This window comes from Kitasatospora sp. NPDC002965 (assembly GCF_040611255.1).
GTDB lineage: Bacteria > Actinomycetota > Actinomycetes > Streptomycetales > Streptomycetaceae > Kitasatospora.
In genome coordinates, this window is sequence record NZ_JBEXNT010000080.1 from 1 (window position 1) to 43,881 (window position 43,881).

Consider the following 43,881-nt stretch of genomic DNA (forward strand, 5'->3'; position numbering starts at 1 on the left):
GCGGATCGTCTTCATCCGGACCCTGGTCACCGGGAAGCAGGGTGCCGAGTCCGGCCGCTCGATCGACACTGTCGCCAACACCGGGCAGTACCTGTGAGCCGGGCGATCCGCCCCCTGGAGAACGGCGGATTTCACTCCCCCCACCCACCACTCCGTATTCGCCGGCGGACCACTACTCCCCATTTCCCCACCGAAGAACCGAATACTCAATGGCCACCACGGAAGTCCGCTTTCTCTTGAATGTCCGACTCTGCCGGGTATTCTTCACAACAAGGCCGATGACAGCGGAACGCCGGGGCGTGAAGGGCCCGCCGAGACCGCAATCAGCCATCCGCCCGCACGGCCGGGCCCTCTCCGGGCCGGGCGCCTCCTCGAATCCCGCGGAGACAGTACATGCGCGTATCCGACACCTCCCCCACCCTGCGGCCGGCCGCCTACCTGTGCAGCCCCCCACAGCATCCGAGGACGGCGACCGGTGACCGTGAAGCGCTGAAGCACTTCGCCGCCCGGCTCGGCCTGCCCGCTCCGGTGTTCTACCTCGACGACGTCCACCCGTCCTCCTGGGGCCACCGGTCCCGGCCCCAGTTCGAGACGCTCGTGCGCGCGGTGATCGACGGCTCGCACCGGCTCCTGCTGATACCGGGCCCCTGGGTCTTCTCCGGCGACGAGGGTCGTATCCGCCTGTCGCTCCGTGTCCTCACCGCGGCCGGCTGCACCCGGGTCCTGGCACTCCCGAAGCAGCCCGCCCCCGCCCCGCGGGAGCACCCGGCGGCGGCCGGCGCGCGTCCCGGACAGGTGCCGGGCCAGCGAAGGCCTCCCGCCTGACCGGGCCCGACGAGTCCCGGACCGCACCGGGCGCCCGGTGGTCGTCAGGACCACCGGGCGCCCGGCCGGACGTCCGGCGCCGTCCGCCGCGCGCCGGGTGTCAGGGGTGCGGGGCCTGGTCGTGGACCCAGGCGGCCACCTGGGCACGGCGGGTGAGGCCCAGTTTGAGCAGAATCCGCTGCACGTGACCCTGCGCGGTCCGCGGCGAGATCACGAGCCGAGCGGCGATCTGCTTGTCCGACAGCCCCTCCCGGAGCAGATCCGCGACCTGCTGCTCCCGGGCGGTGAGGAGCGGGCGGACGGCCTTCTGCACGGGCTCGGCGAGGACACGGTCGTCCAACAGGGCCAGGGCGAGGGACTGCTGGACGGTCGAGGACTCGCCCCTTCGGACGTGCGCCTCGAACGCGGCATCACCCAGCGCCGTCCGCAGCTCGCGCTCGCACGCCAGGTGGTGGACGGCCAGCTGCCCCACGCCGGAGATGACGGTACCGGTCCACCGCCACAGGCTGCCGGCCGCGCCCAGGTGTTCGGCCGCCTCCTGGCTGTGACCCTGCCGTGCCCTCGCCCAGGCCATCGTCTCCAGGCACCGGGCCACCAGCAGCCGGTCGTGCCCGGGCAGGGCCGCGCGGAGGCTCTCGCGCAGCACGGCGACGGCCTGCTCGGCGTCCCGGGCCAACCAGTGCCGCAGGGCCAGGGCCCACAGGGCGTGGGGACGGGCCCACCGGAGGTCGTGGGTGTCGCACCGGTCCAGGCACTCCTGGGCAAGAGCGCCCGCGCGCCGGTCGCCGGCGAGGCAGGAGGCGATGGCGAGGAGATGGAGGGCGGTCCAGTACTCCCCGGGATCACCGAGGGCCTCGGAGCGGACGAGCGCGTCCTCCAGGAGTTCGACGGCCCGCACCGGGTCGCCCCGGAACAGCGCACCGAGCCCGGCCAGCCGGCCCGCCGCGGCGATGGTGCCGGGATCGTCCATGGCCCGGGCCAGCTCGCCGCACTCGTCGGCCCGGACCTCGCCGCCGGCCGCGTCACCGGTGAAGAGCGCCAGCCAGCCGTCCGTCCAGAGGGCCTTCGCCCTGACCGGGCTCGGCTCGGTGTCCAGTGCGAGCAGCTGCGCGAGCCAGCCGCGGTCCTCCTCCAGGTCGCCGATGCCCACCCCGTGACTGCGGACCGAGGTGATGATCTCCATTCCCCTGCGGGCCTCCCCCGGCTCGTCCAGGCAGGACCGCAGCGCGTCGCGGATGTTGGGCTGCTCACGTCGCAGCCGGGCCAGCCACGCGGGCTGCTTCGCGGTGAACCGTTCGGCCTCCGCACGCCGGACGAGGGCGTGGTAGTGGTCCCGGTGCCGCCGCACCACGTCCCGTTGTCCTCCGTGCTCGGGCAGCCGGAGCCGTCCGTACTGCCGCACGATGCCCGGCATCCGGTAGAAGACCTGGTGCTCCTGTTCCTCGCGGACGAGCACGGACTTGTCGACCAGACCCGCCACCACGTCGAGCACGGCCGAGCGCGGCAGCGACTCGTCCGTGCAGACCGCCTCGACCGCGGCAAGGTCGAAGCCGGCGGCGAAGACCGACGCCCGTGCCCAGAGCCGCCGTTCCTGCTCGCCGCAGAGGTCGTAGCTCCGGTCGACGGCCGCCCGCAGGGTCCGCAGGCGCGGCGGCGCGGACCGGCTCCCGCCCGTGAGCAGGCCGAAGCTGTCGTCGAGGCGGTCGAGGATCTGGTCGCAGGCGAGGACCCGCAGACGGGCGGCGGCGAGTTCGATCGCCAGGGGAACGCCTTCCAGGCGGTGGCAGATCTCGGCAGCGGCCCGGGCTTCGGCGGGCGACGGGTCGAAGGCGCCGAGGAGGGAGACGGCCCGGTCGGTGAACAACCGCAGCGCGTCGTTACGCGTCACCGGCGCCGTCGACCCGTGGGGAGGGAGGCCCGGTCCGGGTGCGGGGAGCGGCGGGACCACGAGCAGTTGCTCGCCGTCCACACCGAGCGCCTGCCGACTGGTGACGATCACCCTCAGGTGGGGGGCGGCCTCCAGGAGGGCACCGGCGAGGACCGCCGCGGCGTGCAGGAGGTGCTCGCAGTTGTCGAGCACGACCAGCGTCCGGCGTTCCCGAAGGTGTGCCGTCAACGCCGCGATCGGCCGTTGGCCGGGGGCGGGGCACAGCCCGAACACGGCCAGGGCGGCGGTGACGGCGCCGTCCCCCGTCTCGAAGGCCGCCAGGTCGATCAGCCAGGTGCCGGCCGAGAACGAGCGCCGGAGCGTGTGGGCGAGGTGCACGGCGAGGCGGGACTTGCCGATACCGGCGGGGCCGGTCATGGTCAGCAGTCTGCTCCTGCCGACCAGGTGTCGTGCGAGTGCGAGCTCCTGCCGCCGTCCGATGAAGCTGGTCGTATCCGCGGGGAGGTTCCCGTGTCCCGTACGCACTGCCGTCCTGCCTCTGTTCTCTGGTTCGGGGTGCTGCGTCCGACCCGTTCCGCCTGCGTCCACCGGCACGTTCCGGACCGGTGGACCGGCGCTCCCGGGAGGAGCGGGGACCGACCGCGGATCGCGCGGTTCGGCCTCCGAGGGCGAGCCGGAGAAGGCCCGGTCCGGCTCCGCCGGAACGCCTGAGCCGGTATGCGAATCTCGATGTTGCGCCCGGTCGAAATGCGCGCGGATTTCTCCCGGGGAATCCCCCGACCGCCGACGAGTTCCCGCCCGGACCGTGTGCCATATGAGATCTCCACGGCGACACGATCGTCAAGTCGGACCCGCGACCGCCGATCGAGCATGACGGATCGTCACCATGCGTGCCCGGAATGCCGCTTCAAGGGTAAATCGATCCGGCGGGAGGCAACGGACGCAGGTAATGAGACAGGTAAACGTACGTGTGCGGGCCCGTCGTCCACCGGGCCAGAATGAGCCCCGGATCGGCCGGCGAACCCGCCGGTCGGACGCGCGAGAATTTCGACACGCCCCCTTAACACCGCGCTTGTGGCGTCACATTGACGATTCACCGGGCGCGCCGGGGCGATCGCCTTTCGCGGACGACCGACACCGGGTCATGCCGATCACCACCCGGCCGAGGCGCACCCTGCGCCGGCCCGAATTCCTGGAGACGTCCGCGTGACACGCAGAACCGCCCGCACAGTCGTCAAGATCGCAACCGTCCTGTCCCTGACGCTCGGCGCCGGGCTCGCCGCCGGCCAGCCGGCCTTCGCGTACTGCCCGGAGTGCTCGCACCCGGGCCAGTTCCACGACGTTCCCGAGGAGCAGAAGCCTCGCACGACCGGCGAGAAGGTCCGCGAGGGCGTCGGGATCGCCCTCGGGGTGCTCGGCGGCCTCACGATCACTCCTGAGTTCGGCGGCGTCGAGGGCGTCGGGGTCGGTGAGGCCGGCGCCCGGGGCGGCGACGGGACCGGGGGTGAGCGCGGCGGCCCGTCACGGTCCGGCGGCACCCGCGACGAGAGCCCCCAACGCCCGGCGGAGCCGGACAGGGCGCAGAAGCCGGCCTCCGGCACCGGAGCGGGCAAGCCGGAAGCCGGCCGGCCGGACCAGAAGTTCGTGGAGACCGACCGCGGCCCGGGCTACAAGATCGTCACGGAGGGCGACAGCGCGTCCGGCGGGGCCGAGAAGGTGCCGGAGTCCGGGTTCGAGCTCGACTTCCAGACCCTCGACCTGAACTCCCAGAAGGCCGCCGACGACGTGACCCGGATCAGGACCGGCCGGACGAAGCTGGCCGAGGGCGACCCGAACTACGACTCGGACAGTGACGACTTCGACGAGGCCTACCGCAGCAGGATCCCCAAGCCCACCTCGCAGTCCGAGGTGGCGAAGGCCGTGGCCTCGGGGGCGGACCGGACCGTGGTCCTGTGGCGGGGCACCGGGTTGAAGACAGCCGAGAGCATGGCCAAGCAGGGATCCGTGTCCGGGGACCCGGCCTCGGCCGCCACGGCCAGGCCGTCCGCCGCGACCGCCGCCCAGCAGGTCGGGAAGGGCGGGGTGCTCCCCGAGTTCACCACGGACCCCGGTGTCGCCGAAGGCTTCAGCCACAAGAACGCCCTGGTGGTGGTCGAGATATCGGCCAAGTACCTCGCCAAGGGGAGCAGTTCGGAGTCCGGCTGGGTGGCCGGCCGGACCGCCCCGGCGAAGGTCCGGGTGATCGTGGACCGTACGGGCGGCTCCGGTGGCACCGGCGGCCCCAACGCCTCCTGATCCCGCTCCGCCCCGCGGTGCCCGGGCACCGCGGGGCGCCACTCGGGGCGTCACTCGGGGCGTGACTCGGCGGGGACGGTGCCGGGCCGGTCCACCACCTCCTCGACCACGGTCGGATTCCATGACGCAACCTCAGCAACTGTGCACTCGAACACTTCCCGCACCCCGCTTCCCTGAACAAGAGTGCGGAGCGACCGCCGAAGCCCGGCGCGTTACCGAGCCGTGATCCGGGCCCACGGTCCGGCGGACCGACAGCCCGGCCCCACCGATCGCCAGTCGCCACACGCTGCGCGGGATCCGGGGCGCAGACGGGCGAGGAACCGGGACCGGCGGAAGCTACGGCCGGGTAGGACTTGACGCCCCACCCCGCCAACTGAAAGCTTCATGGTCGAAAGTGCTTGAAATATCGTTAGTTGCAGCAACTCCAAGCACATTTACTGCTCTTAAGCGGCGCGAGCAACCTGCAGCGCGGCAGGTTCTCGGCGGGGAGCGGGGCGAGGTCGTCGGCCGGAACGCACCCCCAGCGGTCCGGTGCCCGACGCGCGAGCCCCGCACATTCCCTCGCCGCCGGCGCGATTCGCGCCTCCCGGTCGCCCGTTCGTCGGGCGGCTTCGTGACCTTCCCCCCACAGAAGGAGTCAGCCATGCGCTGGTCCTGCCGGCGAGGCCGAGGCCTCGTCGTACTCGCCACAGCCGCCGTTGCCCTCCCGCTCACGGCGACGCTCTCCCCCGCCGCCGCCGACACGCCCGCACCGGCCCCTGTGGCGACCCCCGCCCCCGTCGCGGCCGTGGTGCCGCAGCCGGTCTCACAACAGGCACTGCCCGGGGGCGAGTTCACCCTCACCGCCAAGACCCGGATCGCCGTCCTCTCCAGGGACTCGGCGGCAGTGGGCGTCGGCACCTACCTGTCGAAGCTCCTCGCTCCCGCTACGGGCTTCGACCTCCAGGTGGTGCGGACGACCAAGGCGCCCGACAAGGCTGTCGTCCTGGACCCCAACGGCCCGAAGGAGTTGGGCGCCGAGGGGTACACCGTCTCGGCCAGGGCGAACGGCATCGTCGTCACGGCATACGGTGCGCAGGGCCTGTTCCGGGGCGTGCAGACCCTGCGCCAGCTGCTCCCCGCCGCGGTCGAGTCCCGCACCAAGCAGTCCCGGGCGTGGACCGTCGCGTCCACCGAGATCTCCGACTCGCCCCGTTACGAGTACCGCGGCGTGATGCTGGACGTCGCCCGCCGCTTCTTCCCCGTCGAGCAGGTCAAGCGCTACATCGACGAGGCCGCGGCATACAAGATCAACAAGCTGCAACTGCACCTCACCGACGACCAGGGCTGGCGCATCGCCATCGACGCCCTCCCGAACCTCACCAAGGTCGGGGCGAGCACGCAGAGCGGCTTCACCGGCGGCACCGGCTGGTACTACACGGCGGCGGACTACAAGGAGATCGTCTCCTACGCAGCCTCCCGCTTCATGACCGTGGTGCCCGAGATCGACGGCCCCGGCCACACCTGGGCCGCCCAGACCTCGGTGCCCGAACTCCGCTGCGACGACAAGTACGCGCGGCCCTACTCCGGCTTCGACGTCAAGGTCAGCCTCTTCTGCCTGGGCGAGCAGAAGCAGATGGACGCGACGAAGAACTTCCTGCAGACCGTCATCAAGGCCGTGGCCGAGCTGACTCCCGGCCCCTACATCCACCTCGGTGGTGACGAGGTCCCCGACGCCACCACCTCGGAGCAGTACGACTCCTACGTCAAGACGGTCTCCGACGCGACCACCGCGGAGAAGAAGACCGTGATGGGCTGGCACCAGCTCGGCCAGTCCCCCCTCCCCGCCGGCAGCCTCCTGCAGTACTGGGGCGAGGACGACGACCGGAAGACCATCGGCACGGCGAAGGAGGCGTTGGGCATCCGCCACCTCCGTGCCGGAGCCGCCCAGGACGCCAGGTTCATCATGTCGCCGTCCGACCACGCCTACCTGGACATGCAGTACGACGCCTCGACTCCCTACGGCCTGAAGTGGTCCGGATTCGTGCCGGTGCAGCGGTCCTACGAGTGGGACCCGGCGACCGTCACGGGCAAGCTGGACGGCACCGGCGTCATCGTCCCGGCGCAGAAGGTCGCCGGCGTCGCGGCCGCCCTCTGGGCCGACCGCGCCTACGAGGGCAGCAACGAGCTGCCCAACGCCGGCACCCGCTGGCCCGCACCTCAGGAGTACGCCGACTTCATGAGCTTCCCCCGGCTGCCCGCCATCGCCGAGGTCGGCTGGAGCCCCCAGTCCGCCCGGGACTGGAACGGCTTCCGCCAGCGCCTGGGCCTGCACGGCCCGCGCTGGACCGCCGCCGGCATCGGGTTCTACCCGGCCCCCGACGTCGCCTGGGCCGGCACGGCCGGCATCGGCCTGGAGGGTGTCCACACCCTCACCACCGGCGGCAAGGCCCTGAACGTCCCGGGTTCCTCCACGGCCTCCGGTACCCAGCTCACCACCGCGACCGCGGACGGCGGTTCCGGCCAGAAGTGGTCGTTCACCCGCTACAGCGACGGGACCTACGCGCTCGTCAACCAGGCCTCCGGGCTCTGCGCCGACGTGAACCGCGGATTCACCAGCGCCGGCGCGAAGATCATCCAGTGGACCTGCACCGGCACCCCCAACCAGCGCTGGATCGTCACCCCGGTGAACGGCGGCCACACCATCACCTCGGCCAAGACCAAGCTCCTGCTCACCGCCGCCTCGACCGCCGACGGCGCCCTGATCACCCAGCGGGCCGCCAAGGGCACCGCCCTCCAGAAGTGGACCGTCGAGTGACCCGGTAGCGGCGAGCGTCCGTACCACCTGCCGAGGTACGGGCCGGCCCGCACCTCGGAAACCTGCCGGTAACGGTCCGGCAACAGAGCGGGACGGAGAGCCCCACCCGTGACTCCTCCTCAGGAAGGCCAAGGACGGTCTTCCTGAGGAGGCCTTTTGCGTTCGAGGGACATCCCATGGCCCCGGACAGGACACGGGGCTCTCACCCGACATCGATCGAACCGGGCGATGCCCCTCCGCGATACGAGGTACCCCGCAGAGCGCGACCCGACCGGCACCCTGTAGGACTCTCGGTAAGGAGTATTCATCCATGTTAGGAAGAATCGCCGCCCCGGCACCGGCCGAGGGCCGCGGCCCTCGGCACGGGGCACCCACCGGACGCACCACCCCCGGCCGCGCGTTCACCTCGCTCGTGGCCGCGCTCGCCCTCCTGGCGGGTTCCGCCGCCCTGTTCCCCGCGCTGTCGGCGGCGGCGCCCGCGCCGGATCCCGCCCAGGCCCCGTACGACCTCGCCAGTGACGCACCGGTGCTGATCGTGCTCGGCCAGAGCAACGCGGGCGGGTGGGCGGCACCGATCACGGACGCCGCCGACGTGACGCAGTGCCAGTCCCTGCGCCACGTCCGGGGACTGAACCGGACGAACAACCAGCAGGCCGGGATGACACAGGCCACCTGGTCGCCGTACACCTGCTCCGGCAGCAACCTCGGCGAGGAGCACAACAACGGCCTCAACTACAGCGTCGCGTCGGCGACCGCGCTGCGCTGGGAGCGGGCCGTCAAGGCGGGAGCGGCCCTGCCAGACCTCCACGTGATCCACCTGGCCTGGGGCAGCCAGGGCGTCCAGGGCAACGAGCCGACGAGGAACAAGTGGTGGCCGGACCGCAACCCGGCCGACGCCGAGAGCCTGTTCCCGCGGGCGGTGAACACGATCGCCAACGGCCTGCGGGCCCTGCGGGAGGCGGGCAGGCAGCCGCGCGTCGTCGGCATCCACTGGAACCAGTGGGAGGCCGAGGCGGCGAACACCGCGACGGTCGGCGCCGGACAGGTCCGGCAGGCACTCCTCGACGTCCTGGAGCCGCTGCGAACCATCACCGGCGCCCCCACGGCCCCGGTCTTCCTCTACCGTCCGCGCGCGGGCATCTACGACGCGACGCGGACGCGGTACGTCACGGAGGCAGTGACCGCCATCGCCGGCGGGCCCGCGCCCGACCCGTACCGGCTGCTCGACGCCGCGGACGCCACCTCGGCGACGGGCACGCCCCTCTACCGGCCCACCGAACCGCCCAACTTCGGGATCTTCGGCGACGGTGTCCACTACACCCGCGCCGTCCAGGAGTGGTACGCGGAGCAGCAGTGGAAGACCGTCTTCACCGACCGGCAGTACGGCACACCGGTGGGGGCCACCGTCAACGCGGCGCTGGGCAAGCCCGCCACCCAGTCCTCCACCAACTGGGTGGGCAGAGAGGAGGCCGGCAATGCGGTGGACGGCAACACCAGCGGCGTCTACGCACAGTCGACCCCGAGCTACACCAAGAACGAGGCGCAGGCGTGGTGGCAGGTCGACCTCGGTGCGAGGCAGCCGATCCGGTCGGTGGAACTGTTCAACCGCACGGACTGGGTCATGGAGCGTCTCACCGACTTCGACGTCATCGTCTCGGCCACCGACCTCACCGGACGCAGCTGGGCGGACATCCAGGCCGACCCGGCGGTGCGGAAGACCCGGATCAAGGGCACCGCACCGACGAAGCTGACCGTCCCCGTGGGTACCGACGGACGCTACGTCCGCATCCAGCTCGCCGGGACCGACCACCTCACCCTGCCCGAGGTCCAGGTCAACGTCCCGGTCGCGACGGTGCCGGGCGGGTACCGCACGGTGACCCTCGCCGGGACGGGCCACGTCATCGACGTGCGCGCGGGCAGCGTCGCCGACCACGCCCAGATCATCCGCTACCCGAACGTCGGCAGCTCGAACCAGCGCTTCGCGTTCAGGCCGCTGGCGGACGGCCACGTGCGCATCGTCAACGAGAGGAGCGCCAAGGACCTGACCGTCGAGAACGCGTCCCGGGCCGCCGGAGCGAGGATCGTCCAGCGCACCTACACGACCGGCGGCCCCACCGACGACGAGTGGCGTCCGGAGGACGCCGGCAACGGACGTGTGCGCCTGGCCAACCGCCACAGCGGCCTCTACCTCACCGCGGGCGCCACCGAGACCGCCCAGTTCGAACAGCACCCCTACGACGGTAGCGACCTCCAGGTGTTCGCCATCGGCTGACGCACTGCCGGATCCGCTGCGCAAGGCCGCCGGCGGCAAGCGGTCCGCGGCCGGCCACCCGCCGTCCGGCCGATCGCGAAGACCGCTGCCGCAGGTCGACCGGCCGGCGGCAGGAGTCCTGGAGCGCGGCGCTGCGGTCGGGAGCCTTCCTTTCCTGGAACCAGACATCCCTTCAATGTGTGCCGCCACCGGGAAGCGCAACACCTCGTCGCGTCACCTCGGAAGCCGCACTGCCCTTGAACTTCCATGGGGAAGCTACCCATTTCAAGATTCTTCGGTCCGGGATCTAGACAAGGCCGAATGTCATCCTCGTTAATTCATCCCATGTCCCACCGTCATGGTGGGACATGGGATCAATCGCGCGGGGTCCTGCGTTCGGCAGCCCCGACCTCGTCGACCTCGCGCAGCAACAGGCCTGCACGGTCCGGGCGCAGCCCCGACCGCGCGGCCGCCCCTTGATTCGGGGGTGGCAGGTCTCGCCTCGCCGCCTCCGGCGCGCCACCGGGCCGCCCCACCCACACCGGCCCGGTGGCCTCGCCCCCATCGTTCGACATCGGAGTCGACCCATGTCCCTGCCCGACCTTCCCCTCAACCGTCGTCACTTCCTCACCGCCGCCGCTCTGGTGGCCGGCGCCACGGCCGTGCCCTCCTCCGTCCTCGCCCCCCGGGCCGCCGCGGCCGTGCCGCCCCAGGTCACCCTGCCCGATCGCGGCATCTGGGACGGCTCCGCCGCGTCGACCTGGACCGACGGCTTCCTGAGCGGCAACGGCGAGTACGGGGCCGTCTACTACGGGGCACCCGCCCTGGAGAAGATGGTCCTCAACTACCACCGGCTGGTGCTGCCCAACGGCACCCGGGACGTCATGCCGCCGGTGATCTCCGGCCGGCTCGAAGCGGCCCGGGACAAGGCGCTGGCCGGCGACTACGCGGGAGCCTCGTCGACCTTCGCGAACGGCTGGAGCCTGCGCTGGACGCAGGCCTTCCACCCCGGTTACGAGCTACGGCTGAACACGCCGGGCATGACCACGGTCAACGACTTCGCCCGCATCACCGACTTCCGGACCGGCGAGATCACCCACACCTGGGCCGACGGCTACGGCACCTGGAAGCGCCGCGTCTTCGTCTCCCGCGCCGACCGGGTCATCGTCCACGAGCTGCTGCCGGCCACCGGCCGTACCGTCGACACCACCCTCAGCGTCAGCACCGCCCTTGAGGACGTGCCGGCCAGTGTCTCCTTCGCCACCACCGCCACGGTCACGAACGGCGAGGGCCATCTCAACCTGCGCGGCACCTACCCGTCCGGCGGCGCCTACGGTTACGAGGGTGTCACCCGGGTCGTCGTCTCCGGCAGCAACGCCTCGGTCACCGCCGACGGGCTGACCCTGGTGGTCGCGAGGGCCACCAAGGTGCTGCTGCTGACCAAACTCGGCCGGTACGAGACGTCCACCGGTTGGAACTCCCGACCCCTGCAGACGGCCCTGGCGGGACTTACGGCCGACTACGCCGCCCTGCTGGGCCGACACGCCCCGAGGCACCAGGTCATGTACGACCGCTCCGCCATCGACCTGAACGTCTCGGCCGCCGACCGCCGACTGACCACCAGCGACCTGATCGCCCGCCAGAACACCAACACCTCGGCCGTCGACGTCGCGCTGCTGGAGCGGATGTACGACTCCGGCCGCTACCTGTTCATCAGCTCCAGCGGCGTCCTCCCGCCGCGCCTGACCGGAATCTGGAACGGTACCTGGAGAAGCGACTGGGCCGACGACTTCACCACCGACGCCAACATCAACCTCCAGGTGGCCGGGGGCAACATCCTCGACCTGGGCGACGCCATGCAGGGCTACTTCGACCTCGTCCTGGGCCAGCTCGCCGACTGGCGCAGGAACGCCACCAACCTCTACGGCGCCCGCGGCTTCCTCGCCCCGTCCCGCACCGACGGCGAGCACGGGCGCATGCTGCATTTCGACGACGGCAGCTTCCCCGGCCAGGTGTGGACCGGCGGCGCCGACTGGCTGCTCTACCCGCTGCTGGAGCACTACGAGGTCACCGGCGACGCCGCCTTCCTGCGGGACAAGCTGGGCCCCGCGCTGATGGAGCTGGCACTGTTCTACGAGGACTTCCTCACCCGCACGGACGCGAACGGCAAGGCCGTCTTCGTGCCCTCCTTCTCCATGGAGAACACCCCGACCAGCACGGGCAGGTACCTCGCCGTCAACGCCACCGGCGACATCATGGCCGGCAGGCACGCCCTGCGGGCCGCCATCGACGCGGCCAACACCCTCGGTCTCGAACAGGGCGGCGGCAAGGGCGTGGCCCGTTGGACCGCTCTGCTGGCCAAGCTGCCCGACTACACCGTCAACGGTGACGGGGCGCTCGCCGAGTGGTCCTGGCCTGGGCTGACCGACCGCTACAACCACCGGCACATCTCGCACCTGCACGGCGCGTGGCCGCTGCACGAGATCAATCCCGAGGACCGGCCCGACCTGGTCAACTACGCCCGCACCGCCCTGGACAAGCGCGGTGACGAGAACTACTCGGCCCACGGCAGCCTGCACCGCGCGCTGGCCCGCGCCCGTCTCAAGGACGGCCCCGGGGTCTATGCCAACCTGCTGAAGATCTACGGCAGGAACATGGTCTTCCGCTCGCTGATGACCTCCCACAACCCCGGCCTCGAAATCTACAACTGCGACGCCGCCAACGCCGTCCCCGCCATCCTCGGTGAAGCTCTGGTCTACTCGCGCCCCGGTGTCCTGGAGATCCTCCCCGCCCTGCCCGACCAGCTGGCGAAGGGCAGCATCAGGGGTGTCCGCGGCCGCAACCGCATCACCGTCAGGTCGCTGTCCTGGGACACCGCCGCCCGCACGGCCACCGTCCATCTCACCTCCGCCGTCGACCAGGACATCACGTTCATCTGCCGGCGCGGCATCACCTCCGTCAGCACCGGCGCGAGGGTCGCCGCGTCGCCGCTCGGCAACCACGCCCGGGTCGTGTCGCTGACCGCCGGCACCGGCACCACGATCACCGTCGGCCTGCTCACCGGCGAGTACAAGCTGGTGAACCGCAACAGCGGCCTGGTCATGGACGTCTTCGGAGGCTCCAGCGCCGACGGCGCCCAGGTCATCCAGTACGCCTGGTCCGGCAGTACCAACCAGAGGTGGAGGCTGCTGCCGGACCACGACGGCTCCTTCCGCCTGTCCAGCGTCAGGAGCGGCAGGGTGCTGGAGGACCCGGGCGCCTCCGGCACCGTCGGCAAGGCCCTCCACCAGTGGTCGGACACCAACAGCGGCAACCAGTGGTGGCGGCTCGTTCCGGCGAGCACCAGCGGCTACTACCGCCTGGTCAACGTCAGGAGCGGACTCTGCGCGGACGTGCGGAGCGGGTCCACCACCAGCGCCGCCGCGATCGTCCAGTCACCCTCCGGTGGCGGTACAAGCCAGGAATGGAAGCCCGAGGGCGTGTGACGGCCCGGGTGCGTGAAACGGCGGCGACCAGGCGTCGCCGCCGTCACGGCCCCGTGCTGCCCGTCGTCGGCCGCGGGGCAGCCCCGACGACGCCGAGGGTTCTCCGGGCGCCCACCGCCCGTGGCCTCAGGTCGATGACGGCTTGCCCGGCTACCGGCAGATCGAATCGGAACCGACGACGCGACGGGTTCAGTGGCGCGTGCCGCCCATGACCGGGCCGTCCATGCTGTCGATCGGGAGGATCTCGACGTTCTTGCCGGTGCGGGGTGCGTGGATCATCTTGCCGTCGCCGATGTAGATGCCCACGTGGTGCAGGTCGGAGTAGAAGTAGACCAGGTCGCCGGGCTGGAGGTCGGCCCGGGCGATGCGCCGGCCGGCGTTCCACTGCGCCTGGGAGACCCGTGGGAGGGAGACCCCGGCCGCCTTCCACGCCGCGCCGGTCAGACCGGAGCAGTCGAAGCCCGAAGGGCCGGTGGCACCCCACACGTAGGGCTTGCCGAGCTGGGCGTAGGCGAACTTGAGCGCTTCCGCGGCACGACCCGTGACCGGGCCCTGGTAGGCGGGCGCCGGCTCACTGCGCCCACCGGCCCGGGAGGCGCGGGCGGCGGCCTCCTGGGCGTTGACCTTGGCCCGGTCCGCCGCGCTGAGCTTGTTGAGCAGTGCCTGGGCCTGTGCGAGCTTGTCCTGGATCCCCTTCTTCTCGGCGGCCAGCGCGGTGTCGGTGTCCTCCAGCTGGGCGAGGGAGGCGGCGGCTTCCGTGCGGTCCTGGTCGAGACGGCGCTGCTCGCCCTGGAGCCGCTTCAGCAGCTCGGTCTGCGACATGGCCACCTGGCCCTGCATCGAGGCCCGGGTGAGGTAGGAGTCGGGGCTGGAACTGAACATGAGCTGGACCGCGGGGTCGACCCCGCCGTTGCGGTACTGCTCGCCGGCCAGTACACCGAGTTCGGTCCTGAGCCCGTTCAACGCGGCCTGCCCGTCGGCGACCCGCTCCTGTATCCGGTTGACCCCGGCCTGGAGCTGCTGCTGCTTCTCCTTGAAGCCGTTGTACTTCTCGATCGACGCCTCGGCCTCCTCGTTCAGCGCCTCGACCCGGGCCTTGACCGCGTCGAGTGAGGGCGCCGGCTCGGCGTGGGCGCTGACGGTGGAGGCCAGGGCCGCGGTGCCGGCCATCGCGGTGGTCAGGACGGCCATCCGGGCCCGACCCGGCGGGTTCGGCTTGCGGTGCGATCCCATCGTTCGGCGCGCTCCTTCGACGTGTGTGACGCGCCCACGCGAGTGCGGGCGAAGAGCCCGCCGCGGGCACGGCCCCCGACAGGTGCGAATAAACTTAGTAGATTGGTGGGTGGGTTCCGCAACCCCCTGGACCGCGGCAGTACCGCCGGACGGCCGCCCCGTCGCCCGGCACCCCACCGCACGGACCTCGCGGTCTAGCATGGGGGGCTACCAACGGGATCCTCGGGGAAGTGGGCAGGCTGTGCGTCGGTTGGGTGACCTGGAGGCGGAGATCATGGACCGCCTGTGGACGTGGAACCGACCCGCCACCGTGCGGGAGGTCGTCGACGACATCAACCGGCAGCGCCCCGTCGCCTACACCACGGTGATGACCGTCGCCGACATCCTGCACGGGAAGGGCATCCTCACCCGCGAGAAGCAGGGCCGGGCCTGGCTCTACCGGCCGACCCTCGGCCGCGAGGAGTACACCGCCGCACTGATGCAGGAGGCGCTCGGCTCCAGCCGGGACCGCCCGGCGGCGCTGGCCCACTTCATCGAGGAGATCTCCTCCGACGAGCTCGAGGTGATCCGCGGCCTGCTCGACGCGAAGCCGGTGCCGGACCAGCCGTGACCTCGACCGCGCTCCTCGCCGCCTACGCCCTGCTCGTCGGGCTGGCCGTCCCCCGACTGCTCCGACGAGCACGGTGGCCGTACCGCGCGCCCGGGCTGGCCGTCACCCTCTGGCTCGGACTGATGGCGTCCTTCGTCGCCTCCCTGACCCTCGTGGTGCACCACCTCGTGGTGCCGCAGGCGCACCTGCACCGGGGAGTGCTCGGGATTCTCCACGCCTGCGGCGTCGCCGGGACGGCCGGCCTGGGGACCGCGGTCGACTCCGCGCAGATGGCCGCCCCGCTCGCCGTCGCCCTGTGGCCGGCCGGCTGGTTCGCCGCCGTCGTGCTGCGCGCCCGGCGCCACCGCCGCCGGCACGGCGCGATGCTCGATCTGGTGGCTCGGCGCGAGCCCGGCCTCGCCGCCACCGTGCTGGACCACGGCACGCCCGCGGTCTACTGCCTGCCGGGGCGGTCCCGCCGGATCGTCCTCACCAGCGGCGCCCTCAAGGCGCTCACCCCGCCCCAGCTCCAGGCCGTACTCGCTCATGAACGGGCCCACCTGAACGGCCGCCACCACCTGGTCACCGGCGCCGCCGACGCGTTCACCCGCGCCTATCCCGGCCTGCCGCTCGCGATCGGTGCCCGCGCCGAGATCGCCACCCTGCTGGAGATGGTGGCCGACGACCGCGCGGTCCTCGCCCACCCGCCGCGCACCCTGGCCGGCGCCATGTGCGAGGTCGCCGCCGGCCAGGTACCCGGCTTCGGCCTGGGCGCAGGTGGATCGACGGTCGTCGCCCGGGTGACGCGCCTCCTGCACCCGGGCAAGTCCCCGCACCCGCTCGCCTGGACGTCCATCGCGGCCCTCGCGCTCGCCGCGCCGATGGTGCCGTTCCTGTTCGCCTGCGGTTCGGTCGCCGGCTGAGCCACGCCCTCACGGGCGTGCCACACCTCACAACGGCGCGAGGTTGCCGGACCTTGATGATCGAGCACCACAACGGCGCCGTCCGGATGGCCGCGGACGAGGCCACCAAGGGCGGCGACGCCGAGCTCAAACGACTCGCCGAGACCATCAAGCAGGGGCAGACCGCCGAGGTCGCCACCCTGCAGAAGATGCCGACCGGCTGACGCCCGTCGGGCACGCCCGGGCCGGGGACCGCCACCCGGGCAGACCCCGAGCGGCCCACCACCGGGCAGCCGGCCGGCATCCGGGCCGCCGACCCCGTCGACCGCCCCGCCTCCGAAGGACCTCCAATCCGCTAAGCTGATTAGTAGCACCCGGCGGTGCTCCTACCCCCCGGGGGGCGCCGCCGGCGTGTCGCCATGTCGCCGCCCGGCAGGGGCGGACACGCCACGGAGCAAGGGTTTGCCGTCGACGACGGCGCCCGCGCGAGCGCCAGGCGGGCACCCCCACGACGCCCACCGCCCCCGCGGGACCGCACGGGCCCCTCTCCGCCCCGTGGGCGAAATCCGAGCAGGATCACCGGAACCGCCGACATGCGCACCACGTCTACTAAGTTCATTAGCAGTAATGTTCCGGCAAGCGAAAGGACCGGGTGGGACATGAAGGTGAAATCAGCGGGCGCGGTAGGAACCGCACGCCGGGGGCTGGTCGCGACGTTGGCAGCGGCCGCGCTCACGCTGGTCGCCGCCTGCGGCAGCTCGGGCACCGGCACCGGCGGGTCCGCGGTGCCGACCGACTCGGCCCCGTCGAACTCGGGGCCGTCAAGCTCGGGGCCGTCGAACTCGGCGCCGTCGGCCGTCGCCGGCAGTCCGGGAGCGGTCAGGGCGTCCGCCGCGGCACTCACCATCTCGCCGGGGGACGGCGCGACCGGGGTGCCGACCAGCGGCGCACTCAAGGTCGCCGTCGCCCAGGGCACACTGAGCGCCGTCAAGGTGACCGACGACGACGGCAAGGAGGTCGCGGGCACGGTCACCACCGACGGCACGTCCTGGACGCCCGCCGGCCACCTCGACACCGGCACCAGGTACTCGGTGACCGCGCTGGCCAAGGACGCCAAGGGTCTGGAGGCCGCGGGCACGGCCACCTTCACCACGCTCTCCCCCGGCAGCACCTTCTCCGCAAGCGACAACATCACCGACAAGGCCACCTACGGCGTCGGCATGATCGTGTCCGTCACCTTCACCAAGCCCGTCAAGGACACCAAGGCGGTCGAGCAGGCGATCACCTTCGACACCGATCCGCCGGTCGACGTCAAGGGCCACTGGTTCGGCAACCAGCGACTCGACTTCCGCCCCCAGGACTACTGGAAGCCCGGCACCAGGGTGACCGTCAAGTACCGCCTCGACGGCGTGCAGAGCTCGCCCGGCGTCTACGGCACCCTCACCAAGGACGAACCGTTCGCGATAGGCCGCAGCCAGATCAGCACCGCCGACGCCACAGGCCTGCAGATGGCGGTCGAACGCGACGGACAGACCGTCAGGAGCCTGCCGATCACCACCGGCGCACCCGAGTACGCCTCCTGGGCCGGAACCATGGTCATCTCCGAGATGGCCAGGGTGACCCGGATGAACTCCGCCACCGTCGGCCTCGGCGCCGAGTACGACATCGCCGACGTCCCGCACGCGATCAGGCTCACCAACTCCGGCACCTTCCTCCACGGCAACTACTGGGCCGACTCCTTCGGCAGGACCAACACCAGCCACGGTTGCATCGGCATCCGCGACGTCAAGGGCGGCAGCGAGACCTCCGATGCCGGCTGGTTCTACAACCAGTCGCTGATCGGCGACGTCGTCAAGGTCGTCAACTCCAAGGGCGGCCAGGTCAGGCCCGACAACGGCCTCAGCGGCTGGAACCTCCCCTGGACCGCCTGGTAGCAGCCGTCTCCCCACCGGTTCCCGGCCCCGCCACCGGGTACGCCACCGACCCGCCCGACCGGCCCGCCCGGCCCTCACTCGCGCCCACCACCCCAGCTCCGCGCCGGAGACGGGGTCCGTCCCCTGCTCCCGCACCGGGCCGACCCCGTCTCCGGCGCGCGCCGAAAGGCCCCTCGATGTCCCAGCCCCACCTCGCCAACTCTCCGGCCGCGCCCTCACCCGGGGCGCCCGCAGGCTCGAACCCACCGCACCGGCACCGGCCCCCGCACGGACACGGTGCAGCTCCGGGCCACTACCCGGTTGACCGGGCCGCCGACCCGGCCCCCTCCCCCGCCGGCCCGCGCGACCGGCCACCCGTCCCGCGGCCCCGGGCGGAGGCGTCCGCCTCCGCCCGGTCGTCCCCCGCGGCGTCCGGCGAACGCGGGCGCCGACGAGCCGCCCGCAAGCCGCTCCTGCTGAACGGCTACCTCGGCTACATCACGACCTTCGTCGGCGCGGGTCTCATCAGCGGGGCCGTCGTGCACTACCCGCTCGACCCCGCCCGCTACGGACTCACCGGGCTGATTGCCGCCGCCGTCTTCCTCTTCGGTACCTTGATGAACGAGTTCGTCCTCGCCCGCAACCGGCCGAACGCCGCCAGGATCGCCGCCGTGGTCGCCGCTTCCCTCGCCCTCTCGTTCGGCATCGGCATGCTCAGCGGCGGTCTCCAGCACTTCGAGGACTTCCCCGACCGCGGCACGTGGCTCATCCCCGCCGGCCTCGTGGTCTCCTTCGTCGCCTACGTCCTGCGCTACGACGCCGCCCGCTGGCGCAGCATCGTCCGTCTGACCGGCGCAGCCGTGGCGATCACCGCCGCCGTCGCGTTCTTCGGCCTGCGCGGTCTCGCCGCCGACCTCACGGCCGAATCGGCCGGCGGAGGCGGGCACAGCCACGGCGCCGACGAGTCCGCCGAAAGCCCGGCCGAACCCGTGCCGTCGACGGACGCCGCCGCCACGCCCGGAGTCAGCGGCTCGACCACCCGGCCCGGCCCGTCCCCGACCCCGAGCGGCACTACCTCCGCCCGCCCGGACGACAGTCACAAGCACTGACCGGCGCGGGGGCCGGCACCGCGAACAGGAGCGCAGGCACTTCACCGGGACCTCCGACGCGACCACCGGACCGAGCCTCCGCGGCGACGGCTCGCCCCGGCCGCCCCGGGCGCCCCGGCCGAGGAACTCGGCCACCGGTCATGGCCGGGGTTGCGGGCCCGCGGGTTCCCGGCGCCGCAGGGAGCGAGCGCGGCACCGTCCCGGCCACGGCGTGCGCGCCGCACGGTGAGTGCGGCACGTGGGGCAGCCCGGCGACTTGAACCGCAGCGCCAGCAGGATCGGCGCTATGGGCTATATCGTCCCTTTCATGAGCAATCGTCTATCGGGGCGGGTTCGGACGCGTCTGTTGGGCCTCGGCGGTGATCGCACCGGGGCGGCCACCGTGCGGACCCGGGAGCGGAGGAAGTCGCTCGGCGCCCACCCGTGGGCCCGGACCGGACCGGCTGTGCTCCTCCGCCCGGCGGCGGGCCACGCCGGCCGCGTCGACGGCCGCGCCGTGCTCCGCCCCGGTCTGCGGCCCGGGCGGGGATCCGTGCGACGGGGGGCGCAGCGGTGACCGCCGATGCCCTGGTGATCTTCGGTATCACCGGCGACCTCGCGCACAAGATGACCTTCCGGTCGCTCTACCGCCTGGAAGCGGCCGGTCTCCTGGACTGCCCGGTCATCGGCGTGGCTTTCGACGACTGGTCACACGACCACCTGGTCTCCTCGCTGCGCGAAGCCCTGCGGACGACCGGCGAGGCCGTGTCGGCCGAGGTGTTCGAGCGGCTGGCCCGGCGATTGTCCTACCTCCAGGGCGACTTCACCGACCCGGCCACGTACCAGGCGCTGGCCGGCCGACTGACGGGCGTCGGGAGGCCGCTCTTCTACCTGGAGATCCCGCCGTCGCTGTTCGCCCCGGTCGTGGAGGCCCTGGCCGCGGCGAACCTCACGGCGCACGCCACGGTGATGCTCGAGAAGCCCTTCGGCCACGACCTGGCCTCCGCCAGGGCCCTCAACGCGCGCCTGCACCGGGTGCTCCCCGAGGACCGGATCCTGCGGATCGACCACTTCCTCGGCAAGCAGCCCGTCCTGGACATCCAGTTCCTGCGGTTCGCCAACGCGCTCCTCGAACCGGTCTGGAACCGCGACCACGTGGCCGCGGTCCAGATCACCATGGCCGAGGACTTCGGCGTCGAGGACCGGGGGGCGTTCTACGACCCGGTGGGCGCACTGCGCGACGTGGTCCAGAACCACCTCCTGCAGGTGCTGGCCCTGATCGCGATGGAGGCGCCGGTCGGCCCCGGGTCGGAAGCCCTCTGGGACCGCAGGGCCGACGTCTTCCGGGCGATGGCCGACGTCGATCCGACCCGCTGCGTGCGCGGCCAGTACGAGGGATACCTGGACGTCCCCGGCGTCCGGGCGGGCTCGGTGACCGAGACCTACGTCGAGCTGGGCCTGGAGGTGGACAACTGGCGGTGGAGCGGGGTGCCGTTCGCCATCAGGGCCGGCAAGGCGCTGGCAGCGCGGGCCACCGAGGTGCGGGTGGTCTTCAGACGCCCGCCCCGGCTCGCCTTCCTGGAGCAGCCCGAGCACCCCGCCCCCAACGAGCTGGTCCTGCGGATCGACCCGGACCCGGGCCTTCGGCTCGGCATGCTCTCGAAGGAGGCCTCCGGCTACTCGGCCAGGCCCGTCCACCTGGGCCTGTCCTTCGCCGCCGAGCTCGGCAAGCCCCCCGAGCCCTACGAACGGCTCCTCAACGACGCCCTGCCCGGTGACCGTTCCCTGTTCACCCGCCAGGACGTCGTGGAGGAGACCTGGCGGGTCATCCAGCCCCTGGTCGACCACCCGCCCGCACCCGTGCCGTACGAGCGGGGGTCCTGGGGGCCCGCGCACGACCGTGGCCGCACCACGTGGCAGTCGCCCTGGCTCTCCAGCCCGCACGATCAGGGCTAGCGAGCGTCACGCCGCCGCCGGACGGCGAGGGCCGTCCGGCGGCGGCGTGCCCGGTGAAGCCCCCACACGAGGGGCGTGACCACCGGCTCGACGGAAAGACGGGGGCACGCCACCGGGCTTCGGGGGGCTGCCGCACGTCGATCGACGGAACGTCAGCCGAGGACGAAGGTCTGGAGGCCGCTCCCGTCGTAGGGTCGCTGCTCGAACTGGCTGCCCTGGGTGGCGCCGGCGGTGAGGTAGAGGCCGCTGAGGCGGTTGACGACGCGCACGCGGCCGTTGCCGGCGTCTTCCGGCCGCCATTCGTCGTTGGTGTCGGCGCCGGGTGCGTAGGCGTGCTGGATGATCTTGGCTCCGGCAGCCCGGGACGCGTTCAGCACGGCCAGGTCCCTGCCGCTGTTCTGGTTGACGATGCGCACGTAGCCGTCCGCGAGCGGCCGGAACTCGAAGCGCTGGTTCGGGGCGTCGGCGTTCGGTCGGCGGATGATCGGGGCGTGGTCGACGAGGCTGCTCCCGCTCACGTCGACGACGTCACCGGTCCCGGCGACGGTCATCGTGCGGTAGGTCGTCGGCACCGCGCAGCCGACCTGGACCGTGACGGGCTTGCCGGTGGTGTCGCCGAGTTGACTGGTGGTGACGGGGGTGATGACGGCGGTGCCGTTGGCCCTGGCGGTCACCGTTCCGGAGGAGTCGACGGTGGCGACGGCGGGGTTGCTGCTGGTGTAGGTGAGGGTCGGCAGCAGGGGCAGGATCCTGTTGGTGCCGTTGGTGGTGACTTCGTCGGTGGTGACCTGGGCGGCGTCGGTGGCGTTCAGCTCGGCGCGCAGGTTCAGCCCGTTGTCGAAGTCGTTGTCCTTGACGAGGGCGCCGGAGGAGGCGCGGTACTTGAACAGCGGGGTCGTGTAGGGTGCCGCGCCGGCGACCGTGCGAACGGTGCCGGTGGTGCCCGGCGCCAGGCACGTCATGGTCGTCTCGGCCGCGAACGCCGTGTTGCGGTCGAGGCGGCGGACGTCGTTGCGTTCGAAGGTGATGCCGCCGACACTCTTGGCGTCGAGGAGGCGGACGTCGCCGATCCTGAAGTCGTTGTCCTGGATGCGGATGTTGCGGCTCACCGGGTTGCCGGCGTCCTGGACCTGGTTGGTGGGCTCGATCAGGATCGCCGGGCCCGCCGGGCGCAGGAAGGTGTTCTTGCTGATGAGGACGTCCTGGACGGGGCCGGACTCGTACCACTCCTTGGCGTCGGAGGAGATGAAGATGCCGGCCATCCCGGTGCCGTCGAACGTGTTGTTCCTGATGACGATGGGCTTGCGGGTGGTGACCAGGATGCCGCGGGTGGGGATGTTGACGACGGTGTTTCCGCTGATGTCGACGGTGGGGGTGTAGGTGGTGTTCTCCACCACGAAGTTCCCGGGGGTGACGGAGGCGGGGATGACCTGGTCGAAGGTGACCTTCATGGTGGTCAGCGGCTTGTTGTGGTCCCGGCCGGTGGGGCCGTCGACCGACACGACCCGGGCGGTGGCGCCGGGGACGGCCGCCATCGTCCGCTTGTCCACCACCTCCGCGCTGTCGCCGGGGTAGAACTGCGGGAACCCGGCCGTCTGGTGGTGCTTGTATTCGAGGGTGAGCGTCCTGCCGTCCGCGGACCGGCCGGTGACCTCGACGTAGGTGCCGTGGATGTTGATCGCGTCGTCGTGCGCACCGTCGAACACGTTGTTCCTGATGTTCACCGCGCCCTTGATGCCGGACATCTGGACGAAGTCCGCGAACCCGGCCGTGCTGCGCCCGGTGGCGGGGTCGGTGCGGAAGTCGTTGCCGTCGATGGTGATGTTCTCGCTCATCTGCCCGAGGAAGCCGAAGCCGTGCAGGTAGCGGGCCTTCAGCCCCTGCACGGTGACGTCCTTGGACTCCCAGAAGAACGCGGACGCGGTGTCGCGGGTGTCCTCCCGCATCTGGTAGACCAGACCCCGGTCGGTCGGAGGAGCGGCACTCGTGTAGTCGATGCGCAGCTTGTTGCCGGCCAGGGGCGCCATCGACGCCACGTTGGTGAACAGGGGGTTGGAGCCGCGCCAGGTGCTCTTGGTCGCCGGGTTGTGGAGTTGGGTGTACCTCATGCCGTTGACGCCGGACCAGTAGGGCTGTCCGGTCGCGGGGCTCGTCTCACCGCGCCAGGTGACCTGGTTGTTCGCCACGGTGAAGCCGTTGGTGGGCGGGATGTTCAGCACCCGGTAGGCGCGGCCGTCGGCGACGCCCGTCTCGCTGACGGTGGCGTCGACGACCTTGGGGGCGGTGACGTCGAAGCTGAAGTTGCGCACCGCGACGTTCTGGGAGCGGATGGCGGCGAAGGCGGTCATCCGGCCGTGGAACTGCAGGTGGGAGCCGCCGCCGTCGATCGTGACGTCGCGCATGTCCTCCACGAGGATGCCGATGCGCTTGTCCCGGTACGTCTGGTCGGCGCCGACGGTGTTGGAGAGGTACAGCTCCCGGGTCTCGGCCTGCTCCGGGTAGATCTGGTAGGTGCCGCGGGGGAACAGCACCCGCACCGGTCCCTGCACGGTCCCGGCCTGCCGAAGGGCCGCCTTCACCGCTGCGGCACTGTCCCGCGCGCCGGTCCGGTCGGCGCCGAACGCCGTCACGTCGACGACCGTCTCAGCGGGCTGGGCCGCCTGCGCCGGCAGGGGCGCAGCGAGGGCGAGGGCGACGACGACGGCCGCCGCGGACAGCAGCGCCGACCGACCGTGCCGCGGTCCGGGCCTGGCGGACGAGGGGTCCTGCGAAGCCGTAGGACCCCACGGCAGGATGGAACGTTGCATGCGGATCTCCTGGGTGGTGGGAGGTGCGTGTTCCCGGGCAGCGAGGTTTCCGGGCGGCCGGCCGGGGCCGCACCTCGGCCGGCCGGCGCCCGAGGTGGCGGGCAGGCCGACGCCGTTGGGGGTGATGGCACGTCAGTTGCGGCTTGTGGAACGTCAGTTGCAGGTGACGCCGGCGGCCTTGAAGGTGGCCGCGTCGACCATGGTGGTGGGGGCGAACGCCTCGGCGGGCATCTCCTTGCCGCTCTTCAGCCTGTCGTACAGGGTCTGGACAGCCAGTGCCCCGACGTCCTTGCCGTTGATGAACAGGGCGGCCCGCATGCCCGACGGCTTGCCGGAGCCCCAGTTCTTGCAGGCGAGGTAGGCGCCCAGGCCCACGCCGATCACGTTGTCGGCCTTGAGGCCGGCGTTCTCCAGGGCGGTGACGCCGCCCTGGACGTTCTCGTCGTTGCAGCCCCAGACCACCCAGTGCTTCACGCTCGGGTTGGCGGTGACGACGGCGGCGATCCTGTCCTGGGCGCCCGTGGGGGTGTTGTCGGTGGCGACGTCGATGTTCTGCACCCCGGTACCGCCGCCGTTCAGGAAGGCGGCCTTGGCGGATTTGACCCGGGCGGTGCAGACGGTGACGTCCTGCTTCCAGGCGGAGATGCTCCGGGTCTCGGCCGGGTTCCACTTCGACCTGCCGAACTCCTCGGCGGCGCGCTTGCCGACCTCGGTGCCCATCTGCTCGCCGCTGAAGCCGATCCGGGGCACCATGTCCCCCGGCGGGCAGCCCGCCGGGTCGGGACCGGTGGCGCAGATCTGGTCGTCGGAGGTCAGCAGCGCGACCTTGGCGTCCCTGGCCGCCTGCACGACCTGGGGGCCCACGGCCGGATCCGGGACGACGACGATCAGACCGTTCGTCTTCTGCGCGATGGCGGAACGGACTTCACTGACGGTCTTGTTCGCGTCGTTGCCGAGGTTGACCACCTTGAGGTCGACGCCGAGCTCGGCGGCCCTGGCCTTCGCCCCGGCCGCCTCTCCGACGAAGTACTCCTGATCGCCCTGCTTCTGCAGGTAGGTCATCGAGATCTTGCCGCTCACCGGAGCGACCGGGGCACCCGCCCCGGAGGAGGACGACTTCTGGCCGGTGGAACACGCGGTGCTCAGGGCGAGTGTGAGCAGGAGACAGGTGGCGGCGGGCACCGTACGACGGTGCGGGCTCGTGGACATGAACGCTCCAGGGGGACGCGCGACTCTGCGCGGGAAGGGGCGGTGCGAGGGTGGTGCATGACACCGGCGCGGGCCGGTCGACGTGCCGGTGACCCGGCCACCTCCACGACCAGCCGTCGGTGCGGCCGCGCGGATGCCGAAGGGTTTGATCGAGGCTTCGGCCGGCAAGGTCCTGCCCCGATGAGGGTGCCTCCACGGCGCTTTGCGAGGTCCGGGGTTCCGGGAGAATGCGCCGGAGTACGGCGGTGCGGTTTCCGCCCCGTGCCCGATGCCGTGCACGCCGATCCTGTGGCTGCGGCATCCCCCTGTCAAGGCGTTTGCATACTCAATGCCCCTTGCCGGGGTGCCGGCCGGGCAGCGGGGCGCAGGAGGCTTTGATAACGAACCGGTGTCGGACCGGGACGGGGAAGCAACGCGGCGCTCATGTACTGGCAACCGGCTCTCACCGAAGCAAGCACGCGCAGGAGAGCCGGCGCTTCCGCTCAGTTCCTCACCGTGGACCGCGACCTCGCAAGGTCGCCGTCGCGCCTCTGCTCCTGGATGGTTCATGTTCCAGCGTCACAGCCACAGCCGTCGGGTCGGTGCGATCCTGGCGGCCGTGCTGGCGGTGGGAGCCGCGTCCGCCGGCTCCACCGCGACCGCAGCATCCACCACCGTCCCCTTCAGCGACGGCTTCGAGTCCGGCAGCACCACGGTGTGGCCCCGCAAGGGCATCGACGGCGAGGGCGCGGTGGACGTCGTGGCGGCCCCCGGTGGCCACGCCGGCAGGGCCGCCCGGTTCACCCTGCCCGACGACGGCAGGTCCTACCGCTCCGAGATAGCCACCAGCCGCCTGCCGTACGGCAGCTACCGCTACACCTTCTCCAACTACCTGCCGCAGGAATGGATCTCCTACGAGGCCCAGACCATCGTGTCCCAATGGCACGGCGGAACGGACACCATCCCGGCGATCGTCCTCGCGGTCAGGGCGGACCGGTGGCTCATGCTCGTCCACTGGAAGGCGGGCTCCGAGCCGGTGAACGAGGTCAGGTACGACCTCGGTCCCGTCCGGCTCGGACGCTGGAACCAGTGGGCCTTCGACATCACCTGGTCCACCGCGACCACGCCCGGTTCCATCGCCGCCCGGCTCGACGGCGCCCAGGTGGGATCCCACCTCGGACCCAACAGCTACCACCAGGACACCGCCCCGTATCACAAGATCGGGCTGTACCGGCCGAATTGGAAGGCCTCGAAGGGGAACGTGAGCGGCGGGACGCCGCCGGTGGTCGTCTACTACGACGACGTCTCCATCACCCCGGGCCTTCCGGTCCCCGGTAGGCCGACGGCCACGCCGTCCTCCCCCGCACCGACGGCCCCCGGCGCAGCGTCCCCCACCGCACCGTCCGCCCCCGGCACGCCGTCCGCCGCAGCACCGTCCGCCACCGCGCCGGCCTCCACCGCATCCCCGAAGCCCGCGACGTCGCCGCCGACCGCCCGGCCCTCCGCATCGGCCTCGGCGCAGGAGCCGCCGTCGGCACAGCCTTCCGCCCCGGCCACGGCATCCGGACCGGCGGTGCCCGGACCCACGCCCGGATCCACGCCCGGGCCCGTGGAGGACATCCCGGCGGAGACGGACACGGACACGGACAACGACGGGCGCCCCCTGGCGGAGACCGGCCCCTCCGACCGCACACCGCTCGTCCTGGCCACCGGTGGGGCGCTGCTCGTCGCCGGCCTCCTCCTCGCCTACCGCCTCCGCACGAGGACCGCCGCCCGCAGGACTCACCGAAAGGCGTGAGACCTGCCCGCCGACCGACCTCGTGACGGGGCGGGGCGGGCCGACGGACGCGACGGGCCGGGTCGTACGGACCCGGCCCCGGTCCGCTGCGCCCTCACCCCGCGGTCCGGGTGGGGCAGCGGCCGGACTCGCGACGTGCCCTCCCCCTTCCCGCACACGCCGTACAGAGCACCGCGCCGATCCGAACGGAGTCCGATGTCCGACTCAACCGCCGAGCCGCGCCGTCGCGCGACCGACCCGACGGTCCTCACCCTCGCCGCGACAACGGCGGTGGGGGCCGCGCTCCTGTGCAGGATCCTCCTGCTGGACGGCGAGTCGTCGGACTACTTCTACTTCCTCGGCCCCTGGTACCGGTACATCGCGGAGAACGGCGGGTTCGCCGCCCTCAGCGACATGGAGTTCTCCGACTACAACGCCCCGTACCTCTACGTCATGGCCGCGCTCACCTACCTGCCGGTGCCGGCGCTGGCGGGCATCAAGTGGGCCTCGATCCTGTTCGACCTGGCGCTGGCGTCGTACGCGTTCCGCATCGTCGCCCTGCGCCGGCCCCGGCGGCTCCGGCCCGCCCTCGGAGCGGCGGTGGTCGTTCTCCTCCTCCCCACCGTCGTCGTCAACAGCGGCTGGTGGGGCCAGGCCGATGCGATCTTCACGACCTTCCTGGTCGGCGGCCTGTACCACCTGCTCCGGGACCGGCCCTGGTGGGCCTGCGCGTTCTTCGGGATCGCGCTGGCGTTCAAGCTCCAGGCGGTCTTCCTCTTCCCCCTGCTGCTGGTACTCGTCCTGGTGAAGCGGATCCCCTGGCCGAGTCTGCTGGCCGTTCCGGCGGTCTACCTGGCGCTCGACGTCCCCGCACTCCTGCTCGGCGCCGACCCGTGGAAGCTGCTGACGGTGTACACCCGGCAGACGGGCACGTACACGCAGCTCACGCTCAACGCGCCGTCCGTCTACCAGTTCGTCTCCGTGCCGCAGACCGCGGAGGGCGCCGTACGGAGCGTCGGGGTCCTGATCGCGGGGGCGACGGTCCTGGTCCTGGTCGGGCTGGCGGTGCGGTCCGTCCGGCGGGCCGGCGGCGCGGTGGAGCGGGACGGACGACCGCTGCTCACACCCACCACGGTCCTGCTGCTGGCCACCACCTCCGCGATCGCGGTGCCGTTCCTGCTGCCGTCCATGCACGAGCGCTATTTCTACGTCGCCGACGTGCTCAGCGTGATCGTCGCGTTCCACCGCCCCCACCGGCTCTGGTACCTCCCGATCCTGGTGCAGGCGTCGTCCCTCGGCAGCTACCTCACGTTCATCGCCCCCGCCGTGGCGCCCTACCTGTCGATGCCGGCCCACGGCATGCTGATGCTGCTCGCCCTGATCGCCGTACTCCGGTCCACGGCCCGGGAGTTGCGCGGAGTTCCGGCGCCGGCCGCCGTCCGGTCCGCCGTGCCGGGAGGCTCCCGACCGGCTGCCCCGCGCATCCCGGAGCCACGGCAGGCGGAGTTGGCGCGGTAGCGGCCGACGGGGCGTCACTCGGGGGGGAGGACGCCGGGCCGGTCCACCACCTCCTCGACCACGGTCAGCGTCTGGGTGGACCGCACTCCCTGGATGCCCTGCAGCTTCTCGAAGACGAAGGCGCGCAGCGTCTCCGTGTCGCGGACCCGCACCAGGAGCACGATGTCGAAGCCCCCCGTGAGGTACCCCGCGTACTGGACCTCCGGCAGCCCGGCCAGCTCTCTGCTCATCTCGCGCCAGCGGAACTGGCCGGCCGAGACGAGGACGAGCGCCGTCACGTGCAGACCGAGCTTGTGGTGGTCGACGTCGATCGAGAAGTTCCGGATCACCCCGGCCCGCCGCAACCGTTCCAGGCGCGCGTACACCGTGCCGCGGGAGACGTTCGCCCGCGCGGCGAGCTCGGCGGCGGGCAGCCGGCCGTCCTCGTTCAGCGCGCGCAGCAGCGCCAGATCGATGTCGTCCAGGTCCATGGGGGCTCCTCGGCCGGGCTCAGAGGTCGAGGGTCAGCCGGGTGCCTCTGCTTCGAGACACGCACACGAGCATCACGTCGCCCCGTTCCTTCTCCTCGTCGGACAGCAGGTGGTCGCGGTGGTCCACCGCACCGGCGAGGACCGCAGTCTCGCACGATCCGCAGATGCCCTCGCGGCAGGTGGACGGGACCACGATCCCCGCGTCCTCCAGCGCGTGGAGCAGTGTCCGGTCCGCGCCGACCGTGATCTCCTTCCCCGTCCGGGCCAGCCGGACGCGGAACTCCCGACCGTCGGCGGCGCCGGGCCGGCTCGGTGCGCCGAACCGTTCCACCCGGAGGGTGAGGGTCGGCTGCCCGGCCACCAGGGCGGCGAGCTCGTCCAGCATCCCCGCCGGTCCGCAGGCGTAGACCTGCCCGCCGGCCGGGAGGGCGCGCACCCGCGCTGCCAGGTGTGCCGGGCGGCCGGGTCGCCGCACAGCGAGTAGGAGCGGCGGAAGGTGTCCCCCGCGTGGTCGAAGGTGAGGTCGACGTGCTGGTTGTGCTCGCGCCACAGCCGGAACTCGTCCGGCTCGTCCCACCGCTCGGGGTCCCGGTTCGCGGAGGCGAGGACGGCGAGGACGAGCGGCCCCTCCGGCAGGAGCCGTCCCGCGACGCGGGTGGGCCTGGTCACCCGGCGTGTGACCGTGCCCATAGGGGCACCGAGCCGCAGGGCCTCCTCGATCAGGCGGACGATCGCGGTCCTGTCGCGGTCGACCTCCCGGCGGACCTCGGGATCCGTCAGGTAGGCGATGAGGGCGTGCCCGAAGAGGTCGCGGGGTTCCTGCATGCCGCCGATGATCAGCAGCTTGGTCGTCGCCGCGATCTCCTCGAAGCCGGCACCGCCGGCTGCCAGGCCGGCCAGCAGGGTGCCCGGCGCCGGCCGCTGCCGCTGCCGCAGGGTGGCGCGTAGCACGTCGTCGACGGCGGTGCTCGCCTCGTCCGCCCGGCGCTGCCTGGCGGGGTCGCGCTCGTAGGTGGCCGATCCGGCGGCGATCGCGTACACCCACTCCGTGAACACCGGGACGGGCATGGGGAAGGGGTCACGGTCGAGGGCTTGGACGGTGATGGCCGCGCCGACCGGAGCAGACTCCGTCGACCCGGCTCCGGGAGTCGGTGTCGTCATGGCGCCAGCGTGACCGCCGTCAGGCCGATCGCGTCGCGGTGCCGGCCGTTGATCATCAGCTGTTCCGAACGGGCAGGTCGGCCTGGACGATCGCGCCGTCGACGCCGCCTCCGCTGCACGGGTGCCGAGGTGCGTCCCGTCGGCCACGGCCGACCGCAGGTATGTCGACCGTCCACACCTGACCCGGGTCGGGTGTGACCCTCGTCACCATTGACCCCGGAAGCCGCGGCGACGCAGGATCGGCCGCACTCCCCGCACCGGCCCGGCACGGGTGCCACCTATCCGGGGAGTGATAGCGAGGATCCGATGACGACGACCGCGCCCAAGCCTCCCGGTCCGACGACGGGAAGCGGCGAGAACTGGCTCGCCCGGCTTGCACTCCGCTTCACGGCCTTCACCGAGAAATGGCTGCCCGACGCGCTGGGCTTCGTCCTGGTGGGGACGTTCCTGATCTTCGCCCTCGGGCTGGTGTCCGGGGAGGACCTCCTCGGTGTGCCGGACAAACCCGGGGCGACGAGCGGGTACGGCCTGGTCGACGCCTGGGGGCAGGGATTCTGGTCCCTCATCACCTTCACCCTGCAGATGGCCATGATCGTGATCGCCGGCTACGCGGTGGCGGCCTCCCCGCCGGTCGGGCGCCTGATCGCGCGGATGGCGGCCCTGCCCCGGACCCCGCGCGGCGCCGTCGCGTTCACCGCCGCCGTCGCCATGCTCACCTCGTACGCGAACTGGGCGTTCAGCCTGATCTTCACCGCGATCCTCGCCAAGGAGGTCGCCCGCCGGGTCCCCGGCGTGGACTACCGCGCACTCGGCGCGATGGCCTTCCTGGGCCTCGGCACGGTGTGGGCCCAGGGACTGTCCGGGTCGGCCGCGTTGCAGGTGGCCAGCGCCGCGTCGAGCCCGGCGGCCGTGCAGAAGGTCATCGCCGAGGGCCGGGGCAGCGGGCTGATCCCCCTCACCGAGACCATCTTCCTGTGGCAGGGCGTCGTGGCCACGGCGGTCATCTTCGTCATCGGCGTCGGCATGGCCTGGTTCCTGGCCCCCTCACCGGAACGCGCGAAGACCGCGGAGCAGCTCGGCATCGACCTGGGCCCCGGCCTCGACCACCAGCGCCACGACAGCCGGCGGACCAGACCGGGCGAGTGGATCGAGTACAGCCCGGTCTTCACCGTCCTGCTGTTCGCGCTCGGGGCCTGGTACCTCGTCCGGCGCTTCGCGAACTCCGGTGGCAGCCCGCTCAACGCGCTCGACCTGAACACCATCAACCTGATCCTCATCCTGCTGGCGCTCGTCCTGCACTGGCGGCCGGCGAACCTCGCCCGCGCCGTCAAGGACGGCACGCCCGCGGTCTCCGGCATCCTGCTCCAGTTCCCGCTGTACGGCGGCATCTTCGGGATGATCGCCTACACCGGCCTGCACAAGACCATCGCCGGCTGGCTGGTGTCGGTGTCGAACGAGTTCTTCTACCCGGCCATGATCGCGGTCTACAGCTGCGTCCTCGGGGTGTTCGTGCCCAGCGGTGGCAGCAAGTGGGTGATCGAGGCCCCCTACGTCCTGGAGGCGGCCAACCAGCTCCAGGTCAACCAGGGCTGGATGGTCGTCGTGTACGACCTCGGCGAGGCCAGTGCCAACCTGCTGCAACCGTTCTGGATGCTGCCCACGCTCGCCGTCCTGGGGCTGAAGGCGCGCGACATCATGGGGTACACGTTCGCCATGTTCCTCGCCCTCTTCCCGGCCGTGCTGGTGCTGGTCACCGTCTTCGCCCGCACGCTCCCCTTCCCCTGAGCCCCTGCACGGGCGTACCGGTGACCGACCGGTACGCCGACGGCCCTCACGACGGCCCGCGCGTCCCGCTCAAGGAACGCGCGGGCCCCGTACGGGGCCGTCGGCCGGGTGGTCGGCTCAGACCTGCCCGTCGGTGAGGTCGGCGCGGGTGGTGCGGAGCTTGGCGAGGACCCGGGCGACGTGGTTCTCGACGGTGCGGGTGGAGAGGAACAGGGCGGCGGCGATGTCCTTGTTGGTGGCGCCGGTGCTGAGGAGGTCGCGGATCTGCTCCTCCCGGGGGGAGAGCCGGTCGCCGTAGCCGGCCCGGCCGCGCGGGTTGGGGGTCTGCCGGCCGAGTTCGCGAAGCCCTCGGTGGCAGCGGGCCGCGTCGGAGGTGGCGCCGAGGCGCTCGAAGGCGGCGATCGGCCCGGCGAGGCGGGTCTCCGTCTCGCCGAGGTCGGTGCGGGTGCGGGCGGCGCGTTCGGCGGCGAGGGCGGCCCGGTAGGGGCGGCCGATGTCGCTCCACTGTGCGGCCGCGAGGTCGAAGGCCGTCATCGCGGCGTCGGGGTCGGTGGCGGCCAGCAACAGGCCGCGGCAGTGGTGCTGTTCGGCGTCGGCGCCGGGCGCGTCGCGGCCTGCGGCGGCGGTGGCGTGGCGTTCGGTCAGGTCACGGGCCTCGTCGGCGCGGTCGAGGGCGAGGAGGGTTTCGACGGCGGTGGGGACGAGGTCCCAGGCGTAGCCCCAGGCCTCCTTGCGGTCGAGGAAGGTCAGGAAGTCGAGCGGGTCGGTCAGGGTCCGCCAGGCGGCCCGCGGGTCGCTGCGGGCGAGGTGGAGCCTGGCCCGGCCTGCGGCGGCGCCGAACAGGTCCAGGTGCAGTCCCCGCGTGAGCGCGGCGTCGAACACCGCGGCCGCCTGCGCGGTCAGACCCCGGGCGGCGGCGGTGAGACCCCGCACCGCCGCCAGCAACCCGCCGGACCGCAGGGGGTTGTCCGGGTGACGCTCGTGGAGGGCCGCCAGTCCCCGCTCGGCCTCGTCCCAGTGCCCGGACTGCCAGTCGAGCACGACCCGGAAGGTGTCCAGGTAGGGGTCCAGCATGGGCAGGTGGGTGCGCGGTGCCATGGCCCGCAGCTCCTCGACGGCGCCTGCGGACCGCGTGTCGTGCCCGACGCAGAGCCAGGTCTCGGCGATGCTGCAGACGCTGAAGGCCGTGGCCTGGAGCACGGGCACCTCGCCGTCGCGGGGCAGCGCCGCGAGGACCTCCGGAAGGGCCGGGTCCGCCACCACGCCCCGCAGGAAGATGCCGGCGACGTCCATGATCGGCCGGGCGTTGCGGCTCTCGGCTCCGGCCAGCAGGTCGTAGCCGCGCCGGACGAGGTCCCGCTGCTCGGCGAGCGTGAAACGGCCGGTCTGCGACAGGCCCAGGTAGCTCAGGATCCGGGCCGAGGTGACCGGGGTGCCGTCACCCACCTCCGCCAGGGCGGTGACGATCTCCTGCTCGCCCGCCAGGTCTCCGACCTGGTAGATCAGCAGCCCGCCGAGGCTCGTCCTGATCCGGCCGCGCACCTCCTCGGGCAGACCGGCCACGGTCAGGATCCTGCGCAGGATCCTGACCGTGGTGGCGGCCTCGGTACCGACCGAGGCCGTGTAGGACAGGGCCCAGGCGGCATGCGCGAGCTCCCGCGGGGTGAGGTCGGGCTGGTCGATGATCTCGTTCAGCAGCGTGGCGGCGGTACCCGTGTCACCGACCGCGGTGGCCTGGTCGGCGGCGGCCCGGGCACGGGGCAGCCAGGCCTTCCGGTCCCCCAGCGCACGGGTGTGGTGGGCGATCTGCACCAGCGGCGGCGGGTCCTGGGCCAGCAGCACCTCCAGGACCCGCCGATGGGTCCGGTTGCGCACCGGCCCCGGGAGGGCGGCGTAGACCGCCTCCTGAGCCAGGACGTGCGCGAATCCGTAGGTGTCCGGACCGACCTGCCGCAGCACCGCGGCGTCGAGCGCCTCCACGAGTGCCGCGTCGCCCCGCTCCTCGTCCAGCCCCGCCGCTTCGGCGAGCAGCCCGGTCCCCGCCGGGACGGACAGCACGGCCGCGGCGTCGACCAGGGCCGCCGCGTCGGGGCCCAGCCGTCCGGTCCGGTCCGCCAGCACCTCGCCGAGGCTCCGGGGCACCCGCAGGACGGCCGTGTCCGCGCCGTCCGGTGACCGTGCGAGGGTGATCAGGTCCTCCTCGATCACCAGTGGCAGGCCCCCACTGCGTTCCAGCAGGGTCCGCACCAGGGCCGGTGCCGGATCGCCGCCCAGCACCTCCCGCGCCATCGCCCGCAGTTCCGTCCCGCCCAGCGGGCCGAGCCGGATCTCGGCCCCGCCCGTGCCCGGCGGACGCCGGAACGGCACCCCCAGCACCGGCCGCCCGCCCGGCAGCTCCTCGCCCCGGTAGGTGAGCACCAGCGCGACGTCGCCCGGCATGTCCCGGGCCAGCAACAGCAGCAGTTCCCGGGTCGCCTCGTCCGCCCAGTGCACGTCCTCCACCACCAGCACCGCCGGCGCCACCGCCTCCAGCACCGTCCGCACCGCCGAGACCACCCAGAACCGTCCGGCTCCGGACACCGAGACCTCCGGCGGCAGGTCGGGCGGCGGCGCGGGCAGCGCGCCGGCGAGGTCCGGCAGCAGCGGCGCCAGCACGCCCGCCGAGGCACCCAGCCGCCCGGCCGGCGGCAGCCACGGCCCGATGCGGCGCAGCGCGTCGATCACCGGGCCGTACGCCAGCGGCTCCCGCAACGGATGACACCCGCCCGCCAGCACCCGCAGACCCTGCGCGCGCAGCACCGCCGACGCCTCCGCGACCAGCCGCGACTTGCCGATCCCCGCCTCCCCCTCCACCAGCACCACCGCCGGACGCGCCCCGGACACCGTGGAGAGCAGCGCCCGCAGCTCGCCCTCCCGGCCCGCGAACGCGACGCCGTGCACGCCGAGGAAGGCCATGCCGTCACCGAGGTCGTCCACAACCGGCTCCCGTCCTGCCCGCGGCCTTCCCTGGCGGGAAGGATCTCGGTCTCTGCGTCCACGGTAGCCATCCCGGCGCAGGTCGGCGGAGCGGGGGCGCGTCCGTACGGGGGACGCCCGATCCGCGGGTGTACCGGCGGCCGGGCGTCGAGGCCGGGCCCGGCCGAGGGACCGCGCCCGGGTGGGGATCCGGTCAGGAGGGGGTGTGCGGGTGGGAGGTGCTGGGTGTGGTGCGGCCGCCGGCAGGCGCGTCGGCTCCGGGCGGGGGGATGGCCGGGGCGGTGGTTTCCGGGGCGGTGCGGGCCGTGGGGGCGGCGTGGGAGATGTCTGCGGGGGTGTCCGGTGCGGGGTCGGGCGGGGTGTCCTCGTGCAGGGCCCTGGTCTCGGCCTTCAGGATGCGCAGGGACTTGCCGAGCCCGCGCGCGGCCTCGGGGAGCTTCTTCGAGCCGAAGAGCAGCACGATCACGGCGAGCACGACGATGAGGTGCCAGGGTTCCAGGCCGTTGCGGAGCATGGGCGTCTCTCCTTGAGTGTCGATCCGGAGGGGCCGGGTGGTCGGCGCGGGGCGGCGGTCGCCCCGCGGCCCCGCGCCGACCGGGGTGTCAGGGGCGGGTGAGGTCGGTGATGGTGCACGTCTGCGTGTTCAGCACCAGACCGTCCCGGTTGATCCACTTGGCGGTGAGCGTCGCCGGGGTCACGGTGGTGTCGGCCGTCAGCTTGAGGAAGGTGTACGGCGCGTCCTTGCTCCACTTCACCGGGTCCGCCGGGTGCGCCGTCCACCGCGTCCCCGGCGGGAGCCCGGTGCTGGCGGAGGTGGTGACGTCGAACGTGGAACCGATGGTCCAGTCGTGGACGGGGCTGACGACGTACTCCCACATGTCGTAGCCGGCCGGCTTCGGGTCGGCCGGAGTCGCGTCGAAGTTCTTCACTACACGGGAGACGTGGATGTCACCGCTGAGCATGACGCAGCCGGAGATCCTCTCGGTCTTGATGAAGTCGAGGAGCTGGAGCTTCTCGTCCTTGTAGGTGTTCCAGTCGTCCTTTTCGTCGGTGATCTTGTCGTACCAGACCATCCCCGAGGCGAGGACTTTGAAGGTGGCCGTGCTCGCCTTCAGGGCATCCTTCAGCCACTTCGACTGGACGGTCCCCATGCAGACCCCGGTGGAGGTGTTGGAGAACCACCGCGGGTCGATGAGGAACACCTCGATCGGGCCGCGCCGGAACGACGTGTAGATGCCCTCACCGGGGCCCCGGCCGGTCAGGAGGCCGGTACCCCCGGTGACGTGGCCGAAGTTCGCGTTGGCGCGGTAGTCGACGAACGCCTTGCGGTACATGGTCTTCAGCGTCGATCGGCCGTCGGTGTCGTTTCCGGCGAAGTCGTGGTCGTCCCACGTCCCCCAGATCGGCATCGACGAGACCATTCTCGCGATCTCGGGTACGGCCAGGAAGTCCCGGTGGTGTCTGCGCACCCTGTCCAGCTCACTGGAGGCGCCGGAGAGGCCCATGTCGGCGTAGGGGGTGTCACCGAGCATGACGAAGCCCTCACAGCCCTCGGTCATGACCTGCTTCCACAGGTGGTTCGGCACGTTGTGCGCGCAGGAGCCCACACCCAGCGAGACCTTCGCAGCCACGCCCGCCGCCGGTGCGGTCCTGAACGAACCCTTCATCGGGACAGCCGGGGCGGCGGCCGTCGCGGACGTGATGTCGAAGGTGTACTCCGTGTTCGCCTGCAGACCCGACACGTCCATCAGGAGGGTGTTGTCGTTGTCGGTCGAGACGCTCGCGGTGACGGTCTTCACCACGACCCCGCCGGCCTTCACCTCGCACTTCCAGGTCGGGTAGGTCCCCGGGTCCACGCCCGGCCGTGCCCAGAGCCGGGCGGTGGTCTCGCTCACGTGGCCGACGAGCGGGCCCGCCTGGAGCGACGGCGTGACCGTCAGACTGGGCGCGCTGCCGGCCTTCGCCGACTTCACGTACCCGGTCAGGGCGTTGAAGAACCTGCGGCTGTCGTCGATGGCGGCCTCGCTCTGGGTCGGCGCGCCTGCCGTGTTGTAGCACTTGTCGATGGTGAGGCTGGAGACCAGGTATCTGCCCTTGCCGTCCACGGAGGACTTGCCGTCCGCAGCGACGATCTTGTCCTTGCCCTCCAACAGGGCCGCCGGGTAGCCCGACGTCCCCGAGACGCAGGCCAGGAGCACCCGCATCTCCTTCCAGGCGCCGAGCGACTCCCAGCTGGCGGTGACGGAGCGGCCGGCGAACACCTGGCCGGAGGCGTCCGCCGGCAGGACGGAGACCAGCGGGTGGGCGGTGGCCACCCGGTAGACCGTGTTGAAGTCGGCGTCGGTGCGCACCGCGAACATCGCGGTCGAGTTGTAGTCCCACTTCCAGATCGGCAGGTAGGGGACACCGACGCCGGGCTCGTCGGACTTGGCGAGGTCGAGCACCACCCCGCCGGCCCGGACGAATCTCCGCAGCGAGTCGGTGTGTGCCTTCACGTAGGTGCCGTAGGGGTTGGTGTTGTTGGTGCTGTCGTTGGTGAAACTGCCGAAGGCGATCAGGTCCACGGCCTGGGCCTGGGCGTCCGGTGCCTTGGTCAGGTCGAGATCGATCACGGTGAAACCGGCGTGCTCCAACAGCGTTCGGAGCCCGACGGCGTTCGTCCACCGGTCCGCGTACTCCAGCACCGCCGCACGCAGCCCCGACGAGGGGAGCGGGGCCACCGCCGCCGCGGCGGTGCCCGTCATGGCGCCGCCGGCGGCGACCGCCGCCGCGCCGACGCCCAGCAGTTGCACCGCCCTGCGGCGGCTGATCTCGGCGCGAACGCTGTCGGACAGGGTGGGGGAAGAGTCGTCCATGACTTCTCCTGTGTGAGGGTGTCGACCGATGCCGTCGAACCACGGCCCGCAAGCGGGCGTGGTCGAACGGGGGTGGGGTGGGTGCGCGCAGCCCGGTCGGCGGGGGTGGGTTGCGCGTGACACGTATGGGCGTTGCCCGCACCCGGACGGGGGTGTCTCAGGTCAGCCGGATGCGGCTCTGCAGCAGCTTCGACGGGCCGGTGGAGAAGGGGGCCGTCATCGGCGAATCGGGGTGGGGTGAATACCTGGAACTACATCGGCAGCGCAACAGCGCTGTCAATAGTCGTGCACCGGATATCCGTTCGCGGAATCGGGTGAGGCATATTCGCCTCGTACGGCCGGGACCTGACGGAACAAGCCCGGTTCCGGCCATACGATTTCGTTATCCGCCCCATCAGGAATTCGGGCCTTCCCGGGACTCGCGCTTTCGCCGAGCATCGGACCAGGGCTCCCGGGAGGGGCGTGTCGCGGTGCTGCCGTCGTACCCGAGGTGCGGGCCGGCGGGGCCCGTCGGCCCGCACCTCAGGTACGGCGCTCAGTAGCCGAGTTGGGCTGCGGTGAGTACGAGGGGGCCGATGACCGTCTTACCGGCTGCGTTGATCCAGGTGGCGGTCAGCTTCGCCTGCGTGGCGGTGCTGGTGTCGGCCTCCAGCTTGAGGAAGGTACGGGGCTCGGCGACCTTGTCCACGAGACCGACAGGAGGGGTGCCCACGTGGTGCACGTCGGCGGCCGTCTTGTCGTGCAGCGGGCTGACGACGAACTCCCACAGGTCATAACCGACGTTCGGGTCCCCGTGGTTCTTCAGGGTGCGGGAGACGTGGATGTCCCCGCTGAGCAGGACGCAGCCCTTGATGTTGTTGTCCCTGATGTGCTTGAACAACTCGGCCCGCTCGGCCTGGTAGGTGAACCAGTCGTCGCTCTCGGGGCCGGCCTTGTCGTACCAGGTCATTCCCGAAGCGAGGACCTTGAACTTGGCGGTGCTCGCCTTCAGCTTCCCGAACAGCCAGTCCTTCTGGACGCTCCCCATGCAGACCCGCGGGTTCGAACCCGAGTTGGAGAACCACCGCGGGTCGATGAGGAACACCTCGACCGGGCCGCGCCGGAAGGACGTGTAGATGCCCTCACCGGGACCCCGGCCGGTCACCGCCTGGGTCCCGTTGGTGGCGTGGCCGAAGGAGGCGTTGGCGCGGTAGTCGACGAACACCTGGCGGAACAGGTCCTTCTTCACGAAGGTGCCGTCGGAGCCGTTGGCGCCGTAGTCGTGGTCGTCCCACGTCCCCCAGACCGGCATCGACCTGACCAGGTGGTCGATTCCGGGCGCGGCCAGGAACTCCCGGTGGGTCCTGCGCGCCTTGGTCAGGACCTCGGTGTCCGTGGGGGGAGTGCCGCCCTTGAAGTTGAGCCCCCGGTCGGCGTACGGGGTGTCGCCGAGCATGACGAAGCCCTCACACTGGCTGTCCAAGATCTGCTTCCACACGGGGTTCGAGATGCTGTGTGCGCAGGAGCCCACGCCCAGGGTGAACTTGGTGGCCGCGGACGCCACCGGTGCGGTCCTGAACTTCCCGGTCAGCGGGACGGAAGGGGCGTCGGGCGTCGTACAGGTGATGGTGAAGGTGTAGTCCGTGTCCGGCGTCAGGCCCGTCACGTCGAACAGGACGGTCTCGTCGTTGTCGGCCAAGATGGTCCGGTCGGCGGGTTGGTTCACGGCCCCGCCGCTCACCTGGCACCTCCAGATCGGGTAGGCCGCCCGGTTCACACCCGGCCGTGCCCAGATCCGGGCCGTGGTCTCACTCACGTCGCCGACGAGCGGACCGGCCTTGGGCGACGGGGTGGTGGACACGCCGGGCGCGCTCGAAGCCCGCACCTTCTGCACGTACCCCGTCAGGGCGTTGAAGAAGGTGTGACTGTCCTCGATGGCGGCGGCGGACTCGACCGGCGTGGTGCCGTCCGCCGCGTAGCACTTGTCGATGGTGAGGCTGGAGACCAGATACCTGCCCTTCTCGTGCCTGCCCTCCACCAGGGCCGCCGGGAAGCCCGTCGTTCCCGGCACACAGGACAGGAGCACGCGCATCTCGGCCCAGGCCCCCAGCGACTCCCAACTGGTCCACAGCTTCTTCTCGTATCCCCCGTCGCTGCGCCGGGTCCGCCGGCCGGTGAGCACCTGGCCACTGGTGGCCGCTGCCGTGGACACCACCAGAGGCTTCACCAGCGGGTGGTTGGTGTCCACCGGGTAGATCGTGTTCGAGTCGTAGTCGGTGCGCACCGCGTGCATCGGGACCGCGTCGTACTGGTAGTCGAAGACCGGCAGGTAGGGAACGCCGACACCGGGCCGGTCGGGCTGGGCGAGGTCGAGGACCACTCCGCCGGCCTTGACGAAGGCCTGCAGCGACGCACGCTGACCCGTCTCGAAGGTGGAGTACGAGGACAGGGTGCCGGCGAAGCTGCCGAAAACGACCAGGGCCACCTCCTGCACACCGCTCGCGGTCGCCGCGGCCGCCGCGACCGCCGGGAGCTGCGTGGACGGCGCGGCCTGGTAGCGCACCCCCTGGTTCGGGTTCAGGGTGATCACGGCGAAACCGGCGTTCTCCAGCAGCGTCTTCAGCCCGCGGGCGTTGGTCTCCGCATCAGGTTCGTCCAGGACCGCCGCCACCAGCCCCGACCAGGGGCCGGCGTGCGCCTCCGCGGTGGCGCCGGTCATGGTGGTACCGGCGGTGGCCATCACCGCGCCGGCGCCCAGCAGCTGTACGACCCTCCGGCGGCTGATCTCGGAGGGGGTGCGGGAAGAGTCGTCCATGGTCTTCTCCTGAGGGGGTGTGTCAACCGGTGCCGTCGAACCACGGCCCCGGCAAGGGCGTGGTCGAGCGGGGTGGGGTGGGTACGGGAGACCCGATCGGTGGGGTCGACGGTGCGTGTCGCGCGGGGCGGCCGTCGGCGCCGGGGTGGGGGCGTCACGGGTCTGCCGGACGAGGGTCTGCAGCCGCTCGGGGGGCCGGTGCCGTTGAGGCAAGAACCGGCGAAACCGGGCGGGGCGACTGAGTCGAACTACAGCGCCAGAGAAACCGCGCTGTCAATACTCACGCCCCGGATATCCGTCCGCGGAATCGGGGACGGGGACTCTCTTCAAGATCCCGGGGAAGGGCGCGAGCGGCGGGTCACCGCTCCGGCCCCTCGGTCCGGTCCGGATCGATTCCTCCCGACGGCCGGGGTGTTCCCCGGGAATCCGCGACGGGTCGTCGAGGGGCGGGGATCCACCGGTCGCCGGCCACCGCGATCGCCCAGGGACCGAACGGACGGGGTGAAGTGTCGCCGCGTTCAGAGGAATTGGGGCCGGCGCCGCGCTCCGGCCGACCGGCGACCTCCGGCGGACCCGGAGCCTCCTGAACGTCCCGAGACCTCCCGTGCCGACATTCCCGACCGGGTGTCAGGCATCATCCCGGTCGATCCGGCCAGGGTGTTACCGCGCGGAAATCCGTGGGACACGATCCGGACTTCTCACGCCGACACCGGGCACGGAGCGCCCCCATACGATTCCGCTATCCACCCCATCACCATTTCGGGCCTTGCCACAGCCCTCCCCCTCACCAACCATCGGATCCCGCGCTCCCGGGGCGGGGGCGTAGCGCGATGCCGTCGCCCCGGGCCCGGGCCGCCGCTCTCGTCGGGACGGGACGCAGGTGCGCTCCGCCCGCGCGGCGGCGGCACTGCACACCACCCTCAGGACCACCCGGAGGCAGGGCCGCCATGACCGTCACCCGTCCACACCCCGAACACGTCCGCCCCGTACCAGACCGTGACCGCGCCACCGCCACGGTGCGGGGCACACCCGCCGAACAGCTCGGCGCCCTTCCCCGCGCACCGGGACAGGAGACCGCACGACGGCGTCCCGCCGCCGGGACGAGTGTCGTCGCCCTGGACGTCGGCGCGCGCTACATCAACGGGACCGTGATGACCGGCGACGGCCGGGTACGGGAGTCCGAGCGCTGGTACACCAGGCCGAACCGGGGCCCGGACGCCGTGCTCGACACCCTGCTCGGCTGCGCGAGCGACCTCGCCGCGCTGGCCTTCCGCCGGGGAATGCCGGTGGTGGCGGCCGGCCTCGTGGTCGGCGGATCCGTCGACCGGACCTCGGGCGTCGCCACGGTACCCCGACTGGGCTGGACGGGCACGCCGCTGCGCTGCTGGCTGGAGGAGCACCTCGACGTGCCCGTCGCCCTCGGGCACGCGGGGCACGCCGGTGCCGTCGCCGAGGGGAGGCTCGGAGCCGGCCGCGGGTACGACGCGTTCGTGTTCGTGGCATCGGGTGACCCGGTCCTGGCCTCGGTGCTGCGCGGAGGACGGTCCGCGGGGTCGGCGGCCTTCGCCCCGGGCGAGGACTCGCCGGACGACCGGACGGTGACACTGCGGAGCGCGGACAGCAGGGCGCTCACCGAGATGATCCTCGCCGCCGAGGTGGAGCGGGTGGTCGTCGGCGGACCGCTGCCGGCGGCGGACACGGCCCTGCGGCAGGAGATCGGCTCCACCCTGCGGAGGAGCCACCGGCGTGGGCCGCGCCCCGAGGTGGTCGTGGGCCGGGTGGGCGGCAGGGCGGCCTGTCTGGGGGCCGCCATGTTGGCCCAGGAGCTGGCCGGGAGCCACTGACGGCGCTCCCCTCCCTCCCCCGCCCCGTTCCCACACCGGGCACCGCGCACCGCGCACCGGGCTGATCCGTGCCTTCACCGGATCGTTGCCAAAGAGTTCTCAAAGGCCGCCTCAAGCTGCCGTAAAGCAGCGGTCCGCGCTTATGACCCGGATAACCGGATCGGGGGTTCCTCCCGATCCGTCAGGCCACCACCCTTGCGTTACCAACAGATACGCGCCATGTAAACGACAAGCTAAGGAGCCCCCGTGACCACCGGGAATTTCACCGTCAACGGCAGGACGTACGCCAGGCCCGTAAACCCGGTCGTCGTCATCTGCATCGACGGCAGCGAGCCGGACTACCACATCGAGGCGATGGCGGCCGGTCGGATGCCCTGGCTGAGCAAGGTCCTCGAAGACGAGGGGACCTCGTGGCCGGCCCACTGCGCGATGCCCGCCCTCACCAACCCCAACAACGTGTCCATCGCCACCGGCCGGCCGCCGGCCGTACACGGCATCAGCGGGAACTACATCTTCGACACCGGACTCGGTGAAGAAGTCCTGATGAACGACAAGCGGTTCCTGCGCGCGCCCACCCTCCTGGCGGCGGCGAACGAGGCCGGCCTGGACGTCGTCGTGGTCACCGCGAAGGACAAGCTGCGCCGGCTGCTCGGCGCCGGTCTCGTCGAGGAGGGCCCCTCGCTCGACGGGTCCGGCGAGTTCGTCCCCCCCTCGCGCCGGGGCATCTGCTTCTCCGCCGAGAAGGCCGATCTGGCCACCGTCGAGGAGAACGGAATCGGTGACGTTCTCGACCTGGTCGGAAAGCCGCTCCCGACCGTATACTCGGCCGACCTCAGCGAATTCGCGCTCGCTGCCGGCGTGAAGATTCTCGAAACCCGCGGCGCCGACCTGATGTACCTGTCGCTGACGGACTACATCCAGCACAAGAACGCGCCGGGTACCGAGGCCGCCAACGACCTCTACGAGAAGATCGACCACTACGCGGGTCGGCTGGCCGAACTCGGTGCGACCGTCGTGCTCACCGCCGACCACGGCATGAGCGCCAAGACCGACGACCAGGGCCGCGCCCAGGTCGTCTTCGTCGAGGAGGAGGTCCGACGCATCCTCGGTGTCCCCGCGGACGCCGAGGCCGAGGGTCTGCGGGTCATCCTGCCCATCACGGACCCGTACACGGTGCACCACGGCGCGCTCGGTTCCTTCGCGAGCGTGTACCTCCCCGAGGGCGCGGACCGCGACGCCACGATCGACGCCCTGCGCGCCATCGGGGGCATCCAGGAGGTGCACGGCCGCGAGGAGGCGGCCGAGCGCTTCGCGCAGCCCGCCGACCGCATCGGCGACATCGTGGTCCTCGCCGAGGCCGGCACCGCCCTCGGCCGCTTCCCCGCCTGATCCTCAACGGCACCACCGCCCCCGGCCTGGCCGCCCGGGCCGCCGAGACGCTCCGGGCGGCCCGGGTCACCGTCACCCGGGTGCGCAGCGCGAGC

The 43,881-nt window shown here is 71.9% G+C and carries 26 protein-coding genes and 1 pseudogene; 16 read left to right on the forward strand and 11 right to left on the reverse strand.

Going from position 1 to position 43,881, the window contains the following annotated elements; all coding sequences use genetic code 11:
* The first annotated feature begins 393 nt into the window (after positions 1 to 393).
* A complete protein-coding gene (locus ABZY91_RS26730) occupies positions 394 to 825 on the forward strand; it encodes a hypothetical protein (protein ID WP_355405562.1) in 432 nt (143 codons plus the stop codon).
* Positions 826 to 925: 100 nt separating this feature from the next.
* Here ABZY91_RS26730 and ABZY91_RS26735 read toward each other — a convergent pair whose 3' ends face one another.
* Positions 926 to 3,130 (reverse strand): LuxR C-terminal-related transcriptional regulator, encoded by a 2,205-nt coding sequence (locus tag ABZY91_RS26735; RefSeq protein ID WP_355405563.1) that lies wholly within the window; start codon positions 3,128 to 3,130, stop codon positions 926 to 928.
* Positions 3,131 to 3,919: 789 nt separating this feature from the next.
* On the opposite strand from ABZY91_RS26735, the gene ABZY91_RS26740 reads away from it, so the two are divergent.
* The 4 genes from ABZY91_RS26740 (at position 3,920) to ABZY91_RS26755 (ending at position 13,541) form a co-directional block, all read left to right on the forward strand.
* Positions 3,920 to 5,008 (forward strand): DUF4765 family protein, encoded by a 1,089-nt coding sequence (locus ABZY91_RS26740; protein ID WP_355405564.1) that lies wholly within the window; start codon positions 3,920 to 3,922, stop codon positions 5,006 to 5,008.
* 643 nt (positions 5,009 to 5,651) lie between these two features.
* On the forward strand, positions 5,652 to 7,805 hold the full coding sequence (locus ABZY91_RS26745; protein ID WP_355405565.1) for a family 20 glycosylhydrolase: 2,154 nt from the start codon (positions 5,652 to 5,654) through the stop codon (positions 7,803 to 7,805).
* A gap of 310 nt (positions 7,806 to 8,115) precedes the next feature.
* Positions 8,116 to 10,077 carry an RICIN domain-containing protein gene (locus tag ABZY91_RS26750; RefSeq protein WP_355405566.1) on the forward strand — a complete coding sequence of 654 codons (1,962 nt, stop codon included), beginning with the start codon at positions 8,116 to 8,118 and terminating at the stop codon, positions 10,075 to 10,077.
* 566 nt (positions 10,078 to 10,643) lie between these two features.
* Complete coding sequence (locus tag ABZY91_RS26755) at positions 10,644 to 13,541, forward strand: RICIN domain-containing protein (protein WP_355405567.1); 2,898 nt, start codon at positions 10,644 to 10,646, stop codon at positions 13,539 to 13,541.
* Between the two features lie 189 nt (positions 13,542 to 13,730).
* Here the strand turns inward: ABZY91_RS26755 and ABZY91_RS26760 are convergent, their stop codons facing one another.
* A complete protein-coding gene (locus ABZY91_RS26760; protein WP_355405568.1) occupies positions 13,731 to 14,774 on the reverse strand; it encodes an NlpC/P60 family protein in 1,044 nt (347 codons plus the stop codon).
* Between the two features lie 241 nt (positions 14,775 to 15,015).
* On the opposite strand from ABZY91_RS26760, the gene ABZY91_RS26765 reads away from it, so the two are divergent.
* The 6 genes from ABZY91_RS26765 (at position 15,016) to ABZY91_RS26790 (ending at position 21,222) form a co-directional block, all read left to right on the forward strand.
* Positions 15,016 to 15,384 carry a BlaI/MecI/CopY family transcriptional regulator gene (locus ABZY91_RS26765; RefSeq protein WP_355405569.1) on the forward strand — a complete coding sequence of 123 codons (369 nt, stop codon included), beginning with the start codon at positions 15,016 to 15,018 and terminating at the stop codon, positions 15,382 to 15,384.
* A complete protein-coding gene (locus ABZY91_RS26770; RefSeq protein ID WP_355405570.1) occupies positions 15,381 to 16,286 on the forward strand; it encodes a M56 family metallopeptidase in 906 nt (301 codons plus the stop codon). Before ABZY91_RS26765 ends, ABZY91_RS26770 begins: the two co-directional genes overlap by 4 nt.
* A gap of 56 nt (positions 16,287 to 16,342) precedes the next feature.
* A complete protein-coding gene (locus tag ABZY91_RS26775; protein WP_355405571.1) occupies positions 16,343 to 16,489 on the forward strand; it encodes a DUF305 domain-containing protein in 147 nt (48 codons plus the stop codon).
* A gap of 435 nt (positions 16,490 to 16,924) precedes the next feature.
* Positions 16,925 to 18,199 carry an Ig-like domain-containing protein gene (locus ABZY91_RS26780; RefSeq protein ID WP_355405572.1) on the forward strand — a complete coding sequence of 425 codons (1,275 nt, stop codon included), beginning with the start codon at positions 16,925 to 16,927 and terminating at the stop codon, positions 18,197 to 18,199.
* A 176-nt stretch (positions 18,200 to 18,375) separates the two neighbouring features.
* A complete protein-coding gene (locus ABZY91_RS26785) occupies positions 18,376 to 19,287 on the forward strand; it encodes a hypothetical protein (RefSeq protein ID WP_355405573.1) in 912 nt (303 codons plus the stop codon).
* A 552-nt stretch (positions 19,288 to 19,839) separates the two neighbouring features.
* The gene (locus ABZY91_RS26790) at positions 19,840 to 21,222 is read left to right on the forward strand and encodes a glucose-6-phosphate dehydrogenase (protein ID WP_355405574.1); all 1,383 of its coding nucleotides are present in this window, start codon (positions 19,840 to 19,842) and stop codon (positions 21,220 to 21,222) included.
* A gap of 152 nt (positions 21,223 to 21,374) precedes the next feature.
* Here ABZY91_RS26790 and ABZY91_RS26795 read toward each other — a convergent pair whose 3' ends face one another.
* Together ABZY91_RS26795 and ABZY91_RS26800 are read right to left on the reverse strand one after the other, a co-directional pair.
* Complete coding sequence (locus ABZY91_RS26795) at positions 21,375 to 24,029, reverse strand: RICIN domain-containing protein (RefSeq protein ID WP_355405575.1); 2,655 nt, start codon at positions 24,027 to 24,029, stop codon at positions 21,375 to 21,377.
* Between the two features lie 153 nt (positions 24,030 to 24,182).
* Complete coding sequence (locus tag ABZY91_RS26800; protein ID WP_355405576.1) at positions 24,183 to 25,238, reverse strand: substrate-binding domain-containing protein; 1,056 nt, start codon at positions 25,236 to 25,238, stop codon at positions 24,183 to 24,185.
* 547 nt (positions 25,239 to 25,785) lie between these two features.
* Here ABZY91_RS26800 and ABZY91_RS26805 point away from each other — a divergent pair.
* Together ABZY91_RS26805 and ABZY91_RS26810 are read left to right on the forward strand one after the other, a co-directional pair.
* Positions 25,786 to 27,015 carry a heparin lyase I family protein gene (locus ABZY91_RS26805; protein ID WP_355405577.1) on the forward strand — a complete coding sequence of 410 codons (1,230 nt, stop codon included), beginning with the start codon at positions 25,786 to 25,788 and terminating at the stop codon, positions 27,013 to 27,015.
* A gap of 195 nt (positions 27,016 to 27,210) precedes the next feature.
* Positions 27,211 to 28,512 (forward strand): glycosyltransferase 87 family protein, encoded by a 1,302-nt coding sequence (locus tag ABZY91_RS26810; protein ID WP_355405578.1) that lies wholly within the window; start codon positions 27,211 to 27,213, stop codon positions 28,510 to 28,512.
* A gap of 14 nt (positions 28,513 to 28,526) precedes the next feature.
* Here the strand turns inward: ABZY91_RS26810 and ABZY91_RS26815 are convergent, their stop codons facing one another.
* The 3 genes and pseudogenes from ABZY91_RS26815 to ABZY91_RS26825 form a co-directional block, all read right to left on the reverse strand.
* Positions 28,527 to 28,982 carry an Lrp/AsnC family transcriptional regulator gene (locus ABZY91_RS26815; RefSeq protein ID WP_355405579.1) on the reverse strand — a complete coding sequence of 152 codons (456 nt, stop codon included), beginning with the start codon at positions 28,980 to 28,982 and terminating at the stop codon, positions 28,527 to 28,529.
* 19 nt (positions 28,983 to 29,001) lie between these two features.
* A complete protein-coding gene (locus tag ABZY91_RS26820; protein ID WP_355405580.1) occupies positions 29,002 to 29,418 on the reverse strand; it encodes a 2Fe-2S iron-sulfur cluster-binding protein in 417 nt (138 codons plus the stop codon).
* Between the two features lie 170 nt (positions 29,419 to 29,588).
* A pseudogene (locus ABZY91_RS26825) lies at positions 29,589 to 30,143 on the reverse strand (hypothetical protein); the annotation flags it as partial.
* A 306-nt stretch (positions 30,144 to 30,449) separates the two neighbouring features.
* Here ABZY91_RS26825 and ABZY91_RS26830 point away from each other — a divergent pair.
* Complete coding sequence (locus ABZY91_RS26830; RefSeq protein WP_355405581.1) at positions 30,450 to 31,928, forward strand: TIGR00366 family protein; 1,479 nt, start codon at positions 30,450 to 30,452, stop codon at positions 31,926 to 31,928.
* Positions 31,929 to 32,045: 117 nt separating this feature from the next.
* Here the strand turns inward: ABZY91_RS26830 and ABZY91_RS26835 are convergent, their stop codons facing one another.
* The 4 genes from ABZY91_RS26835 to ABZY91_RS26850 form a co-directional block, all read right to left on the reverse strand.
* Positions 32,046 to 34,904, reverse strand: a complete 2,859-nt coding sequence (locus ABZY91_RS26835) for an AAA family ATPase (protein WP_355405582.1) — start codon at positions 34,902 to 34,904, stop codon at positions 32,046 to 32,048.
* Positions 34,905 to 35,097: 193 nt separating this feature from the next.
* Positions 35,098 to 35,418, reverse strand: a complete 321-nt coding sequence (tatA, locus tag ABZY91_RS26840) for a Sec-independent protein translocase subunit TatA (protein ID WP_355405583.1) — start codon at positions 35,416 to 35,418, stop codon at positions 35,098 to 35,100.
* An 88-nt stretch (positions 35,419 to 35,506) separates the two neighbouring features.
* Complete coding sequence (locus ABZY91_RS26845; protein ID WP_355405584.1) at positions 35,507 to 37,759, reverse strand: alkaline phosphatase D family protein; 2,253 nt, start codon at positions 37,757 to 37,759, stop codon at positions 35,507 to 35,509.
* A gap of 535 nt (positions 37,760 to 38,294) precedes the next feature.
* Positions 38,295 to 40,553 (reverse strand): alkaline phosphatase D family protein, encoded by a 2,259-nt coding sequence (locus tag ABZY91_RS26850; RefSeq protein WP_355405585.1) that lies wholly within the window; start codon positions 40,551 to 40,553, stop codon positions 38,295 to 38,297.
* A 947-nt stretch (positions 40,554 to 41,500) separates the two neighbouring features.
* On the opposite strand from ABZY91_RS26850, the gene ABZY91_RS26855 reads away from it, so the two are divergent.
* Entirely contained in the window at positions 41,501 to 42,397 is an 897-nt protein-coding gene (locus ABZY91_RS26855) for an ROK family protein (RefSeq protein ID WP_355405586.1), read from the forward strand.
* Between the two features lie 246 nt (positions 42,398 to 42,643).
* A complete protein-coding gene (phnA, locus tag ABZY91_RS26860) occupies positions 42,644 to 43,786 on the forward strand; it encodes a phosphonoacetate hydrolase (RefSeq protein WP_355405587.1) in 1,143 nt (380 codons plus the stop codon).
* Positions 43,787 to 43,881: the final 95 nt, after the last annotated feature.

What these genes read in the sequence shown, in the direction of transcription:
- ABZY91_RS26730 (WP_355405562.1), top strand. Translation starts at nt 394, where the DNA reads ATGCGCGTATCCGACACCTCCCCCACCCTGCGGCCGGCCGCCTACCTG.
- ABZY91_RS26735 (WP_355405563.1), bottom strand. Translation starts at nt 3,130, where the DNA reads ATGACCGGCCCCGCCGGTATCGGCAAGTCCCGCCTCGCCGTGCACCTC.
- ABZY91_RS26745 (WP_355405565.1), top strand. Translation starts at nt 5,652, where the DNA reads ATGCGCTGGTCCTGCCGGCGAGGCCGAGGCCTCGTCGTACTCGCCACA.
- ABZY91_RS26750 (WP_355405566.1), top strand. Translation starts at nt 8,116, where the DNA reads ATGTTAGGAAGAATCGCCGCCCCGGCACCGGCCGAGGGCCGCGGCCCT.
- ABZY91_RS26755 (WP_355405567.1), top strand. Translation starts at nt 10,644, where the DNA reads ATGTCCCTGCCCGACCTTCCCCTCAACCGTCGTCACTTCCTCACCGCC.
- ABZY91_RS26760 (WP_355405568.1), bottom strand. Translation starts at nt 14,774, where the DNA reads ATGGGATCGCACCGCAAGCCGAACCCGCCGGGTCGGGCCCGGATGGCC.
- ABZY91_RS26775 (WP_355405571.1), top strand. Translation starts at nt 16,343, where the DNA reads ATGATCGAGCACCACAACGGCGCCGTCCGGATGGCCGCGGACGAGGCC.
- ABZY91_RS26780 (WP_355405572.1), top strand. Translation starts at nt 16,925, where the DNA reads ATGAAGGTGAAATCAGCGGGCGCGGTAGGAACCGCACGCCGGGGGCTG.
- ABZY91_RS26785 (WP_355405573.1), top strand. Translation starts at nt 18,376, where the DNA reads ATGTCCCAGCCCCACCTCGCCAACTCTCCGGCCGCGCCCTCACCCGGG.
- ABZY91_RS26795 (WP_355405575.1), bottom strand. Translation starts at nt 24,029, where the DNA reads ATGCAACGTTCCATCCTGCCGTGGGGTCCTACGGCTTCGCAGGACCCC.
- ABZY91_RS26800 (WP_355405576.1), bottom strand. Translation starts at nt 25,238, where the DNA reads ATGTCCACGAGCCCGCACCGTCGTACGGTGCCCGCCGCCACCTGTCTC.
- ABZY91_RS26805 (WP_355405577.1), top strand. Translation starts at nt 25,786, where the DNA reads ATGTTCCAGCGTCACAGCCACAGCCGTCGGGTCGGTGCGATCCTGGCG.
- ABZY91_RS26810 (WP_355405578.1), top strand. Translation starts at nt 27,211, where the DNA reads ATGTCCGACTCAACCGCCGAGCCGCGCCGTCGCGCGACCGACCCGACG.
- ABZY91_RS26815 (WP_355405579.1), bottom strand. Translation starts at nt 28,982, where the DNA reads ATGGACCTGGACGACATCGATCTGGCGCTGCTGCGCGCGCTGAACGAG.
- ABZY91_RS26830 (WP_355405581.1), top strand. Translation starts at nt 30,450, where the DNA reads ATGACGACGACCGCGCCCAAGCCTCCCGGTCCGACGACGGGAAGCGGC.
- tatA (WP_355405583.1), bottom strand. Translation starts at nt 35,418, where the DNA reads ATGCTCCGCAACGGCCTGGAACCCTGGCACCTCATCGTCGTGCTCGCC.
- ABZY91_RS26845 (WP_355405584.1), bottom strand. Translation starts at nt 37,759, where the DNA reads ATGGACGACTCTTCCCCCACCCTGTCCGACAGCGTTCGCGCCGAGATC.
- ABZY91_RS26850 (WP_355405585.1), bottom strand. Translation starts at nt 40,553, where the DNA reads ATGGACGACTCTTCCCGCACCCCCTCCGAGATCAGCCGCCGGAGGGTC.
- ABZY91_RS26855 (WP_355405586.1), top strand. Translation starts at nt 41,501, where the DNA reads ATGACCGTCACCCGTCCACACCCCGAACACGTCCGCCCCGTACCAGAC.